Origin of the sequence: Burkholderia sp. ABCPW 111 (genome assembly GCF_000773065.1) — a bacterium.
Taxonomy (GTDB): domain Bacteria; phylum Pseudomonadota; class Gammaproteobacteria; order Burkholderiales; family Burkholderiaceae; genus Burkholderia; species Burkholderia savannae.
This window is the reverse complement of sequence record NZ_JPWT01000066.1, coordinates 56,124-112,205: the sequence shown is the minus strand read 5'-3', so window position 1 is coordinate 112,205 and position 56,082 is coordinate 56,124. Positions and strand designations below refer to the sequence as shown.

Genomic DNA, 56,082 nt, shown 5'->3' with positions numbered 1-56,082 from the left:
ACCGGAATCGGCATTCCGGAAAACATGCTGGCGCGGATTTTCGATGACTTCGCTCAGGCTGACGAATCGATTGCACGCCGCTTCGGCGGCGCGGGCCTCGGGTTGGCCGTGTGCCGGCGCGTCGTCGGCATGTTGGGCGGCGCGATCACGGTGGCGAGCGAGCATGGCGCCGGCAGCCGGTTCCAGGTCGTGGTGCCCGTGGCCGCGGCGGCCGCGGCGACGCCGCCGGATACGCCCGCGTCACCTCCGTCGCGGCGGCTGAAGCTTCTCGTCGTCGACGACGATCCGATCAACCAGATCGTGATTGGCGGCCTCCTGACTCAGGCGGGCCACGACGCCATGCCCGTGGGCAGCGCGGAGGCCGCGCTCGCGCAAACCGCTCGCGAGCATTTCGACGGCGTGTTCGTCGACCTTCACATGCCGTTCGTCGACGGCATCGAAACGGCGCGTCGCATACGCGCGCAAGACGCGCGCGAACAGGCGCGGCGGGAGATGCCGATCGTCGTGCTGACTGCGGATCTCGTTGGCGCGCACAGCGCCGGCGCGGCCGATGTCTTTACGTCGGTGCTGGTGAAGCCGATCCGGCGAGATGCGCTGCACCGGGTGCTCGAGACAGTCGGCGGCACGGCTGTCGCGCGGCCTCGACCTTCGGACAAGATCTGGCCGACGGACGCGGCGGTGGATCTCGCTTGTCTGAGCGAGCATGCCGACGCGCTCGGCGCCGCCGCGCTCGGCTGGCTCGTGCATCAGTTCAGGCATGCGGGGCGACGTTTGCTGAACGAGCTCGGCGAAGCCGTCGCGCAGCGCGACGCATATCGAATCAACGCGCTTTCACACCGGCTGACGAGCTCGGCGGCGGCATTGGGGCTCGCGAGACTGGGGCGGCTCGCCGAGCGGGTGAAACGGGCGGCCGCTCGGGACGACGCCTCCGAGCTTGCCGCACTCGTGGTCGCGCTCGGCATCGAATTCGAACACAGCTTCGACGCATTGCGCAAAATCGCGCGCGAGGCGCGCGGTGCGCGGCGCGGTCGTCAACTGCCGCGATTCACCGCGGCATCGAGCCGGTAGCCGATCCCGACTACCGTGCCGATCGGGCAGCGCATCGTGCCGGCGTCGTCGGACATCTTGCGGCGCAATCGGGCGATCAAGGTGTCGACGCTGCGCGAGTCCGCCGTGTGCTCGCGCTTGCTGACCACTTCGAGCAGATACTCGCGCGTGAGCGTCGCGCCGCGAACCATCACGAGCGCGGCCAGCAGATCGAATTCGCGCGGGGTGAGGGGCAGCACGGCGCCGCCCGACAGCGCGAGTTCCCGGCGCCGAAGGTCGATCAGCCAGCCGCCGAACGTCAGCACCGAGTCGACAGGCGCGATCTCGCGATACAGCCGTTGCCGGCGCAGCAGGGCGCGCACGCGGGCGAGCAGCTCGCGCAGCCGGATCGGCTTGGTGATGTAGTCGTCGCCGGCGGTTTCCAGGCCGAGGACGCGATCGATGTCGCCGTCGCGTTGCGTCACGAAGATGACGCCCGCGGCGCTGTGCTCGCGCAGCTCGCGGGCGAGGGAGATGCCGTCGCCGTCGGGAAGGTTGATGTCGAGCAGCAGCACGTCGGCTGGCGCGGCGCGCAGCGCCTCGCGGGCTTGCGCGACATTGTCGCTGGTGAGGAGGTCGAAGCCCGCGTCACTCAGATAGCGGGCCAGCATCGTGCGGGTGATGGGGTCGTCTTCGACGACGAGGATACGGCCCGGCGAAGCTTCCATGGTTTCTCCTTCGGGATAACCAATTCAGGCAATCGATTCGCGGATTGAAAAAATTCGGTTCCGATTCCGCCGTTGACGTCAGCCGACACATTGTCCGCCGTCATGTTACGCGGAGCGCGCAATCGAATGTTCGACGTTCGCCTGCCGCCGCACGGCAGCTTGCCGCTGTCACGGCTCTGTCGCTGCGTGACGCCGCGCCCCATGTGAACAACGATTGACAACGGCTCGCTCGTCTCATTCGGTGGCGCGCGCGGCTTGCATACTTCATGTACTCGCGATGGCGCGCGGCTACGCCGCGCCGTCATCGCGACACGCCAATGAATCACGCGAGGGAGACGCCAGATGCGGACTGTTTCCGGATTCGACATCACGCAGGCAGGAGCGCCCGCCCGCGTCGGGCAAGCGATGAAGTTCGGCATGCGCATCTCGATGCCGGGATGATCGAAGTCGTCAACGCGCGAACGAGGCCATCGACGTGGAATCGCTTTTGCGAGGCGTCTATCGTCCCTATCGGACGTTCCCCGATCTGCTCGAATCGTTGGTGCGCGCATTCGTTCGGCAACTGGGCGTGGGGAGCGCGTCATTGTGGCTGCGCGGCGTGGGCGTCCTGCAGTCGAATCGCAACGGCGAACTGTTCGATCTCGCATGGCTCGACGAGACGAACGTCGACGAACATGCTGCGCCGGACGAGCATTCGGCGCGATTCCCGGTCACATATGCGGGCGAGCAACTCGGCACGCTGCGGCTGAATGCGCGGGGCGACGCCGGCCGTTCGGACGCGTTCGCCGAGTGGGGGGCCGCCTTTGCGCATCGCTGCGCGCTACTGTGCAAGCGTTACGACGTGCAAAGGTGGGCCCAGCAGCGTTTGAGCCGCAGCTTGCTGCTGGTGGGCATGTCCGAGCCGTTGCACCGCGTCGAGGTTTTCGTCGAAAAGGCGTCGTTCAGCACGTTGCCCGTGTTGCTCACCGGCGAGTTCGGCACCGAGAAAGCTCCGTTGGCGGCGGCGCTGCATTGTTGCGGCCCTCGGCGGGACGGGCCGTTCATCGAAGTCAATTGCGCCGATCCTGCCGGCGAGCCGGCGCAATGGTTCAAACAGGCGGCGGGCGGCACCCTGTTCTTCAACGGCATCGACGAGCTCGCGCCCCGGCTTCAGAACCAGTTGCGCCAGCATCTGCATTCGCGCCTCGGGCAATGGCTGGTGGTGCCGGACGAGTGCGAGGTGCGCGTGGTCGCGTCGACGACCTCCGATCTGCGACGATGCGTGGAAGAGGGGCGATTCTCGCAAGCCGTGCTGGCCGAGCTCGATTTCCTGTCGGTGACGGTGCCGCCGCTTCGCCTGCGCCAGGACGACATCGCGCCGCTGATCGTCGCGGCGCTCGAACATCATGGCTACGTCGCGCAGCGCAAGTGCGGCGACGCGCTGCTCGAGATTTGCCGGCTCTATGCGTGGCCGGAAAATCTGTATGAACTGGAGCGCGTGATCGCGCGTCTTGCGGTCATGACGGGCGATGCGGCCATCGGCCGCGCGGATGTCGCGCTTCACGTGCCGTGGCTGATTTCTCAGCCGCGCAGCGAGCGCGCCGGCGCGACGCGCGTTTCGGATCGCGACGACGACATGTCGCCGCGCGCGACGGAGCCGGACGCCGCCGCATTGCGCGCTTCGGCGACGCCTGCCCACTGGGCCCGGTGCGCGATGATGCGCAATGGCGCGGAGCTGGCGCGATTGCATAAGGCGCTGCGCAAGGCGCTGCTGTATCTCGGCGAACATTACGCCAATCCGGTTTCGATGGAGCAGCTGGCGCAGCATGCGCACGTGAGCCCGTCGCATTTGAGCTACCTGTTCCGTCACACGCTGAATGTCGCGTTCAAGCCGCTGCTTCAGCACATTCGCATCGAGAAGGCGAAGGAATTGCTGATGCGCGACGACTGTCCGCGCGTGACCGAAGTCGCGCTGAGCGTCGGCTTCGGCGACCTGAGCCACTTCGAAAAGAGCTTCAGGCGCATCGTGGGGTTGAGTCCGCGCGAGTTCAGGGGCTCGATTGCGTGACGTGCCGCTGCCATCGCGATATGGACGGGGCGGACGGGTCTTTCAGCTTCGACGCGCTCAGCTCCACCTGCATCGTTGCGGGCATCAACACGCGGTTTTGCAGGTGCTGCCACGCCATCGCGCCTGGGTAGCCGCAACCGGCAGGCGAGCTGCAGTGGGCCGGGGAAGATGTCGGTGTCGAAGCCTGCGTAAAAGGGCATGGTCTTGGTCCTTTTCCGACGAGCATGTCGATCGATGTGTCGCGCGAGGCGACACCGCGCGGCCTCTGCGGCCACCACCGATCAAATCACGGGGAGTAGCGTTTTCAGCGCCTCGTATTGTCGCGAGATTGCCTGGCGAACCAGGTAGTCCTCGATCAGAGCCGCAGCGACTTTGCGTTGCGCGGCGATTTCCGGCAGCGATGCGTAGTCCAGATCGGGATCGACCGGGTCGCGCCGGAACGGCGCCTCGCCTCGCGTTGCAGTGGTAACGGACAGATAAGCGATTGCCTTGCCCCCATTGAACACCACCATCGTCGACTCATGGGTGACACCGGTGGCGCGCGGCACGCTATAGACTCGAAAACGCACCGAGTTTTTCCGCCGAGCGTTTTGGGCGCCGGCGGAGCCTGAATCGAGCAATGTCTGGAACAACGCGAGTAGCACATCCACTTGCACCTTGGTGGCCACGCGAATCATCATGGCCTGAAACACCCCCGAAAAGCCAATCTTGCTCGGTGACAGGTATTCGTTCTGTTCCAGGAAGCCGATTAACACCAGGTCGTCGCTGAACGCGGCTTCGAGTATGCCCGCGGCGACGGCGGGGGGAAGCCTCTTTATCGCGTCGTCGAACCATCGCCTTAATTGGGCCCGCTCCTTGTCGAAGCGAATCGGCAACGTCAAGCTGACATGGCCTTTTCGATCGAAACAGCCTTCCTGGCTCGCTGCGCTGTCGGCAATCCGGTCCATCAAGTTGCGGGCCAGGCGGTAGGCCGGATCTTTATTCCCCAAGATGTCTTCCTTCTGCTTTTCATCCTTGACGTGATCTTTGATCTTTTCGGTGACTGTGCTGTTGGGTTTAGGAAACGGCGTGTGGCGATCGATTACTTTGGCCATCTCGCCGTCGCTTGCGCCAGCCATTGCGCTAAGTGCGTGGATGATGTCTTGCCACTGACTCGCGTCACCGTTGTCCCAGATTAGTTTGAAGCGCGTAAAACGTTTCGCGAGCTTGTCCTGATGATGCGAGCTACCGTCTGCGATCTCGCACAGCATCGTGGCGATTTCTCGCAGGTGATACATGATGTTCGGCAACGGCAGCTTCACGGGCCCGTGGGAAGGATTGGTGCCGTCAGGCATTTTCACTCCGACATCGTATTTTTCGATTTCGATTAGCCCCTGCGCCAGTTCCTCCCAGACCGTCACCGCCTCGATCGTGTCGCGCCGCGGCAGCGTGACGTCGATCAGCTCCATCAGCACCGGCTTGCGAATATCCCTCACGTTCTCTTGACGGACCGGCGGTTCGTGTTGATCCAGCTTCGCGTGCCAGGTGTAGCCAAGCCGGTGCAGGATGAATGGTCGGATTGCGTCATTGAGCAGGATGCCGGGAATGCGCTTTTGCTCTTGGTTCGACATGTTCGGATCAGATATCCGGCGCTGGTCGTTGGTCCAGAGCCCGAGACGCTGCTGGTCGAACACCCGCCGCAGCGATTGTGGGTCGTCGTATTGAAGCGTATAGGCTGAGCATTTCCCTCCATCGAGCGTGGCTCGCTCGTCTGTCCAGCGGTCGCCCGTTTCTTTGACGAATTCTCCGGCTACCGACGCGATTTCTGCGCCGGCTTCGATCATGGTGTTCATCACCAGTTCTTCCAGAAGGCCATAGATGATGGCCTGCAGCGGCACCGGCGCCCAAGGGTCGACAATGATCTGCGTATCCCAGTCTGATGTACCGCCGCCGTATTGCTTAGCTTCCGCCCCAGTCGGATTCCGTACGCATTCGAAAGCATTGCCGCCCTTCATATAGAACTTCACCAGGTCACGGTTCGGGGCTAGGCAGTACTTGTCTTGTAGCGATCGGTTCAGTTGGGCAATGTCGGTGTCGATTTTCTGCAGCGCCGACAAGACGCATTCACGGATAGCCGGCGTTGCGATGGGGTGAGGCGTTGCCGTATTGCCGTCAGGCTTTGCCACATTGTTGATTTGCGTGGTCAGCCAGGCGCTCATCGCGCGCCGTGCCGATCGCTGGTCGTGCTCTTCTTTCATACGTGCTCCTAAGCTAAACCGCCGATGGCGGCACTCGACGAATGCCGCCGCAGCGTGGCGAGTTCTTCGTCGACGGCCGGCAAGCCCCCGGCCTCGTTCCGTAGCGATTTGATTGCGGCCTGGCTCGTTACAAGGTTGCAAGCTGAACGCGCACCTCTCTCGAAGTCGGGGGTATCCATGCGCTACTCCACCCGCCCCGCCGCAGCCGCCATCGCCTGCTCGGCCAGTCGCTGCGCTTCTTCGACCGCGCGAGTCTCGGCCTCGCCGGCTTGCCGCGACGCGTTCGCCACGGCGGCTTCGCTCGCGGCCGCACCGCTTAGCGCGGCCGCGAGCGCCTGTTCCGCGAGCTTTGCCGCCTCGTCGAGCGCGGCGTGACCGCCGTCGGCCGCGCCGGCGTGCGCCGTGCTGCTCAACGCGGCCCGCATCGCCTCGTCGCTGGCCGCGACCGCGTTGTCGACCGCCTCTTGCGCCTGCGTTTCGGCGATCTGCGAAATGGACTCGGGCGGGTTCGTCGCCGATACGTTGCGTTGAGGTTTCATCGCTTGCCTCGCTTTTTCGACGCCGCAGCCGCAACGCCGGAAACAGCATCGGCCTTTCCGGTCGCGTGCAACGCATGCAGCGATTCCAGCAGCGCCTGTCTGGCTTCCATCACCATCTGCTCAGCCTTCGCGCGCGCTTCCCTGCGCATGTCGGCGACGACGGCGCTCGCGCTCGAGAAGTCCGGCGGCGCGTCGGCCGGCGTGATGCGCGGCGTGATGGGTGGCGTGATGGACGGCGCGACGCCGGACGGTGCCGACACGCGCAGCCGGTCGGCCACCGTTTGCGGATCTTCCATTCGTTCGGATACCTCTTGAATCGATATCTTTGGAATGCTCACGATGCGTTCTCCTGTTCTGTGGACGCTCGGTCCGACTCGATGGTCGCAAGCGCCGCCGGCGCGGCAGGTCTCGCGCCGAAGTCGCTCAGTGAAATCACGCCGTTGCCGCTCAACTGCAATTCGGCGCGCAGCTGCGCCGACTCGACGAGGAACAGACATGTCGCGCCATCCTGGCCCATCGTGCCGCGCTCGGGCTGGTGGGCCGCCAGAAACGACTGCGCCGCATGCATGAAGAGATCGACGATGCGCTTGGCCGCCTCGCCGGTCTCGCCCTTGTAGGCGGTGTGCTGGACGATCTGCTGCGCGCCCTGCGACAACCTCGCAAAACCCACCAGCCGGCCTTGAGCGAGCCAGTTGCGCACCGTCTGCGCCACTTCGGACGGCCCGGCCAGGCCCTGTACTTGCGGGCAGTCGAGCGCGCCGAACAGAACCCGCAGCAACGCTTGCGAAGCGTCGGTGGCCGCGGCATCGCGTCGCTCGGGCGTGGCGGCGCTGCTGTTCAGTTGTTCCGCATAGTCGAGATAAAACCGATAGAAGTCGCAGAACTCGTGCACGGTGCGCGCCTGCTTCAACGCGAACGACGCCGCTTCCTGCTGCAACGGCTGTTGCCTCGCGCTCTGCGGCAGGTGCATGAGGTTCGTGACCGCGAGGCTTTCGTCGAAGCCGAGCGCCTGAAACAGCGGCGCCGATTTGACGCCGAGTTGTGCGAGAAAACTGACGCCCGCGGCCAGTTCGTCGCGTGTGACGAGACCGTGTTCCGAGAGAATCTTCGCGACTTGCGCGGCCACGACGGAGGAGCCGTCGCCGCTTTCGGCGCGCGCGAGGACATTCAGGTCGGCCAGGCTCAGCGTCATGAGCTTCACCGGACTGACCATCAGCCCGAGTTGCGGCAGCAGCGTATGCCGCGACACGTGCAGCCCCTGCTGCACCGTGGCGATCAGCTCGGTTTCGTCCGCGAAGGCGTAACGCGCCGTCGGCGCGGTGGCGGCCCAGTCGAGCCACTCGGTGCCGCCGTCGACGAACTCGAGCGCCCGCTTTCCGATATCGGACAGCGCGTCGGGCTGCGGTATCAACTTGCCGGCAACGGATACGGTCATGGCAATGCTCCTTGGTCGGACTGCGGGTGCATACCGTCCGCTTCAGCCCGCCGGGAAGCCCTTGAGCACGGTCGCGGCGACCGTGCCGATCTTCGCGTAGTCGTCGGTCGCGGACTTCATCATGTCCTGCGCCTGGGTGAGCGCCGCCGCGTATTGCGGCTTGCCGGTGGCGAGGAACTGCGCCATCGCCACGCCGGCGGCCGTCGTCGCGATCGTGGTGATGTTGCGCAGCGCGTCGGTCGCGTCCTGTACCGCGAGCGCGGTCGATTGGGCGACCGACTGGTAGGCCTTGCCCGCGCCGCTCGTCAGCACCACCTGCGGGCTCATCGTCGCGAGCTGGCTCTGGTTGATCACGTCGATGACTTGAGAGTTCACCTTCGAGGGGTCCATGACATTTCCTTCGGTGTATTGAATTGTTCAGCGATCCGCATGAACCCCGTCAGCTCTTGCCGCCCGATCCGCCGTGGATCGGCGTGTCGCCGCCGGGCTTCGATAGGGCCGCCGTGACCGATTGTGCGAACTGATCCAGCGCATACTCGGCGTCGCCCGCGTCCTGCGCGGCCGTGTCGGCCGAAACCTTCAGCTCGTCGAGGGCGGCCTTGGCTTCACCGAACGCGGTCTCGCCTTCCTTGACGGCCGCCTCCACGACGTAAACGGGCGACAATGATTCGTCGGGGCCCGGCAGCGGATGCACGTCGGGCGGCGGCGTCGGCGCGGGCGGCGGAGGCGGCGGCGGGACCGGGAACGGCACGGCGAGGATCTTCGCGCACGCGGCCGTCAGCGCGGCCGAATTGATCATGCCTGCGCTTTGCTGGCGGCTCACCGCGTTGTGCATTGCCATGCCGAGCGTCTCCAGCAAGACGGCGTCGAGCATGCCGAACGCTTGTGACGGCGCTTGGCCGGTCGTCAGCGTGACGACGTTGCTGACGGCGTCGACGATTTGACTGTTGACGGAGCTGTCATCGGTGCTCATGACGGTTAGCTTCCCTGTTGGCTTCCCTTTGCGATGATCAAGGCGAGAACCTGAGTCGTGGCCGCGCCGGCGATGACCTGGCCTCGCTGCTGATTGGCGACGGCATTGCTCATCGCGATGCCGAGGCTGTCGGCCATCGCGAGATAGGTCATTGCCATCGCGACTGCGGCCGTTTGACCTACGGCGAGCTCGGGCATCGCGCAGACCGGTTCAGCGGAATACTCGATGGCTGGCGCGCGCGGCGCCCGCGTACCCCGGTGCGTCGGCCGCGGGCGTCACGCGTGGTTATTTCAGGCCGAGGATTTCCGCGGTGGCGGCGCCCGTGGTGCCCGTTTCCACCGTCAGCAGCGTGGACACGGCCTGCGTGGTGGACGCCTGCATCGTCACGTACGATTGCTGCTGATTGTTCGTGGCGTTGTGGGCGGCGTTCGACAGCGCCTGGCTCGTCGCCACGTACAGGTTGCCCATCGCGACGGATGGCGCGTCGCCCAGTACCTTCGTGTTGACTTGCGAGACCGAATCGGTGATCTGGCTGTTGACTGAAGTGGGAAATGCCATGATTCATACTCCTTAATATATGGATGACGAGGCGTGGTGATCGACGCAGGACCCTCAGCCGAGGATCTTCTTGGTCGCCATTGCCGTACTGCCGGTATCCAACGAGTACAGCAGCGCGACGCCCATCGTGGTCGCAGCCTGCGCCGTGACGTACATCTGCTGTTGCGCCAGGGTCGCGTTGTGTGCCGCGTTGGCCAAGGCCTGCGCCGTGGCCTGGTACAGGTTGCCCATCGCAATGGACGCAGACACCCCCAGCACCTGGGTGTTCGCTTGGGTCACCGAATCGGTAACCTGGTTGTTGACGGCGGTGGGAAAGGCCATGTGCTCAACTCCTTGGTGTCAACGGTCGCCGGCAGTCCTCAAGTGCCGAGGATCTTGGTGGTGGCGATCCCGGTCGTGGCCGTGTCGAGCGAATACAGCGTCGCGACGCCCATCGTGGTGGCGGCTTGCGCCGTGACGTAGCTCTGTTGCTGCGCGTAGGTCGCGTTGTGCGCCGCGTTGGCCAAGGCTTGCGCCGTAGCCTGGTACAGGTTGCCCATCGCGATGGCCGGCGCGTCGCCCAGCACTTTGGTGTTGGCCTGGGTGACGGAATCGGTGATCTGGTCATTGACGCTGGTCGGAAAAGCCATGTCGGGCTCCTCAATGAATTAGGCTTGGGCGATCAGCTGCCGAGGCCGCGAACGCCGGTGCTCAGGATGTCCTTGGTCGATACGCCGGTGGCGGCGGTGTCGAGCGAGTACAGCGTCGCCACGCCCATCGTGGTGGCGGCTTGAGTGGTGACGTAGCTTTGCTGCTGAGCGTTGGTGGCGTTGTGGGCGGTATTGGCGAGCGCTTGCGCCGTGGCCTGATAGAGGTTGCCCATCGCGATCGCCGGCGCATCGCCCAATACCTTGGTATTGGCCTGGGTGACGGAATCGGTGATCTGGTCGTTGACGCTGGTCGGAAATGCCATGGTTGCTCCTTGATGAACATGAAGCTGCCTTTCGGCGGGATGTGTTTTCGGTACGAACCCTGCGTCGCTTGGTAGGTCCGTGAAAACATCTTAGGAAAGCACCCGTGGGCGCAATTGGTGCGATCTACGGAAAACGCGGCGCCGAATCGGAAAAACGGTCGTAATCGGCCGAATGAACGGGCCGCGCGGATCAGCGAATTCGCCGTGTCGGCCTCGATTTACGTCGTGGAGCGAATTGCGGCGTGCGGAAAAAGCGCCGATTTGCGGGGGAAGTTCCGATTGGATTCGGGCGGACGTGAAAGGGCGCCGCCGGCCGGATAGGAAGTCTCGGGTGCTGCTTCGATGGCCGGCGGCGCGGACGATGCGTGAACCGGCGGCCGGGACGTCTTGCTTCGACGCAGCGTCATGCGATGTGATGGTTTGCGGCGGCAGCGGCAGCGGCAGCGGCGGTGGCAGCGGTAGCGGTGGCGGCGGCGGTGGTCGCGGTGCGGTGGCGGCAACCGCAACCGCAACCGCAACGGCAGAGGCAGAGGCAGAGGCAGAGGCAGAGGCAGAGGCAGAGGCAGAGGCAGAGGCAGGCGGCCTCGGGTTCCCCGCTCGATTCCGGCGCGGGAAGCGGAGCCCGGTCGAATCCCGGTTTGCGACGCGTGCAAACGGGCGACGCCGGAGCCGCCAAGTCGTCCACGCGTAATGAGTCAGGGCAGGAAAAGTCGGGGCGATGCGCGTCGCCGGATTCGGGGCAATCGGGCGACGGGAACATGGGGCGCCGGGCAGGGCAACGATTCACGCGCATTCCGCCGCGCTCGGGACAGCCATCGTCCGGCGCTCGCGCGCGAGTCAGCTTGTGGCGTCCGAGGGATGAGCGGGGCCGACGAAGGCGCCGGCAGGCGGCGCGAATGAAGCCGATTCGCGATATCGATCGTCGCGAATGAGCACGATCGACGCCGGCTCGGCTTGCTTCGAGAGCCCGTGCCGACGCGCGAGCCGCGCCCGGCGATCGAGGGGCGTATTTAGGGCGCGGCCGTCGCGACGCGGCCGTCCGGCCCGTAAAAGCCGTTGCGCTGCGGCGCGGCGCGCAGCACGGAGAGCGTGCGTTCGTTGTAGTCCATCCGAATGCGGATCAGCATTCCGTTGATCGCGTTCGCGTGGCGCGCGCGCTCGGCCGATTGCTGCAGCAACTGCCAGCCGTTCGCGAGGCGCGCGTCGGTTTCGGCCGCGCGATCCATTCCTTTCTTGCCGGCCGGCAGGCCGCGCGACGCGAGCAGCGTGTCGCGCTGGCGTTCGAGCTGCGCGAGCTTTTCGATCAGCTCGGTTTTCCTGTCGACGATGCCCGGCAGCGCGTCGATCGGCGATGCCGTCGTCAGCGCCTTTTCCTCGTAGGCGAGCAGGGACGCGAACGCTTCGATCGTCGCGTGCTCGTCGTTGACCGTGGCCAGCAGTTCGTCTCTCATCTCGTTTGGCTCGACTTGGCGGCGCGCGGACCGTCCGTGCGCCGTGTTACGCATTCCGTCGTCCGGCCGCGAAGCCGGCTCAGCTGTTGCCCGTTTGCGGCGGCTGCTTCAGCAAATCGCGGGCGGTCTGCAGGATTCCGTCGGCGATCTTGCCCGTGTCGATCGACAGCGTGCCGTTCTTGATCGCGTCCCGGATCGCCTCGACCTGCGCGGTATCGATGTCGGCGCTGCCCGAGGCGGCCAGGCCGCGCAGCGTCGACGACAGGCCGGACAGGCTCACGTTCGCATCCCCGCCCGTCGGCGCGCTCGCGGCGCCGGCAGGCGCCTGAGCCGCGGCCGGCTGGCCGGCTTGCGTGCGAGCCGTGCCCGCACTGGCGTTCGACAGCGTGCGGGCGTTCGAAGTAGTGGTGGAATCGACTTTCACGATGGTGTTTCCTGTACGGGTTTGACCACGATAACGGCAAGGCCGGCCCGAACTTTAGCACCCGTTTTTCGGTAAATCCCTGAATCAACGAAAGTTTGCAATCTTAGAGGGGGATCTCGACCGTCGCGGCGTCCTTGACGATCGCCGTGACGATCTGGCCCGCCGCCATCCGCACCCGCACCTGCTGGCCGGGCGCCGCGTTGTTGAGCACGCTGCCGTCGGCCGAAATCGTGAATCCCTGCCCCGACGCGACGACCCGCACCGTCTGCCCGATCGACACCGATGCCGCGCTCTTCAGCAGATCCTGGCGCAGCGGCAGCCCGGCCGCGACGCGCGTGAGCGCGGTCGCGCCGACCGCCTGCTGAGGATCGGTGATCACGGCGAGCGGCAGCGTCGTCAGGTCGCCGTCGCGCGCGACGAGATCGGCGGCGGACAGCGTTTGGCCGGGCGCGATCTGGCGCGCCGCGATGTAATAGGTCGCCTGGACGGCGAGTTTCGCCTGCAGGTAGATCGTCCACGGACGCTCGCCCGCGCAGCGCACGCCGACCGTCGTGCGGCCCCACAGGCGCGCGCCCGACGGCAGGAACGGCTCGAGCGTCGTGCATGCGGCGAGGCCGCGCGGGAACGCTGGCGCGACCGTGATGGTGGTCTTGCCGGGCAGGCCCGCCGCCTGCTGTTGCAGGAACGCGAACGCCGCGCGGCGGATCGTTTCTCCGTCCTGCTGGCCGGCCGGAACCGGAATCGGGGCCGGAATCGCAACCGGGGCCGCGGCGGCCGCCGCCGTGCGAAGCGGCGCGGGACGGGCCGGCAGCGCGCGCGGCGCGGGCTCCGCGCGCAACGACACGGGAAGCACGCCGCTTCGCGTGGCGGCTGCGGCTTGCGCGCGCCGCGCCTGCCACGGCTGGGCGGTTGCCTGCGCGTTGGCGGGCTGGCCGGCGGACGCGCCCGCGTCCCGTGCGACGACCGTCGCGACCTGCTGCGCATCGGCCGGCGCGCGCGGCGCGGCGCCCGCGCGGAATGCGGGATTGGCGCCGGCGGCGACGCTTGCCGCCGGGTTGTTCCGATTCGCGGGGATGGGCGCGTTCGCGCCGCCCGGAGGGGGCCATCCGGCTCTCGCTGACACCGTGCCTGCCGAAGGATTCGATCCGGCCGTCGGCGATGCGGAGTTCGCGCCCCCGGAATTCGCGCTCCCATTGCGCGCGCCTGCCGGCGCGGCCGCATTCGCTTGCCTGCTCCACCCGACGGCGGGCGGTGCCGCGATCCGGTCGCTCGATGCGGCCGGGCCCGGTTCGATCACGATCGGGCCGTCGTTTCGTTCGGCTGCCGTCGCGGGGCGGGCAGGATCGTCCGATCCCGCGCCGGTCCGGCCGGCCCACACGGCGGCCGCCTGGGCGGCGGCCTGCGCGTTCCACGCGCCTGTGCCCGCCGCATGGCCCGTTCCGTTCCGGCCGGCCGCGCCCGGCGTGCCGGCCCCCGCGGCGTTCGCCGCGTTCGCGAGCGCCGTCTCCGCCGATTCGCCGCGCCCGGGAATCACGATCATCCCGCCGTCGCCCGCCTGTTGCGCGAGCGCGCCGCACATCCAGCCCGCCAGCGCGAGCGCCGCCGCGAAGCGCGTGCGCGTCGCGCGGCCTGCGTCAGTCGTCATCGCGCCCTCCTCGAAACCGTTTGGTACGGGTTGCATTCTAGGGATGGGCGAGCGCCGGCAAACCGCGAATAGAGGGGCCCTTTGCCGGTTATTCGCCCGATTGCCCGTTGCGTCGCCCGCCTACCATGCGTCTCATGGAAAAAAGCCTCTTTGGCCGCCCGTGGTCGAGCGACTGAGCGTCGCGGTCGATCGCGGGCGGCGAAGGAGCGGCGCATCTTCAGACGGAGGCTTGCAGATGCTGGACAAACTCGATGCCGAATTCGCATTCGGCCGCCAGGCGCTCGACGTGCGCGCATATCGGCAGGAACTGTTGTCGTCGAACATCGCGAACGCCGACACCCCCGGCTACCGCGCGCGCGACGTCAACTTCTCGTCGACGCTCGCCCGCGCGCTCAAGCAGGACGGCGCGGCGAGCGCCGGCAACGCGGCGCAACTGCCGCTCGCTCAGCCGGCGGGCGTGACGGGCGGGATGTCGATGGCGACGACGTCGGGCGCGCACCTCGCGGGCAACGTGAAGCTGATTCCGACGGGCGGCCCGAGCGACGACTACGGCCGCGCGCAGTACCGGATTCCGCAGCAGCCGGCGCTCGACGGCAACACCGTCGATCTCGACACCGAGCGCGTGCAGTTCGCCGACAACGCGGTGCATTACCAGGCCGGGATGACGGTGATGACCCAGCAGATCAAGACGATGATCGCCGCGATCACGTCGAATTCGAGTTCGTGACGCGCCGCTTCGGCGCTTTGCTTTTTCCCGCGTGTCGCGCGCGTCACGGGAAACGGTTGAATGAGCGCGCAACGCGATAAGGAGTACGCATGCCTTCATTGATGAACATTTTCGATGTTGCGGGTTCCGCGATGTCGGCCCAGTCGCAGCGTCTGAACGTGACGGCGTCGAATCTCGCAAACGCCGACAGCGCGACGGGCCCCGACGGCAAGCCCTACAAGGCGAAGCAGGTGGTGTTCGCGACCGCGCCGATGGGGCGCGCGCGCACCGCGTCGGGCCAGGGCGTCGGCGGCGTGCAGGTGACCAAGGTGATCGACGATCCGTCGCCGATGAAGACGACCTACGACCCGTCGAACCCCGCCGCCGACCAGAACGGCTACGTGACGATGCCGAACGTCGATCCGGTGCAGGAGATGGTCAACATGATTTCCGCGTCGCGCTCGTACCAGGCGAACGTCGAGACGCTCAACACCGCGAAGCAGCTGATGCTGAAGACGCTGACGATCGGCAGCTGACGCGCGGCTTTCCATCGACCGAAACACGCATAGCAGAGAAAGGCGAACCGGGATGACATCCTCCTTTACGACCATCGGCAGCAGCGGCACCACCGTGAACCCGCTGCCGTTCGACACGATGAGCTCGAACAGCCAATCGTCGAGCACGACGGGCACGAACGCGGCGAGCGGCACGAGCGGCGCCGGCAACGCCAGCGGCACGAACGGTACGAACGGTACGAACGGTACGAACGGCGCCGGCGGCACCAGCGGCACGAACGCGAACATCAACGTCGCGAGCTCGCTGTCGACGACGTCGGCGGCCGACCTGCAGACGACGTTCCTCACGCTGCTCGTCACGCAACTCAAGAATCAGGACCCGACGAGCCCCGTCGACAGCTCGCAGATGACGTCGCAGCTCGCGCAGATCAACACCGTGAGCGGCATCGCGCAACTGAACACGGCGCTCACGTCGCTGTCGTCGCAGCTCACCGCGGGCCAGCAGACCCAGGCGGCGATGCTGATCGGCTCGAACGTGCTCGCCCCGGGCAACACCGTGCCCGTCAAGAGCGGCGCGGCCTCGCCGTTCGGCGTGCAGCTCACGAGCGCCGTGTCGAACCTGACGATCACCGTGAAGAACGCGTCGGGCGTCGTCGTCAACACGATCAACGCGGGCGCGCAGTCGGCGGGCACGGTGCCGTTCAACTGGACGCCGACCGACACGGCCGGCAACGCGCTGCCCGACGGCACCTACACGATCAGCGCGAGCTACACCGACACGTCCGGCAAGCAGTACGCGCCCACGACGCTGTCGTCCGCGCAGGTGCTGAGCGTCGTCAAGCAGGCGGACGGCACGCCGGGGCTCGTGCTGTCGAACGGCTCGACGGTCGGCTTCAGCCAGGTCGCGTCGATTTTCCCGAACACGAAGAGCGCGTCGAACGGCAGCTCCTCGTCTTCCACCAACTAATCCAGCTTCTTCGCTACGGAGACCGAGATGGGCTATCAACAGGGTTTGAGCGGTTTGGCGGGCGCGTCGAGCGATCTCGACGTGATCGGCAACAACATCGCGAACGCCAACACGGTGGGCTTCAAGGGCAGCACCGCGCAGTTTTCCGACATGTACGCGAATTCGGTCGCATCTGCCGTGAACAACCCGATCGGCATCGGCACGATGCTCGCGTCGGTGCAGCAGCAGTTCAGCCAGGGCACGATCTCGTCCAGCACGTCGTCGCTGAACGTCGCGATCAACGGCAACGGCTTCTTCCAGATGTCGAACAACGGCGTGACCACGTACTCACGCGACGGCACGTTCCAGCGCGACAAGAACGGCTACATCGTCAACTCGCAGGGCCTGAACCTGATGGGCTACGCGGCGAACGCGAACGGCGTGATCAACACCGCGGCGACCGTGCCGCTGCAGGCGCCGACGACCAACATCGCGCCGACCGCGACGACGAAGATCACCGGCCAGTTCAACCTGAACTCGCAAGATCCGGTGCCGACGACGACGCCGTTCAACTATTCCGATCCGACGAGCTACAACTACACGACGTCGGTGCAGGTGTTCGACACGCTCGGCGGCTCGCAGAACGTCAACCTGTATTTCGTGAAGAGCGCGACGTCGGGCCAGTGGGAGACGTACGCGGGCCCGTCCGGCCAGACGCCGACCGATCTCGGCGCGGTCAGCTTCAACACGGGCGGCACGATCACGGGCACGACGGTGCCGGGCGGCGCGCCGACGACGAACGTCGGCCAGTTCTCGTTCACGATCCCGACGACGACGGGCGCGGCGAACCCGCAGACCCTGACGCTCGACCTCACCGGCACGACGCAGTACGGCGGCAAGAGCGGCATCAACAACCTCGCGCAGAACGGCTTCGCGAGCGGCATGCTGACGACCTTCTCGATCGGCACGGACGGCAAGGTCACGGGCAACTACTCGAACGGCCAGACGTCGACGCTCGGCCAGATCGTGCTCGCGAACTTCAACAACCCGAACGGCCTCGCGAACGTCGGCAACAACCAGTACGTCGAGACGGCCGCGTCGGGCGTGCCGCAGATCTCGGCGCCCGGCAGCACGAACCACGGGACGCTGCAAGGCAGCGCGCTCGAAAACTCGAACGTCGACCTGACGAGCCAGCTCGTCGACTTGATCACCGCGCAGCGCAACTACCAGGCGAACGCGCAGACGATCAAGACGCAGCAGACCGTCGACCAGACGCTCATCAACCTGTAATCGCCTTCGCGGACAACAGCCAGCCATGGACCGACTGATCTATACGGCGATGACGGGCGCGACGCAGTCGCTCGAGCAGCAGTCCGTCGTCGCGAACAACCTCGCCAACGCGTCGACGACGGGGTTCCGCGCGCAGCTCGCGACGTTTCGCGCGGTGCCGATGAACTTCGACGACGGCAGCGGCAACGTCGATCCGGCGACGACGCGCACCTACACGCTGTCGTCGACGCCCGGCGCGGACTTCACGTCGGGCCCGATCGAGCGCACGGGCAATCCGCTCGACGTCGCGGTTCAGGGGCCGGGCTGGCTGTCCGTGATGCTGCCGGACGGCAGCGAGGCGTACACGCGCGCGGGCAACCTGCACGTGGACGAGAACGGGCAGCTCGTGACCGCGAGCAACTTGCCCGTCGTCGGCAACGGCGGCCCGCTCGCGGTGCCGCCGAACGCGCAGCTGACGATCGGCGCGGACGGCACGGTGTCGGCGCTGATGCCGGGCGATCCGCCGACCGCCGTCGCGATGATCGATCAACTGAAGCTCGTGAACCCCGACGCCGCGACGATGACGCGCGGCAACGACGGCCTGTTCCGCACCGCGGACGGCAATCCCGCCGACGCCGATCCGGCCGTGAAGGTCGTGCCGAATTCGCTCGAAGGCAGCAACGTCAATCCGGTGGCGGCGATGGTGTCGATGATCGACAACGCGCGCGCGTTCGAATTGCAGACGAAGCTGATCCAGTCCGCCGACCAGAACGAGCAGGCGGCGAACCAGCTGCTCAATTTCAGCTGAGCGCCGCGAAGCGCCAGACAAGGAGTCAACACGTGAACCGTTCCCTTTACATCGCCGCGACCGGCATGAATGCGCAACAGGCGCAGATGGACGTGATCTCGAACAACCTCGCGAACGTGAGCACCAACGGCTTCAAGGGCTCGCGCGCGGTGTTCGAGGACCTGATGTACCAGACCATCCGCCAGCCGGGCGCGAACGCGACGCAGCAGACCGAGCTGCCGTCGGGCCTGCAGCTCGGCACGGGCGTCCAGCAGGTCGCGACCGAGCGGCTGTATACGCAGGGCAGCCTGCAGCAGACGGGCGGCTCGAAAGACATCGCGATCAACGGCCAGGGCTTCTTCCAGGTGCTGATGCCGGACGGCACGAATGCGTACACGCGCGACGGCTCGTTCCAGACCAACGCGCAGGGCCAGCTCGTCACGTCGAGCGGCTATCAGGTGATTCCGGCGATCACGATTCCGCAGAACGCGACGTCGCTCACGATCGGCAGCGACGGCGTCGTGTCGATCACGCAGCCGGGCTCGAACAACGCGGTGCAGATCGGCGCGCTCCAGATCGCGACGTTCATCAACCCGGCCGGCCTCGACGCGAAGGGCGAGAACCTGTTCGCGGAGACGACGTCGTCGGGGCAGCCGAACGTGTCGCAGCCGGGCCTGAACGGCGCGGGCACGCTCAAGCAGGGCTATGTCGAATCGTCGAACGTGAACGTCGTTCAGGAGCTCGTCAACATGATCCAGACGCAGCGCGCGTACGAAATCAACAGCAAGGCCGTGACGACGTCCGACCAGATGCTGCAGACCGTCACGCAGATGTCGCGCTAACGGGCCCCAGGTCAGAAGCCATGAAGCAGGTTCGTTTCCTTCCGCCATCGGCGCGCCGCGCGCGCGTCGCGGCCGCGCGCCGTCCGGCCGCCGCCGCGCTCGCCGCCGCCGCGCTCGCGCTCGCGGGCTGCGCGCAGCTGCCGCGCGAGCCGATCACGCAGCAGCCGATGTCGGCGCCGCCGCCGATGCCGCCCGCGATGCAGGCGCCCGGCTCGATCTACAACCCGGGCTACGCGGGCCGGCCGCTCTTCGAGGATCAGCGGCCGCGCAACGTCGGCGACATCCTGACGATCGTGATCGCGGAGAACATCAACGCGACGAAGTCGTCGGGCGCGAACACGAACCGGCAGGGCAACACGAGCTTCGACGTGCCGACGGCGGGCTTCTTGGGCGGCCTCTTCAACAAGGCGAACCTGTCGGCGGAGGGCGCGAACAAGTTCACCGCGACGGGCGGCGCGAGCGCGGCGAACACGTTCAACGGCACGATCACCGTGACGGTGACGAACGTGCTGCCGAACGGCAACCTCATCGTCAGCGGCGAGAAGCAGATGCTCATCAACCAGGGCAACGAATTCGTGCGCTTCTCGGGCGTCGTCAATCCGAACACGATCTCGGGCCAGAACTCGGTCTACTCGACGCAGGTCGCGGACGCGAAGATCGAATACTCGGCGAAGGGCTACATCAACGAAGCCGAGACGATGGGCTGGCTGCAACGCTTCTTCCTCAACATCGCGCCGTGGTGAAGACGATGCGTACCTTGCTCGCGCGCGTCGTGCGCCCTCTCGTCCGATCGAATCGCCGCGCGGCGGCGCGCTGTGCGCTCGCCGCCTGCGCGCTCGCGCTCGCATTCGCGCCCGTCGCCGCGCGCGCGGAGCGCCTGAAGGATCTCGCGCAGATCCAGGGCGTGCGCGACAACCCGCTGATCGGCTACGGCCTCGTCGTCGGCCTCGACGGCACCGGCGACCAGACGATGCAGACGCCGTTCACCACGCAGACGCTCGCGAACATGCTCGCGAACCTCGGCATCTCGATCAACAACGGCGCGGCGAACGGCGGCGGCTCGTCGGCGATGACGAACATGCAGCTGAAGAACGTCGCCGCGGTGATGGTGACGGCGACGCTGCCGCCGTTCGCGCGGCCGGGCGAGGCGATCGACGTGACGGTGTCGTCGCTCGGCAACGCGAAGAGCCTGCGCGGCGGCACGCTGCTGCTCACGCCCCTGAAGGGCGCGGACGGCCAGGTGTACGCGCTCGCGCAGGGCAACATGGCGGTGGGCGGCGCGGGCGCGGCGGCGAACGGCAGCCGCGTGCAGGTGAACCAGCTCGCGGCGGGGCGGGTCGCGGGCGGCGCGATCGTCGAGCGCTCGGTGCCGAACGCGCTCGCGCAGATGAACGGCACGCTGCAGCTGCAATTGAACGACATGGATTACGGCACCGCGCAGCGGATCGTGTCGGCGGTGAACTCGAGCTTCGGCGCGGGCACCGCGACGGCGCTCGACGGCCGCACGATCCAGCTGACGGCGCCCGCCGATTCGGCGCAGCAGGTCGCGTTCATGGCGCGGCTGCAGAACCTCGAAGTGAGCCCCGAGAAGGCGGCGGCGAAGGTGATCCTGAACGCGCGCACGGGCTCGATCGTGATGAATCAGATGGTGACGCTGCAGAACTGCGCGGTCGCGCACGGCAATCTGTCGGTCATCGTCAATACGCAGCCCGTCGTGTCGCAGCCGGGGCCGTTCTCGAATGGCCAGACGGTCGTCGCGCAGCAGTCGCAGATCCAGCTCAAGCAGGACAACGGCTCGCTGCGGATGGTGACGGCGGGCGCGAACCTCGCCGAAGTGGTGAAGGCGCTCAACTCGCTCGGCGCGACGCCCGCGGATCTGATGTCGATCCTTCAGGCGATGAAGGCGGCGGGCGCGCTGCGCGCGGATCTGGAGATCATCTAAGTGACGACTTTCACGAAAGCGAACGATCTGTCGCAGCGCTTCGCGCTCGACGTTCAAGGGTTCGACGCGCTGCGCTCGAAGGCCGCGGCGGCGACGCCGCGCGAAGGCGTGAAGATGGTCGCGGGCCAGTTCGACGCGATGTTCACGCAGATGATGCTCAAGAGCATGCGCGACGCGACGCCGTCGGACAGCCCGTTCGATTCGAACTCGACGAAGACGTACACGTCGATGCTCGACCAGCAGCTCGCGCAGCAGCTGTCGTCGAAGGGAATCGGCGTCGCCGACGCGCTGACGAAGCAGCTGATGCGCAACGCGAACGTCGCGCCCGACACGCAGAGCGAAGGCGGCATGGCCGCGATGAGCGCACTCGCGAAGGCGTATGCGAACGCGAACGAGGCGCCTGGCAACGGCGCGCTCGCGGGCAAGCGCGGCTATTCGGCGGCGAGCGCGCTCACGCCGCCGCTCAAGGGCAACGGCGGCTCCGAGCGGGCGGACGCGTTCGTCGAGAAGATGGCGGGCGCCGCGCAGGCGGCGAGCGCGGCCACCGGCATTCCGGCGCGCTTCATCGTCGGCCAGGCGGCGCTCGAATCGGGCTGGGGCAAGCGCGAGATCCGCGGCGCGAACGGCGAATCGAGCTACAACGTATTCGGCATCAAGGCGACGAAGGGCTGGACGGGGCGCACGGTGTCGGCCGTCACGACCGAGTATTCGAACGGCAAGCCGCACCGCGTCGTCGCGCAGTTCCGCGCGTACGACTCGTACGAGCACGCGATGACCGACTACGCGAGCCTGTTGAAGAACAACCCGCGCTACGCGGGCGTGCTGAACTCGGGGCAGAGCGCGGAAGGCTTCGCGCACGGGATGCAGAAGGCCGGCTATGCGACCGATCCGCACTACGCGAAAAAGCTGATTTCGATCATGCAGCAGATCGGCTGACGCAAGCCGAGCAACCGTTCGGTACATTTCGGACCGCGCCAGGCTTGGCCTCGCGCGGTTTTAACGTTTGCTAAAAAAATAAACTCGGGTTTCGATCTAAACTTTGCGCTGCTGTTGCCGCTAAACGTGAGAGACCAACGATCGGGCGGATCGCGCCTGGTCATAACGCGCCCCCGAAGTCCGCCAGGCGCATCGAGATAAAATACCGGCAAGCCATGAATACCGAACAGTCGACGAGTCAGGCCGCGAGCGCCGCCGCGCATTCCGGCCATGATTACGGCCGCCGCAATCCGCTCGAGATCGGCGTGCAGCTGCGCAATCTCGTCAATCGAGGAGATTTCCTGACCGTCCAGTACCAGGGCGGTCAGCTTGTCACGCGCATTCTCGACGTCGACGTCGGCGCGCGAACCTTCGTGTTCGACTGGGGCGCGCTCGCCGACCAGAACGCGGGCATCCTCGCCGCGCCGGACTGCGTGTTTCATGCGGCGCCGGAGGGCGTGCGCGTCGAATTCTCGACCGCGACCCCGCGCGAGACCCGCTACGAGAACCTTCCCGCGTTCGAAGCCGATTTCCCCGACGTGCTGTACTGCGTGCAGCGCCGCGAATATTTCCGCGTCGACGCGCCGATCCTCGATCCTTACGTGTGCCGCGGCAAGCTGCCGGACGGCGAGACTTTCCTGTTCGAAGTGCACAACCTGTCGCTCGGCGGCCTCGGGTTGCGCACGGTCGACGAGCGCGTGTCGACGCTCGAGCTTGGCACGACGCTGCCCGACGTCGAATTGAACCTGAACGGCCATGGGATGCTGTCGCTCGATCTGCAGCTCGTGTCGCACCGCTCGACCGACGCGCCGAACGGCACGCGCCGCTACCAACTGGGCTTTCGCTTCCTGTCGCTGCCGGGCAGCGCGGAGAACACGCTGCAGCGCCTCATCACGCAGCTCGAGATGAAGCGCCGGCAGCTCGCGCGGGCCTGAGCCGCGCGGCCATCGCGCCCGTGCGGGCCAGGCCGCACGCGACGCCCGCAGCCATCGCGACGGCGCCCGCGCGCCGGCCGCGGCGCGCCGCATGCATTTTTGCGCGCGCATTCCCTCAATTTTTCTCACGCGCGGCCGTTATACCGGGAGTCCACGCAACCCGGCGGCCGCGGCGCGGCCGGCTCATAGGATCGCGCATGTCCAATACCCTCATGAACCTCGGGATCAGCGGCCTGAACGCCGCGCTCTGGGGGATCACCACGACCGGTCAGAACATCAGCAATTCGGCGACGCCCGGTTATTCGGTCGAGCGCCCCGTGTATTCGGAGGCGAGCGGCCAGTACACGAGCAGCGGCTATTTGCCGCAAGGCGTGACGACCGTGACGGTCCAGCGGCAGTACAGCCAGTATCTGTCGAACCAGCTCAACGCGGCGCAGACGCAAGGCAGCTCGCTGTCGACCTACTATTCGCTCGTCGCGCAACTGAACAACTACGTCGGCAGCCCGACGGCCGGCATCTCGACCGCGATCACGAACTACTTCACCGGCCTGCAGACGGTCGCGAACAACGCGGCCGATCCGTCCGCGCGGCAGACCGCGATCAGCAACGCGCAGACGCTCGCGAGCCAGCTCGTCGCCGCGGGCCAGCAGTATTCGCAACTGCGGCAGAGCGTGAATTCTCAGCTCACCGACACCGTCACGCAGATCAACAGCTACACCGCGCAGATCGCGCAGCTCAACGAGCAGATCGCGTCGGCGAGCGCGCAGGGGCAGCCGCCGAACCAACTGCTCGACCAGCGCGATCTCGCGGTGTCGAACCTGTCGCAGCTCGCCGGCGTGCAGGTCGTGCAGAGCAGCGGCAGCTACAGCGTGTTCCTTTCGGGCGGCCAGCCGCTCGTCGTCGGCAATGCGAGCTATCAGTTGGCCGCGGTCGCGTCGAAGTCCGATCCGAGCGAGCTCACGATCGTGTCGCAGGGCGTCGCGGGCGCGAATCCGCAGGGCAGCCCGCAGTACCTGCCCGACGTGTCGCTGACGGGCGGCACGCTGGGCGGCCTGCTCGCGTTCCGCAGCCAGACGCTCGATCCGGCGCAGGCGCAGCTCGGCGCGCTCGCGGTCAGCTTCGCGTCGCAGGTCAATGCGCAGAACGCGCTCGGCATCGACCTGTCGGGCAATCCGGGCGGCAACCTGTTCACGGCCGGCGGCCCGACCGTCTACGCGAATCAGGGCAATACCGGCGGCGCGACGCTGTCCGTGTCGTTCGCGAACGGCTCGCAGCCGACGTCGAGCGACTATTCGCTGTCGTACGACGGCTCGAAGTACACGCTGACCGATCGCGCGACGGGCAGCGTCGTCGGCACCGCGACGCCGACCACCAACCCGCCGACGATGACGATCGGCGGCTTGAATCTGTCGCTTTCGGCCACGCCCGCCGCGGGCGACGCGTTCACCGTGCTGCCGACGCGCGGCGCGCTCGACGGCTTCGCGCTCGCCACTTCGAGCGGCTCGGCGATCGCGGCCGCGTCGCCGGTGCTCGCGGCGGCCACGTCGACGAACAGCGGCACGGGCGCGATCACGCAGGGCTCGGTGAGCGCGGGCTATCAACTGCCGTCCGGCACGACGACGCTCACCTACAACGCGTCGTCGAAGATGCTCTCCGGCTTCCCGGTCGGCACGACGGTGACGATCGCGGGCACGCCGCCGACGTCGGTCAACATCACGAGCGCGACGACGCCCGTGCCTTACGATGCGTCGGTCGGCGCGTCGCTGACGATCTCGAGCACGACGCAGCCCGCGCCGTCCGGCGTGATGAACGGCGTGAGCGTGTCGCTGTCGGGCGCACCCGCGGACGGCGATCAGTTCACGATCGGCGCGAACAAGGGCACGAACGACGGCCGCAACGCGCTCGCGCTGTCGCAGCTCGTGAGCTCGAAGACGATGAACAACGGCACGACCACGCTGACGGGCGCCTACGCGGGCTACGTGAACGCGATCGGCAACGCGGCGAGCCAGCTGAAGGCGTCGAGCACCGCGCAGACGGCGCTCGTCGGCCAGATCACGGCGCAGCAGCAGGCGGTGTCGGGCGTGAACCAGAACGAGGAAGCGGCGAACCTGATGCAGTACCAGCAGTTGTATCAGGCGAACGCGAAGGTGATCCAGACGGCGGACTCGCTGTTCCAGACCGTGCTCGGTCTGTTCAACTGAACGAGGTAGACGGCGATGCGCATTTCCAGCTCTCAGCTCTACAGCCTGAACGTCAGCATGATGAACGACCAACAGGCGCAGATCGCTCAGCTCTACCAGCAGGTGGCGAGCGGCGTCAGCCTGACGACGCCCGCCGACAACCCGCTCGCGGCCGCGCAGGCGGTGCAACTGACGGCCACGTCGGCGACGCTCGCGCAGTACACGTCGAACCAGTCGACGGTGCTGACGTCGCTGCAGACCGAATCCTCGACGCTCACGAGCGTGAGCGACGCGCTCAACGCCGCGTATCAGACGATCATGCACGCGGGCGACGGCGGATTGTCGGACAGCGATCGCGCGGCGCTCGCCGCTCAGCTCCAGGGTTCGCGCGATCACCTGCTCACGCTCGCGAACACGACGGACGGCGCGGGCAACTACGTGTTCGCGGGCTTCCAGCCGACGACCGCGCCGTTCGCGAACAAGGCGGGCGGGGGCGTCAACTACAGCGGCGACTACGGCTCGCGCGTCGTGCAGATCGCCGACACGAACACGGTCTCGCAGGGCGACAACGGCGCGAGCGTGTTCCTGTCGGTGCCGTTCCTCGGCAGCCTTCCGGTGCCGGCCGCGGCCGCGAGCAACACGGGCACGGGCACGGTCGGCGCGGTCAGCATCACGAATCCGTCCGATCCGACCAACGCGCACCAGTTCACGATCGCCTTCGGCGGCACGGCGGCGGCGCCTACCTATACGGTGACCGACAACACGGTCCAGCCGCCGACGACGAGCGCCGCGCAGCCATACTCGTCGGGCCAGGGGATCAACCTCGGCGGGCAGACGGTCGCGGTGTCGGGCACGCCGGCGGCGGGCGACCAGTTCACGGTGACGCCCGCCCCGCAATCGGGCGCCGACGTATTCGCGACGCTCGACACGGCGATCGCCGCTTTGAAGGCGCCCGTCGGCAACAGCCCGACCGCGTCGACCGCGCTCTCGAACGCGATGGCCACCGCATCGACGAAGCTGATGAACACGCTGACGAACGTGCTGACCGTGCAGGCCTCGGTCGGCGGCCGCATGCAGGAGGTGAAGGCGATACAGTCGGTGACGTCGACGAATTCGCTGCAGGCGGCGAACAGCCTGTCGAACCTGACCGACACGAATCTGCCCGCCGCGATCAGCCAGTTCCTGCAACTGCAGAATTCGCTGAGCGCCGCGCAGAAGGCGTTCGTGCAGATGCAGAACCTGTCGCTGTTCCAGTATCTGAATCCGTAAGCGTCGCGGCTCGCGCTCGGCGGCGGGGCGGCCGGCGAGGCGGGGGCGGGGCGACGGGTGATCGGTTCGTCGACGGCGCGGTTTGCGGCCGCGCCGCGCGTGCACGACGCATGGCGGTGATCAAGCGGGCGGCTTTTGCCGCCCGTTTTGCTTTTCGGGGCGGGCGTTTTACCGTCGGCATCGGTGGCTTCAGTGGCTTCAGTGGCTTCGGTGGCTTCGCCGGCGCCGCCGCCTTCGCAGGCGCGACCGCGCCGACGGGACGCAGCGGGACCGCTTTCGTGCGCTGTGACTTGCCGTGCGCAGCGGCAGCGGTTGCGATTGCGTCGCGCGCGTGGGGCACCGGCCGTATCGACTGCATCGGCTGCATCGGCCTTATCGGTCTCCTCAGTCCCATCGGCCGCGGCCAGGCGCGCTTTGTCGGCCTGGCCGCCTTTCGGAATCGGCGGCGCGCGCCCGGCGAGATCGCGCGCGGGGCTTCCAAGCCGCGTTCCTTCGTCACCCTCGCCGTCCGCGGTCGCGGCCCGTTTTCATCACCTCCGCGCGGATGCGCTTCCTTTCCCCTTCCTTGCGTTTCCTGTCCGCGCGCATCCCGCGCCGCGGCCGTTTTTGCGCGCCGCTTGTCAGCGCGATTCCCGCTTCGTACACTCGCGCGTGATTTTGCCTCGACGCGCCGTCGCGCGCGCCTCAATCCAGACAACAAGGAGAATTCCGCGATGGCCGATTCCTATTTCCCGCGTTGGCGCGCGCCGTCGCGCGACGACGCGGCCCGCGTCGTCGCGCCCGACGAGCGCCTGCCGTGGCCGCAGACGTTCGCGATGGGCGTGCAGCACGTCGTCGCGATGTTCGGCTCGACGGTGCTCGCCCCGCTTCTGATGGGCTTCGATCCGAATCTCTGCATTCTGATGTCCGGAATCGGCACGTTGCTGTTCTTCGCGCTCGTCGGCGGCCGCGTGCCGAGCTATCTCGGCTCGAGCTTCGCGTTCATCGGCCTCGTGATCGCGGTGACGGGCTACGGCGGCAGCGGCGCGAATCCGAACATCCCCGTCGCGCTCGGCGGGATCGTCGCGTGCGGCGTCGCCTATGCGCTGATCGGCGTCGTCGTGTCGGCGGTCGGCACGCGCTGGATCGAGGCGCTGATGCCGCCCGTCGTCACGGGCTCGATCGTCGCGGTGATCGGCCTCAATCTCGCGCCGATCGCGGTGAAGGGCGTGTCCGCGTCGACGTTCGATTCCACGCTTGCGCTCGTGACCGTGCTTTGCGTCGGCGGCGTCGCGGTGTTCGCGCGCGGGATGCTGCAGCGGCTCCTGATTCTCGTCGGCGTGCTGATCGCGTACGCGATCTATGCGGCGCTCACCAACGGCATGGGGCTCGGCAAGCCGATCGATTTCGCGAGCGTCGCGAACGCCGCTTGGTTCGGCATGCCGACGTTTCACCGCCCCGTGTTCGATCCGCACGCGATCCTGCTGATCGCGCCCGTCGCGGTGATCCTCGTCGCCGAGAATCTCGGCCACATCAAGGCGGTGAGCGCGATGACGGGCCGCAACCTCGACCGCTACGTCGGCCGCGCGTTCGTCGGCGACGGGCTCGCGACGATCGTCTCCGGCAGCATGGGCGGCACGGGCGTGACGACGTATGCGGAGAACATCGGCGTGATGGCGGTGACGCGGATCTACTCGACGCTCGTGTTCGTCGCGGCCGCGCTGATCGCGATCGCGCTCGGCTTCTCGCCGAAGTTCGGCGCGGTGATTCAGACGATTCCGGGGCCGGTGCTGGGCGGGGTGTCGATCGTCGTGTTCGGGCTCATCGCGGTGACGGGCGCACGGATCTGGGTCGTGAACCGCGTCGACTTTTCCGACAACCGGAATCTGATCGTCGCCGCCGTCACGCTCGTGCTCGGCGCGGGCGACTTCTCGCTGAAGTTCGGCGGCTTCGCGCTCGGCGGGATCGGCACCGCGACGTTCGGCGCGATCATCCTATACGCGCTGCTGCGCAAGGAGAAGGAGCCGGGGCCGATGGTGTGAGCGGCGGCGGGGCGGCCTCGATTGGCGTGCGGCTCGAATTGCATTGCCTGGTGCGGGGTGGTCGAAGTGCGGCGCACGAAATGCGACGAACGAAATGCGGCGATCGAAATGCGGCGGTCGAAATGCGGCGGTCGAAATGCGGCGGTCGAAATGCGGCGGTCGAAATGCGGCGGTCGAAATGCGGCGGGGCTGCGATCGCATGACTTTCGTCGCGCGACTGGTCCGTCACCTGATTGGCGTGCCGCGCGCCCCTCGGCCACGCCGCGCTTCCCCGCTCGACGCCCGGCGGCTCATCAGCCCCCATGCGCCTGCGCTTCGAGCCACGCGCAGAACCGCCCGACGAGCGCCTCGCCCGCCGTTTCGCGCGGCGCGATCCACCAGTAGCTGCGCGTCGCGATGCGCGGGCCCGGCAGCGGCGTCACGAGCCGGCCGCTCGCGAGTTCGTCGGCGATGAGGGGCAGCGGCCCGAGCGCGACGCCGAGGCCGTCCACGGCCGCCTGCAGCGCCAGATAGAAGTGATCGAACGATTGCTTCTTGCGGCCCTTCATCGGCACGCCCGCCGCTGCGAACCACTCGCGCCACGCGTCCGGGCGCGTGTCCGAATGCAGCAGCACGTGACGCGCGAGATCGTCCGCGCTCGCGATCGGCGCGCGCTTCAGGAGCGCGGGGCTGCACACGGGAATCACGCTTTCGTCGAGAAAGCGGCCGCTCGCGCAGTTCGGCCAGCGGCCGGGGCCGCGCCGGATCGCGACGTCGAAGGCGTCGAGCGAGCCGAGCGGCGCGTTCGAGGTCGACAGCTTCAGCTCGACGTTCGGCACCTCGCGCTGGAACCGCGACAGGCGCGGCAGCAGCCACTTCATCGCGAACGTCGGCAGCGCGTTGATGCGCAGCACGCGTGCCGCGCCCGTCTCGCGCAACTGCCCGGTTGCGCGTGCGATGCTGTCGAACGCCGCCTCGACGGTCGCGAGATAGCGGCGGCCTTCGTCGGTGAGCTTCACCCGCTTGCCGTGCCGATGGAACACCGGCTTGCCGAGCCACGCCTCGAACGCGGCAATCTGCCGGCTGATGGCACCGTGGGTCACATGCAGCTCTTCGCCCGCGGCGCTGAAGCTTTCATGTCTTGCGGCGGCTTCGAAGGCCTTCAGTGCCGGAAACGGTGGGAGATCGCGTGCCATGCTTGTGATTCTAGATCACAAAGGCGCGCCGATAAAATCGTTTGGACTCCGCGGCGATCGGGCGTAACCTCGGCTCGTGACAATCGCGAGGACTCCCATGCAATCCTGTTCCGAACCCGATGACGGCGGCCATGCGGTCGACGTGAGCGTCGCCGATCTGTTCATCGGTTTCCTCGGCCTCGGGCTGATCTCGTTCGGCGGCGCGCTGCCGTTCGCGCGGCGCGCGCTCGTCGAGGAGCGCCGCTGGCTGACGGCCGACGAGTTCGCCGATCTTCTCGGCCTCTGCCAGTTCCTGCCGGGCGGCAACGTGATCAATCTGTCGGTCGCGGTCGGCATGCGGTTTCGCGGCGTGCCGGGCGCGATCGCCGGCCTGCTCGGCCTCGTCGCCGGGCCGACGCTCGTCGTCATCGCGCTCGGCGTGCTGTATGCGAAGACGCAGCAGAACCCGGGCGTTCATCATCTGTTCGGCGGCCTCGCGGCGGCCGCGGCGGGCCTCTTGATCGCGATGGCGATAAAGGTGGCGAAGCCGCTGCGCCACGCGCGCACGGCCGCTTGCGTCGCGGCGCTCGCGTTCGTCGCGATCGCGGTGTTGCGCACGCCGTTGCTGCCGACGATGCTCGTGCTGACGCCCGTCAGCATCTGGCTCGCGTCGCGCGCCCCGCGCGGCGCGAACGAACGCGCGCAGGGAGTGCGGCGATGAGCGACACGCTCGTTTCCCTCGCGGTGATTTTCGGCCAGCTGTCGCTGCTCGCGTTCGGCGGCGGCAACACGATCCTGCCCGAGATGCAGCGGCAGGTCGTCGATGTCCATCACTGGATGAGCGCGCAGGCGTTCACCGCGCTCTTCGCGCTCGCGCAGGCGGCGCCCGGGCCGAACATGATGATCGTGCCGCTCGTCGGCTGGCACGTCGCGAGCTGGCCGGGCCTGCTCGTGTCGTCGCTCGCGAAGTTCGGGCCGTCGTCGATCGTGACGATGGCCGCGCTGCACGCGTGGGAGCGCTTCAAGGACAAGCCGTGGCGGCGCTACGTGCAGCAGGGGATGATGCCCGTCACCGCGGGCCTCGTCATCGCGAGCGCGGTGCTGATCTCCGAGGCGTCGAACCGGTCGGCGCTGCAATGGGGCGTCACGGCGGCGGTCGCGGCGCTCGCGTACCGTACCCGCGTGCATCCGCTGTGGCTGCTCGTGGGCGGCGCGCTCGTCGGGCTTATCGGCGGATTCGTCGGATAGCGATGGCGGGCGCGGCGCCGTGCAACGGCTGAGCATCGCGGCGTGACTTCGAGCGAGCCGGGAAGTTCGACACTGGGCCGTTGAATCTCGATTCTCGGGCTTCGGCCCCCTGGGCTTCGCGCGCCGGATTTGCGACGCAGACGTTTCGAGCGCATCGTCGCGGCATGCGATGCGCGGGTCGGATCAGCTCCGCACGGCGCGCTTGCGCCGTGCGACCGGGCGTCGCCGACGAATCCCGTCAACGTTCGCGCGAGCCGGCCGCGTTGCCGGGCGCTTCGCCGGCCGTCATTCGGACGAGTGCGTGTTGCTCTTCACGAGGCCGAGCAGCTTGCCGCGCTCGGCGTTCAGATCGCCGCCCGGCGACGACCAATCGAGCACGTAGCCGTGATTGAGCGAATCGCGGACGATCGACGAGTAATCGGATTTCGCGAGCTTGCCGTCGCGCATCGCGCGGCTCACTTCGCTCTGCAGATCCGGCGTGAAGCCGGGATAGGCGGCGACGAGCGCCGCATACTGGCGCGCGTCGATTTCGTCCGACTCGCGGTTGAACGCCCACACGACGACGAGCACGATCGCGACGAACGGCACGAGGGTGTAGCGCAGGAAGAACTTGGCGGCTGTCATGGCAAGGTCGATGCGGTGAATCGAGAGGCGGTTCGCCGGTCGCGGGCGGAGGGCGCGGACGGGCGAGTATACTTCCGTCCACCGAATCAATTGCAAACAAGGCTGCAACACCATGTCGACTCTTCCCGCCTGCCCGCAATGCGCGATGGAAAACACGTACCCGGACGGCGAACATTATATTTGCGCGGACTGCGCGCACGAATGGCCGATCGCGGGCGAAGCGAGTGCCGCCGATGACGACGCGGCAGCTGTCGTGAAGGACGCGAACGGCAACGCGCTCGCCGACGGCGACGCCGTCGTGCTGATCAAGGACCTGAAGGTGAAGGGCTCGTCGATCACGCTGAAGATGGGCACGAAGGTGAAGAGCATCCGTCTCGTCGGCGGCGATCACGAAGTCGATTGCAAGATGGACGCCGGCAATTTCATGTTGAAGGCGTGCTATCTGAAGAAGGTCTGAGCGGCGCGCGACAGACGATGAATCTCGACGCCGCAAGCCGCAACCTGACGGTCGCGTCGCTGCTCACGCTGTCGGGCGGCTATCTCGACGCGTACACGTACGTCGGCCACGGCCACGTGTTCGCGAACACGATGACGGGCAACGTCGCGCTGCTCGGGATCAACGTGTCGGCGGGCGACTGGGCGCAGGCGCTGCATCACGTGCCGCCGCTCGTCGGTTTCGTGATCGCGGTGTTCGTTGCGCACACGCTCGGCCTCGCCGCGCAGAAGGGCTTGATTCGGCATACCGCGTTCATCAGCCTGATCGTCGAGATCGTCTTTCTCGCGTTCGCGTCGCTCGGCTGGCCGGCGATGTCGAGCGCGTGGCTGATTCCGGGCATTTCGTTCGTCGCGACGCTGCAGACGATGTCGTTTACGCATCTCGAGAACCTGTCGTACACGTCGGTGATGACGACGGGCAACCTGCGGCGCTCCGCGCAACTGCTGTTCGCCGGCCTGATCCCACGCTACGATGCGCTCGCGCTGCACGACTCGGGCCTGCTTGCCGTGATCAGCTCGTGCTTTCTGGCGGGCGCGGTGGCGGGCGGCTTCGTCACGCGCATGATCGGCGACGGCGCGTTGTGGGGCGCCGTTCTGCTGCTCGTCGCGGCGTTCGCTGAAATCGTTCGGCGCGCGCGCTACGATGCGGATGTCGTCGCGCGACGCGACTGACGACGCTGCGCGCGATGCGCGGCGCGGCGAATCCATCGAACGCATTGACCAAGAAACAAGAACGATAGCGAGGGCGTATTCATGCAGTTTTCTTCCGCGATTCCGGTGCTGAGGATCTTCTCCGAGCAAAAGGCAAAGGAGTTCTACGTCGATTTCCTGGGCTTCACGCTCGGATGGGAGCATCGCTTCGAGCCCGGCTTGCCGCTTTACGCCGAAGTGCGGCGCGGCGATCTGATCCTGCATCTGAGCGAGCATCACGGTGACGCGACGCCGGGCTCGACCGTCTTCGTGCCGCTCGAAGGCATCGACGCGCTACATGCCGAGCTGAATGCCAAGCGCTATCCGTATGCGCGCCCGGGTATCGAGCGATACGACTGGGGGCGGGTGATGCAGATCGCCGATCCGTTCGGCAACCGCTTGCGCTTTTGCGAGCGCGGCGCGCAGGGCGCCTGAGCCCCCGAGCGCCGTCCGCCGGCGCACATCGTTGCGCCACCACGACAACGCCGCGATTCTCGCGGCGTTTATTTTTTTACAGAGCTTACATCGTCATATGATTCGTGGGCCCGCCGCGCGCGGCGGAGCCGGCCGCGGCCGTGGCCGAAGAAGAGACGGAGACAATTCACAAAGGAAAGCGCATGAAGCAAACCACCAAAATCGCGGGGCTGGTAGGAGGGGTGATGCTGGCGACCGCAGGCCAGCAGGCGATGGCGCAGAGTTCGGTGACGCTCTGGGGCGTCGCGGACGTGAGCCTGCGCTATCTGAGCAACTCGAACGCGCAGAACGACGGCCGATTTTTCATGACGAACGGCGCGATCACCAACAGCCGCATCGGCCTGCACGGCAGCGAAGATCTGGGCGGCGGCCTGAAGGCGATCTTCAATCTCGAGAGCGGCGTCAATCTGCAGGACGGCTCGTTCTCGGACAGCAAGCGCATCTTCAATCGCGCCGCCTACGTCGGCCTGACGAGCCAGTACGGCACCGTGACGCTCGGCCGCCAGAAGACAGTGCTGTTCGATCTGCTGAGCGATACGTACGATCCGCTGACGGTCGGCAACTATCTGGAGAACGCGTGGCTGCCCGTCGCGCTCGGCGCGGGCCTGTACGCGGACAACTCGGTCAAGTATCGCGGCACGTTCGGCGGCCTGACGATCGGCGCGATGTACTCGTTCGGCACCGATTCAACGTCGTCGACGGGCTCGGGCGGCTTCTCCGGCCAGATTCCCGGCCACATGGGCGCGGGCAACATGTACGGCTTCTCGCTGTCGTACGTCGCCGGGCCGGTGAGCGTCGCGGCGGGCGTCCAGCAGAACAGCGACAACTCGAACCGCAAGCAGACGATCTATCACGCGAACGTCGTCTACGCATTCAGCAAGGCGAAGATCTACGCGGGCTACCTGCACTCGAAGGACGACACGGGCTTCGTCGACACGCTGCTCGCGCAGCAACCGGGCCTCTTCACGACCGGCGCGCCGAAGCGCACGGGCCGGATCGACGACGGTCCGTTCGCCGGCGTGAGCTGGCAAGCGACGCCCGCGCTCACGCTGACGGGCGCGTTCTACTACGACCGGATGCGCAACGCGACGGTCGCGAACGGCCAGCTCGACAGCGGCAACCGTTACACGTTCGTCGGCCTCGTCGAGTACGCGCTGTCGAAGCGCACCGAGATCTACGGCACCGTCGATTTCAACAAGGTGAACGGCGCGGCGACGGTCGAACTGCCGGGCCGCAGCAACCAGACGGGCGTCGCGATCGGTCTGCGCAACATCTTCTGAGCGGCCGGACGCCGCGCGGAACGGCGGAAAGGGCCCGCGCGCGCGGGCCTTTTTTCGTTGCGGCATGCGGCGCGCCGCGCAATTCGCCGTCGATGCGCGCCAACCGCGTCGCACGAGGCGAGAACGCAGCGCGTGCATCGCACGCGACGCACGCCGTGCGGGTTAGCGCGCCGCCATCACCGTGTTGCTTGCCTGCTGCGATACTTGCGTGAGGATCTGCTTCGCCGCCGTGAACGACTGGTTCATGTAGATCTTCGTGAACGAATGGCCGAGCGGATCGGTGAGCAGATGCAAGCCGAGCGAGAAGTTCGACGGCAGCACCGTCTGCACGAGCCCGAGGCTGCCGATCACCGTATCCGACGACGACGTCAGATAGCTCGAGCCCGGCAGCAGATAGCGCGCCGCGTTGCCGACGTTCACCGCGCTGATCCTGCCTTGGGCGCGATCCGGCCCGGTGATCAGCAGATTCATCTCGAAGTTCGCGTACAGCGTGCCTTGCGAGTGGCCGACGAGCACGACCTTGCGGCTCTGCTGCAGGTACGTGCGGTACTGGTTCAGGTGATCGGGCAGCTCTGGAATGTTGTTCTTGGTCAGGATGTCGATGTATTTCTGTTGCAGCGCCGCGTCCATGCCGCCCGCCGGAATCGCGCCGCCGTCGATCGCACGCCAGAAGTCCGCCGGGTTCGTGCCTTCGACCGATTTTTGCTTGAACACCTGCCACAGATCGTTGAACGCGCCCTGCGTCGCGTTGTAAGCGTTGCCGTACACGTAGGCGTTGCTCGTGTCGCGCGCGTTCAGCTCGTTCTTCAGCACTTGCAGGCTCGCGATCGCATCGTCGAACGTGTTGTTGATGCCGTTGACGAACACGATCGCGGAGCCGGGCGCGGCGGTTGCGGCGGTTGCGGCCGTCACCGTCTGCGCGGCGTTCAGGCGCGTGGAGTAGGGCAGCGCGACGAGCGCGCCGGCAATCATCAGCGTCACTAACTTTTTCATCGAAAGTCCCCTCGGTTGATGGTTGAAGCGCTACAGCACGGGTAAGCTCAATTCGGCATGGACGTTGGATTGAAGCCGCACGAGGCGGAGCCGGGATCGTCGAAGAACTGGCCGCCTGCGAGCGACTGGAAGCGGATGTAGGCGAGCGTGTCCGCTTCGGTGTCGAGCATGACCGCGCGCGTGCCCTTGATCCGGTCGAGCATCGTCTGCTGGTCGACGCCCGCCTTCACGAGCACGCGTGCGCTCAGTGCGCACGCGATGCCTTTCGCGATCGCGTCGCCGGCCGTTTTCGCGTCGGCCGGATCGCGGACGTCGTTGACGGCCTGGCTCCAGCCATATGCGATCTGCGTGAGCGCTTCGCGCGTGACGGCCGAATTCGCGTATTCGTGCGCGATGTACTCGGCGACGCGCGGGGGAAGCGGCGGCGGCGCGGAGCGCGGCGCCGCCGATGACGCGGCGGTGAATGCGTTCGCCTGCGCGGCGGGAACGGTCGATTCCGCTCGCTCAGCCGGTGCGGCGGCGGGCGCGGCATCGGTCGACACGATCCGCGCGCAGGCCCACACGAATGCGGCGATCGCGAGCGCGGCCGCAGTTGGGTATTGCCATCGCATGTCCCCTCCTTTGTTGTTGTGAGTCTTGTATTGGTTGTGGACCGCGACCTGCAGCGCGTCGCGATCCGGCGGTCCTCGATCCCGCCAACGGCTCGCAAACGTTACAAGAAATCGATGCAACGGGGAAGCGTCACCGTATCGACAGCAAGGACTTCGCCTCGCTGCGATTCGTGTGCGGCGTCAATGTCTTCGATTGTTTCGTCGTGCGACGTGATGCACCGGTGCGAGAACGCGCGTCGAGCGATGCGCGCGCCGGCGCGAATCGAGATGTGGTCCAGCCCGATCATGCATGCGGAAATTGAAAGTGGCGTGACGGCGCGCGTGCGCTCGCCGAACCGCGTCGAGCGCCTACGAACGGCGCGCCGCGACGGCCGCCTCCGCGAACTGCCAGGCGAGCAGGCCCGGCACGAAGATCAGCAGATCGCGGATTCGCCGCGCGCCCGCGAGCCCGAGCGACGTTGCCGGATCGAGCCCGAGCGCGCCGCCGATCAGCACGAAGCCGCCTTCCTGCACGCCGAGCCCGCCCGGCACGAAGAACGCGGCGCTGCTGAGCGCCTGGATCAGCGCCTCGATCGCGAGCGCATCGACGAGCGACACGGGCGCGCCGAGAAAATGCAGCGCGAGCCAGATCTCGATCGACGTCGCGAGATGCTGCAGCGGCTGCCAGAAGAACAGATAGCGCATGACGGTGCCGCGCCGCCGCCAGACGGCTTTCAGCGCATCGTCGATCTGCGCGGAGCGATCGACGAGCGACGCGAGTTGACCGCCCGCGACGCGATTGAGCGCGTGCATCGCGCGCTCGAACGGCTTCGCATGTTGAACAAGTGCGAACAGGATCAGAAGCGGCGCGAGCGCGGCGAGTCCCCATGCGAACATGCCGGCGACGCGCAGCGTGTCCGACGTCGCGCGGGTGAGCAGATAGCCGACGCCCGCGAGCGCGAAGAGCGCCTGGCTGATCAGCGTGAGCTGCATGTCGGACACGAGGCTGGCGCTCGCCGCGGGCGCCGTCAAGCCGTGCGCGCGCAGCAGGCGAAACGACACGAACTCGCCGCCGATGCGCGCGACGGGCAGCAGCCCGTTCACCGATTCGCGAATCCACACGAGGCGCAGCATCGCGCGCAGGCGCGGCTGGTCGGGCGGCGCGATCAGCGTCTGCCAGTCCTTCGCATTCGCGAGCATCGGCAGCAGATGCGACGCGGCCGCGACGACGAGCCCGACGCCGGCGGCGCGCATCAGGCCGAGCACTTCGCGGGGATTGTCGCGCGCGACGAGCCAGAGCGATACCGCGAGTCCCGCGAGCGCAGCGATGCGCCCCGCGTGCTTCATTAGTTGCCGGTTGAGCACGGCGGGCGTGCCGGTTCGAGATCGAGTCGATTCGTTTTGCATGACGAAGAAAGGCCTATTCGACGCGCGGCGCCGATCAGGCATTCGGGCGTTTTTCAGGCGCGGGGCACAGGCGGCCGTCACGGTCGACATCGAAGCTGAAGCCGCGCCAGATCACGCGCGACGACGAGAAGCTCGCGACGAAGATGCCGAACGCGATCAGATCCGCGAGCGGCAGCAGCAACAGGTCGCGCACCGGCCGCTTCGTCGCGCGATCGACGATGTGCTTCGCGGCGATGCGCGCGACGAGCGTGACGGGCACGAGCGACCATGCCCACGCCGCGCCGTTCGACAGCAGGGCGCCGAGCAGCGCGAGCGCGAGCGGATGCGTGAGCAGCGAGCCGAGATGGCCGCGCGGGTCGACCGCGCGGATCGTGCGGCTCCAGCGCAATTCGTGCTCGGCGAGCCGCGCGACGCGCGTCTCGACGCAGCCGTGCTCGACGGCGAACGGCGGCACCGCCACTCGCGCGCCGCGCGCGCGCACCGCTTCGCCGATCGCGTGATCCTCGGCGAGATGGTGTGCGAATTGCGTGAGGCCGCCGATCGCGTCGAGCGTGGCGCGGCGCATCGCGATCGTCTGGCCGAAGCACGGCCGCGCAAGCTTGAGCGCGAGGCCCGTCACGACGCCCGGCAGGAACTGGTGATTGGTGACGAGCGCCTCGACGCGCGGCCAGAAGCCCGGATCGGGACGGCCGCGATACACGCAGGTCACGAGCTCGACGCCCGGTTCGTCGAGCTCGCCGACGATATGCCGCACGTAATCGGGGCCGACGCTCACGTCGCTGTCCGCGAAGATCAGCACGTCGTGCGCGGCGGCGGGCAGCATGTTGACGAGGTTCGCGATCTTGCGGTTCGGTCCGTACAGGCGTGCGTCGGCGACGATCGTCACGTGTGCGCGCGGAAATGCGTCGCGCAATGCGTCGACGGCACGCAGCGCGGGATCGTCGCGATCGTGCACGCCGAACAAATACTGGATCGGGCCGTCGTAGCGCTGCTCGCAAAAGCTCGCGAGGTTCGCGAACAACGCCTGCTCGGTGCCGTGCAGCGGCTTGACGATCGTCACGGGCGGGCAGTGTCGCGGCTCGTGCGGCGCGCGTGCGAAGAAACGCTGCGTGAGGATCGCCGCGAACAGCGTATATGCGCAGCCGAACGCGGCGGCGAGTGCGCAAAGCGCGGCGAGCGACGCGGCGAGCAGCGCGACGAGATGCCCGATGTCGCCGAATGAAATCAGCTCCGCCGCGAGCAGCGCGGCGACGGCGCCGGCGAGCCATGCGAGCGCCTTCATCGCGCGGCCTTGCGAACGTGGCGGCGCATGCGAGCGGCGGGGGCGCGATCGTTCGGGCGATCGTGGCGGCAAGCGGCGAGATCGGAACAGAACAAGCTGATGGCTCCGCGTGAAGGCGACTTTCGTCGGGAGGCGCCGAGCCGGGCGTTCGCGTGGGATGGGCGTCCGGTTCAGCATGCCGCATCCGGCCGCGTGGCGCAATTGCTCGGTTATGCGGAGCGCCGCTCGCGCGCGGCCGAACGAGCCACAGTAAAGTGCGGAGCCGACTTTCTGATGGCATTCCGGTGACAAATCGGTTTAAGCAATTTGACGGCGCGAGAGCGACGGGTGCGCGCGCGATGCCGCTGGCGGCGGCACCGCGCGCGAAACGTGAAAGGCATGCGAAAGCTGAGGAACGCGAAACGCTTCAGAACGTGATCGTCGTGCGCACGCCGACGATCGCTTCATTGCCGATGCGCGTAGCCGGGTCGTTCGGATTGGGAATGCCGCCGCCCGGACGGAATGCGTACTGGAAGTCCGCTTGCAACTGCCACCACGGCGTCACCTGATATTGATACGTCGCTTCGATGAGCGTTTCCGCGCGGCGCACCGGATAGCCCGGCGTCGTGAACACGCCGACGTCGCCGTCGTTGCCGCGCGCGTGCGAGCCGATTTTCGCGTAACTGACGGCGAGGCCCGCCGTGTCGTTGTCGCGTCCCGCGAACGGCGCCTTCAGCGTGACGCCCGCGTTCAGCGCGAAATCGACCACGTTGCGATTGCCCGGCGCGCCCATCACGCGCGCGAATACGTTCAGCGAGCGCGGGCTGTCGGCGCTCGGGCGCCACACCATCTGGTCGGCGACGGCGTAGAGGCCGTAGTCGCCGCGATGCGTCGCGGCGACGCCGTTGCTCGCCGGATCGGCGAGCGGCATGCCGTTCGTGTCGTAGCGCGGATCGTTGAAGCGCTCCGAGTTGTACCAGACCCCCAGCTTGTACATGCCCGGCAGGCCTGCCGGCTGCGGCGCCTTCGGATCGGCGGGCGGCGCGTTGAGCGCGTACTGCAACTCGCCGATGAATAGCGCGCCGTTGTGCAGGTTGAAGTTCGTGCCGTGACGGTTGAGCTGCTGCGCGTCGCCGGCGCCGCCCGCCGGGTTGCCGTCGAACACGCCAGCCATCACCGTCCACGCATCGGACGGCTTGTAGCGCAGCCGCACGCCGAGCGACGACAGCGGGTACGCGGGGCCGCCCGCCGGCATGTCGACGGCGGGCAGCACGGGCCAGCCGAACGTCGCGTTGATGAACGTGCCCGCGTACTGGCTCACCATGAATTCCTGATCGAGACTTTGCTGGCCGATCTTCACGTCGGCGCGGCCGCCCGCGAACGACTGCTGGTACCACAGCTCCCAGAGGCGCGTCGTGCCTTCGGCTTCGATGCCGCTCGCGGTCTGCAGCAGTTGCAGATTGCGCGACGTGAGGCTCGTGCCGTGAATCTGCAGGCCCGACACGTTGAACGTGCCGCCGGGCAGGCCGATCGCTTTTTCGGTGTCGACGCTGAAGCCGAATTGCGTGAGGCCGTCGTACGCGCCGCCGCGGCGCGTGCCGCCGGACAGATTGCGCAGGTACTCGCTCGTTTCCTGCAGGTTCAGCGTGATCCCGTGATCGCCGAGCTTGGTGCGCAGGCCGCCCATGTCGCCGAACAGGTTCGAACGCTCCCAGAAGCCGGTGGGAGCGGGCGTGGCGGCGGCATTCGCGGCTTGCGCGGCGGTCGGCGTCTGTGCGCCGTCCGCCGCGGGCGATGCAGGCGATGCGGCGGCCGCGGGCGACGGCTGCGCGACGCTTTCGGGCGACGCGGCGGCGGCATTCGCGGCTTGCGCGAGCGCGGGCGGCGAGACGCCGAGCGACAGCAGCAACGGCAGGCCGGAAACGACGCCGGATTTGACGAGCATGCGATGGATGGTTTTCTTCATGACGAATCGTTGCTTGGATGAATGCGGGCGAGGATACCGCCCGCTCGCCGCTTGAGGTCGCCCGCCGGACACGGCGAACCGTCGGGCTTGCCGGGTGCTTACGAGAACCACCAGCTAACGCGCATCGCCTGATTCAGACCGGTGCGACAACCCGAGGCGGACAGCAGCGCGACGATCCCGACGGCGCCCGCGACGGCGCCGACGATCGCGCAACTGACCGGCCAGACGAGAAACCCCGCGCCCGGCGCCGTGCCGTTGCTCGAAGCGTTCGCCGCATGCGCGAGCGGCGAGATCGACGACACGACGATCCGGTGGCTCGCGAGATGGGCGTAGCGTCCGAGCTTAGCCTTGAAAAATTGAACAAACATGACTTCGCTCCCGTCCGCTCCGGCCTGCGCCGGACGACGTAACGCATCGCTTGCGCGCCGGAAGGCGGCCTGCGACGAGAACTGAACAGAGGAAGCGTGCTGCGGACGGGGCGGACGAAGGCCACCCGCGATGAAGCGCGCTAACTCGACCAATGCGAGCTAGCGGCGAAGGAGAACCAGGCGGCTAGCGCGCGATTGCGTTGCCGGCTTCGACCGGCATCGAACTGCAACTACTGGGGGACGTGTCCACGAGGGACTCTCCTTCTGTGACGAATTGCGGCGGATTGTATGCGTGCCGCGCGTGGGCGCGCAAGTAAAAAACGAATAAAGATGCCGGATCGATCAGCATCCGTCGAAATCGGCGCGTGCGTGCGCGCCGCCGCCGCCGCACGACGTGCGTTCCGGCTTTCGATGACTTTCCTTTCGCGAGCGATTGAAAGCAACGGGCCCGGTTTCATCGCGTAAAAACTTACAGCGCCGCAAACGCGGAATTTTTTTTTCGCGAAGTCGATGAACGTCATTGACATTGAGTTTGTCGCCTACCTAGAATCCGGCCATCTTCACAAATGGGGCATCCGCCTTGGACACCTGCAGTAGTCGATCTTCGAGCAGTTATTTCGCCTGACCGGCAAGACGTCCGCGCCCTTTTCATCGCCGCCGTCGAGCCAACCAGGCAGACGGTGCGCGTCGCAGTTCCGAGTACCACTCCCCGTGCACCCTTGATTCGCGCCGCGTGAGCGCTGCGTTTTCGCGCGCCCGTTCGGCATTCGCCGCGAACCCCGGTTCGCGGCGCGCGTTCGCTCGGCGCTGCCGCATGCTTCGCATGACGGCGCGTCGAGCGCGCGTGTTCGCGTGCGCGCTCGTCGTGCATGCGTGCACGCGGTAAGCCAACCGTCAGACAAGGAGCCGACATGCCGGACTGTGACAGTTATCCCATATGCCGCACCCTCGATCTTTTCGATTTCGATCATCAAGGGAAGCGCGTGGGGCTCGATCGATAAGCGCATCGCGCGCATGAGATTCGGGCACGCGGCTTCCCGCCATGCGCGAGAACCCGCGCCCGGAGAATCATCATGCAATTCGGTCTGCTTCTGTCGCAACTGCCGCACGTCCAGGAATCGCGCGTCCACTACGACGCGATGCTGTCGCTCGAATCCGCCGGCAAGCCGGCGGCCGTCTCGTTCTGGCAGCGTCTGAAAGCGCTGATTTCCTGAAACTCGATGCGCTTCGGCATGCGCCGAGCGCGGCGCCGCGTCGCGGTGCTTGCGCTTCGCGCATGCCGGGGATGCGCGCCGACGAAAACCATACCTACCGGGGAGAACCCATATGTCCACGCCAACCGACGTCTCGCCCCCCATCGCCGTTGAGCGCAGCGCGGTCCTCGATCACGCGCACATCGGCGACATCAAGGGCGCGCTCGGCACGATCGCGCATCACGACACCGCGCCTCGCAGCAACTGGTGGGCGCGTTTGCGCACGCTGCTCGCGATTCTCGGGCCGGGCCTCATCGTGATGGTCGGCGACAACGACGCCGGCGCGTTCGGCACTTATACGCAAGCGGGCCAGAACTATGGCACGACGCTCTTGTGGACGCTGCTGTTGCTCGTGCCCGTGCTGTTCGTGAATCAGGAGATGGTGCTGCGTCTCGGCGCCGTCACGGGCGTCGGTCACGCACGCCTCATCTTCGAGCGCTTCGGCAAGTTCTGGGGCGCGTTCAGCGTGATCGACCTCTTCATCCTGAACGCGCTCACGATCGTCACCGAGTTCATCGGCATCACGTTCGTGCTCGACTTCTTCGGCGTGTCGAAGGTTGCGGGGGTGTGCATTGCCGCGGCGCTCACGATGGCGGCCGTCAGCACGGGCGATTTTCGCCGGTTCGAGCGCTTCGCGGTCGTGCTCTGCCTGCTGAGCCTGCTGCTCGTGCCCGTGCTCGTATCGATCCATCCGCCCGTGCATCAGATGACGCGCGACCTGTTCGTGCCGGGTTGGCCCACGCACGCGAAGCTCTCCGACGTGATGCTGCTCGTGATCGGCATCGTCGGCACGACGATCGCGCCATGGCAGCTGTTCTTTCAGCAAAGCTACGTGATCGACAAGCGGATCACGCCGCGCTTCATGAAATACGAGAAGGTGGACCTGTGGATCGGCATCGTGTTCGTGATGATCGGCGCGATCGCGATGATCGCGTTCTGTGCGGCGCTCTTCGAGGGACGCCCCGAGGCGGGCAACTTCACCGACGCGGGCGGCGTGATCGCGGGCCTCGCGAAGTACGCGGGCCACACGAGCGCGACGCTCTTCGCGATCGCGCTGCTTGACGCGTCGATCATCGGCGCGGCGGCGGTGTCGCTCGCGACCGCGTACGCGATCGGCGACGTGTTCAAGATCCGTCACTCGCTTCATCGCAGCGTGTCGGACGCGAAGGGCTTCTACTTGGTCTATTTCGGCATCGTTGCCGCGGCGGCCGCGCTCGTGCTGATTCCGGGCAGCCCGCTCGGGCTGCTCACGGAAGCGGTGCAGACGCTCGCGGGCGTGTTGCTGCCGAGCGCGACCGTGTTCCTGCTGCTGCTGTGCAACGACAAGGCGGTGCTCGGCCCGTGGGTCAACTCGACGAAACTGAATCTGTTCACGGGCGCGGTGATTTGGGTGCTCGTGATGTTGTCGATTATCCTGACGGCGTCCGTGATGTATCCGGACATGAGCGGCGAGACGATGCTCGAGGTGCTCGCGGGCGGCACGCTGCTCGCGGCGGCGGGCTACGTCGCGACACTCGCGCTGCGCAAGCGCGGCATCGAGCCGGCCGAGCCGGCCGTCGACCGCAGCCTGCGCGACACGTGGCGGATGCCGCCGCTCGACACGCTGCCCGCGCCGCGGATCACGATGTCGACGCGCATCTGGATGGGCGTGCTGCGCGGCTATCTGGTGCTCGCGGTCGGGCTCGTGATCGTGAAGGTCGTGCAGATGGCGTTTTTCAGGTAGCCGGCGCGTGCGGCCGTTCGCAGCGCGCAGCCGGCCGTTTTCCGACGATTCCAATTCTTGCGGGAGCGACAGGATGAAGCGTTACGCGTGGGCTGCATCGATGATCGCGGTGTTGCTGATCGCCGCGTGCACGAGAACGGACGACGACGAAGTGAGCAGCAAGACCAACGATGCGGCCGTCGCGGCGGCCGCCGCATCCGACGTGCCGGCGAGCACCGGCGCCGTGGCGGCCGCGCCCGCATCCGGCGCAAGCGAATGAGCCCAAGCGTGCGCGCGGCGCGCGCCGCGCGTAGTGCCGCTCGCGGGAAAGTAGAGGATTCCTGCGAATGAAAGCCGGACGAAAACCATCCGACATAGTTTGACAGTTGCGCGGGCGGGAGTGAGCTAAGCTGCTTGCGCGCGGCTTCGCGATCGTCGCCGATCGCGCCGCGCGTGCGTGCCTGGTTCGCTGTCGTCCGCCGGAGCGCGCCTTCGCCGATGTTTCGCGCATCGGCTCTCGCGAGCGGTGGCGCCCGGAGTAACGGGCGCTACCGAATGTTACAAAACGCGGCGCTGCATGAATGTCCATGCAATCATGCTCGCTCACGTTCAACCTAAACGGTGATTGCGATGGGAATCTTGAATACGGTAGGTGAGATTGCAGGCGCGGTGGCGGCCGTCGAGGCAGCCGAGAAGGTCGATCCGGATGCCGGCCTGCTGACGAAGGCCGCGGCCGCGGTTGGCGGCTTCAAGGGCGCCGAGGCGCTCGAGAATCTCGTCGAGAAAAAGAAGGACGACGAAGCGGCGGACGGCGAGAACGCCGCCGCGCCGGACAGCGACGCATCGCAGGCGTGACGCGTCGGCGCGAAGATCCGGCATCTCGCGCGACACGAAGCGGAAGGCATCGCCTTCCGCTTTTTTTTCGCCGCGCGCAATCCACAGATGATTGCGGTGCATGACAGTACGCGCGCTCGCCGCCGCACGAAAGGCGAAATCTTGCTATCGTCGGGTCATCGAGGCTTTGATCAGGCGACGCCATGGAATTCGATTACGATCTCTTTGTCATCGGCGCGGGCTCGGGCGGCGTGCGCCTCGGCCGGGTCGCGGCATCCTACGGTGCGCGCGTCGGCATCGCCGAGGAAGAGCAGATCGGCGGCACCTGCGTGCTGCGCGGATGCATTCCGAAAAAACTGCTTGTCTATGCATCGCATTACGGCCATGACGTCGAGGATGCGGCCGGCTTCGGCTGGACCTTCGACATCGGTTTGTTCTCGTGGCCGACGCTCATCGAAGCGAAGGATCGCGAGATCGCGCGCCTGAGCGGCGTCTACGTCGATCTGCTGAACAAATCGGGCGTCGAGATCCATGCGGGGCGCGCGACGCTCGTCGACGCGCACACGGTCGACGTCGCGGGGCGCCGCGTCACCGCGCGGCACATCGGCGTCGCGACGGGCTCGCGGCCCGTCATGCCGCCGATTCCCGGCATCGAGCACGCGATCACGTCGCGCGAGGCGCTCAGCCTGCCCGAGCTGCCCGGGCGGATCGCGATCGTCGGCGGCGGTTACATCGCGGTCGAGTTCGCGGGCATCTTCGACGGGCTCGGCGCCGACGTCGACCTGTTCTATCGCGGCGAGCAGATCCTGCGCGGCTTCGACGACGACGTGCGGCGCGTGCTGCACGACGAGATGACGAAGCACGGCGTCGCGATCCACACGCGCTCGAGCGTCGAGGCGATCGAGCGCGGCGCCGACGGCGCGCTGACGCTCAAGCTCGCGACGGGCGCGTACGGGCCGTACGACGCGGTGCTGTACGCGACGGGGCGCGTCGCGAATTGCGACGCGCTCGGGCTCGAGGCGGCTGGCGTCGCGCGCGATGCGCGCGGCGCGATCGAAGTCGATGCGTATTCGACGACGACGGCGCCGTCGATCCACGCGATCGGCGACGTCACCGCCCGTCCGCAACTCACGCCCGTCGCGACGCGCGACGCCATGCTGCTCGCGGCGAACCTGTTCGGCGGCAAGCGGATCGCGGCCGACCATCGGTACATTCCTTCCGCCGTGTTCAGCCAGCCGGAGGTCGCGACGGTCGGGCTCACCGAGGCGGACGCGCGCGCCGAGTTCGGCGCGCTCGACATCTACAAGACGTCGTTTCGCGCGCTGCGGCACACGCTGTCTGGCCGCGACGAGAAGACGTTCATGAAGCTCGTCGTCGAGCGCGACAGCCAGCGCGTGGTCGGCGCGCACATGGTCGGGCGCGATGCGGCGGAAATCATCCAGGGCGTCGCGATCGCGATTCGCGCAGGCGCGACGAAGGCGCAATTCGACGAGACGGTCGGCATTCATCCGACCGCCGCCGAGGAATTCGTCACGCTGCGGCAGAAGGAACCGGACGACGCGTGACGCGCGCTAACGCGATGTGCGATGTGCGATGTGCGACATGCGACATGCGACATGCGACATGCGACGGGCGGCGGATCGCACACGCGGCCGCTCGGGCCGCCGCACCGTGCCGCGGGTAACGGCATGCGCGGGCGTACGCACCGCCGTCAGTTGCCGTTCGACGAGATCGAGCCGCCCGCGCCGACGCAATCCGTCTGATATTTCTGCATCAGCTTTTGCTGCGCATCGTCGATGTCGTCGGGGTAGCCGTTCTCGTCGCCGGCGGAAGGGTTGTAGCCGACCGATTCCAGTTCGGACAATTCGTTCATCAATTGCGCTCGCGTGACGGGCCCGTTCGTGTGCGCGAACGGGTAGTCCGAACATTGCGCGGGCGTGAGCTTCGGCGCGGCGTGCGCGGCGGCGCCGAGCGTCAGCGCGAACGTGCAGGCGAGCGTGCAGACCGGGAATTTCATCTGCGACTCCTTCATGTATTCGATGCTCCGATTCGGGCAGCCGTTGGATTGCCCGGCGATGCCGGCCGAGGCGCCGATCGCGGAATGAAGGCTTAAGCGTCGCGATGTGTCGAAACGGCAACGCACGAGTGACGCGAGTTTCATCCACGCGCATCCGCGAAACAGTGCCTTGAGATTTAGAGCGGATATCTAAATAATTGTTCATGCCGCTGTTCGCGAAACGTCTTGTGCGCGTTGCTATCGTCGGGTTCACGGATGGCGCACGCAACGTATGCCCCGTGTGTGCGGTGCGACGGGCAACGAACCGACGAGACGAGAGTGGGGTTGGCGATGAAGCGGACGGTGAGCGCAATGGTGCTGGCGGCCAGTTTGTTCGCGCCGGCGATGTCGTACGCAAAGGTGCAGGGCGAAGGCGGCCCGATCGCCGACGTGACGCTGATACGGAAGGCCATCGAAAGCGAACGGCGCGCGGCCGATGCTGCCGGTGGCGCTTGCAAAGCGCCTGCGAATGCGTCCGCGCGCACGTGCGGCGATCGGGGCGCGACTGGAAAGGGACGGCGCGCGGCGGGCTGATGCGGTTCACTGCGCGCGCGGCGCATCGTGACGGCGATCACGTACGACATGAAGCGCGAGGCCGATGTCGCGCGTGATCGACTGGTAGATGATCTATCGCGATGCGATGCCTGACGGCGAAACCGCCGACGCGATTCATCACCGGCTCGATCACGAGCGGATGCACGCGAACTATTACGGCTTCTTTCCGGCGAACGGCGCGCATATCGCGGGCGGCGTGCTCGCGTTTGCGCCTGTGCCGGCGGCGTATCGCGAAGGAACGACGCTCGATCATGCGCTGAAGACCGGGGGCGATCAGGTCGCGCCTGTCGTGCGCGCGACGGCCGAAGTGCGCGAACGGCGACACGCTCCTGCTCGCGCGCGACTTCGCCGATCTACGGCACGGGCACCGTCGACGCGTTGCCGTTCAGGATCGGCGGCGGCGTCGTGCCGGGCGGCATCTGCTTGAGCACGGTCTGCGATGCCGACGCCACGTGCGCGGCGGCCGTGCGGATGTCACGCCCGGCTGGAAGCAGATCTTCACGATGCCGTAGCCGCGAATCGTGCGGATCATCGACTGCTCCGACTCGAGATGGCGCGCGAGCGATTCGTGCAGCTTCGCGAGGCTATGCGTCGGCAACGCTAAGCTCGCCCGGCCGAGCTCGGTGCGCTGCACGAAAAAAACGGCGCCGTCGTACGGCGGTGCTTTTCGATGTGCCAGCATGACTTCATCTTCGTCGCGTACTGCGGCGAGCGCGGCGGGACTTCCGGAATCGCGGCCGCATCGACGTGCGCAACTGGCTCAGGTACCGGATCGCGGCATCCACGTCCTCGGTATCGAGCAGCGCCGCCGCCTGTTCGATCGAGACCATCGCCGTTTTCTTGCCGCGATCGTTGAACATTTCGATGCGCATCGGGCGTCACATGACGCGCTTCCTCGCCATTCCTCGCCATTGCAGCGTGCGGGGATTATCGACGGGCGGCGCGCGGTGAAATCTGAAACAAGGCGGCCGGATGAATTTCGTTCGAGGAGTGCTCGTCGCGGCTTGACCGACCGCCGGCGTCGGCATGGCCGGTTCGGACGCGCGTCGGTCGGAGCTCGGCGATCGGCTGCTCCGTGCGCCCACGTGCCTGACGCCCGAACGCGCGTCGGCGGCGCTCGACGGCGGCCGATTTCCGCGTCGACCGGCGCGGCGGGCCGACGGATGTCTGGCCGCCGGCCCGCTGCCGTGCCGCTGAGCGGCTCTCGGGCCTTGTGCGATCACCGTCAGGAAGACACGTCGAATCCGCCCGGTTCCGCCCAGAACGCGGAGCCAACGCGGATCGCTCCCGACTCGGACTCGACTCGAGCCCGATTCGAACTCGGGTTGAGTCCGAGTCGAACCGCCGATCGATCCCGGCCGAATCCAATCCTTTGGCCGCCGCAAAGCGCTCGCAGGATGGTTCGAGCCGCAGGCGCATCGCCGAGCCAGGCGCGACGCATCGCCCGCTCTCGGCCGATCCCGAGCAGATCCCGAGCAGATCCCTAGCCGATCCCCCGCAAAGCCCTTCCAGCCGGGCCGCGGCGGCCTTCCGGCCGCGCCCGCGCGGCCCGCCGAATCGCGGCACGGCCGCCGATTCTCCGCGCCGAACGCCCCGAATCTCCGGCCGGCCGCGCCGCGCGCGAGACTTGCCTCATAATCAGGCACAGCCGATACTCTTGGATTCCGCCAAATTCCCCCTTCCAACTGATTGAACGGTTTTCGTCATGACCACGATTCTTGAAAATCTCCCGGCCGGCCAGAAGGTCGGCATCGCGTTCTCCGGCGGCCTCGACACGAGCGCCGCGCTGCACTGGATGCGCATCAAGGGAGCCGTTCCTTACGCGTACACGGCCAACCTCGGCCAGCCCGACGAAGACGACTACGACTCGATCCCGAAGCGCGCGATCCAGTACGGCGCCGAAGGCGCGCGCCTGATCGACTGCCGCGCGCAGCTCGTGGCCGAGGGGATCGCGGCGCTCCAGTGCGGCGCGTTCCACATCTCGACGGCCGGCGTCACGTATTTCAATACGACCCCGATTGGCCGCGCCGTGACGGGCACGATGCTCGTCGCCGCGATGAAGGAAGACGGCGTCAACATCTGGGGCGACGGCAGCACGTACAAGGGCAACGACATCGAGCGCTTCTACCGCTACGGCCTGCTCGTCAATCCGGACCTGAAGATCTACAAGCCGTGGCTCGACCAGCAGTTCATCGACGAGCTCGGCGGCCGCGCGGAAATGTCCGAATTCATGCGCCAGGCGGGCTTCGGGTACAAGATGTCGGCGGAGAAGGCGTACTCGACCGATTCGAACCTGCTCGGCGCGACGCACGAGGCGAAGGATCTCGAGAGCCTCGAGAGCGGCATCAAGATCGTCAATCCGATCATGGGCGTCGCGTTCTGGCACGACGACGTGAAGATCGACAAGGAAGAAGTGACGATCCGCTTCGAAGAGGGCCGTCCGGTCGCGCTGAACGGCGTCGAATACAAGGATGCGGTCGAGCTGCTGCTCGAGGCGAACCGGATCGGCGGCCGCCACGGCCTCGGCATGAGCGACCAGATCGAGAACCGGATCATCGAGGCGAAGAGCCGCGGCATCTACGAAGCCCCGGGGCTCGCGCTGCTGTACATCGCGTACGAGCGCCTCGTCACCGGCATCCACAACGAGGATACGATCGAGCAGTACCGCGAGAACGGCCGCCGCCTCGGCCGCCTGCTGTACCAGGGCCGCTGGTTCGATCCGCAGGCGATCATGCTGCGCGAGACGGCGCAGCATTGGGTCGCGCGCGCGGTCACGGGCGAGGTGACGGTCGAGCTGCGCCGCGGCAACGATTACTCGATCCTCGCCACGCGCTCGCCGAACCTGACGTACCAGCCGGAGCGCCTGTCGATGGAGAAGGTGCAGTCGATGTTCTCGCCGCGCGACCGGATCGGCCAGTTGACGATGCGCAACCTCGACATCACCGATACGCGCGAGAAGCTGCGCATCTACTCGCAGGTCGGCCTGCTGGCGCCGGGCGAGGCGTCGGGGTTGCCGCAGTTGAAGGAAGATCAGGGCGGCAACTGACGCCCTGGCGTGCGCTTGCCGCCGCGCGCGGCCGGGAGCGAACCGACGTTCGCCCCCGGCCGCGAACAAGCGGGGCGGCCGACGTGAATGAAACGCCCGCGCCGCAATCGCGCGGGCGGCGCGCGGCGAAGGCGAAACGGCGTAAAGCCGCGCCGAGCCGCACCAAGCCGCGGACAGCTTCGTTGTCCGCGCCGCCGAGCCGGAGCGAAGGCCGGCCCGCCGTACGCATCAACCGTCTAACGCCGCCGCGATCGCGCGTTCGCAGAACCGATAACAAGAATGGGGGTTGATATGTTCCAGATGCTTCCGTCGATGACGCTCGGCCGACGCCTGTCGGTGTGGTGGTCCTGCATATGGCGCCAGACGCTCGCGAGCGTGCCGGTGTGGATTCTCGGCGTGGCGATCGTCGGATTGACGATATGGCAAACCCTTCCCGTCGCCGGCCAGCCGCCGAGCGGCAAGGCGATGGCGCTCGCGCTCGTGATCTTCGTCGTCTGCTTCGCGATTTGCCTGCCGATCACCGGATACACGGTGCGCATGGGGTTCGCCGCGCACGCATTGCCGGCGCCCGGCCGATTGTCGTTCGGGCAGGCGCTGATGATCGGATTGACGACGGCCGGCTGGGCCACGCTCGCCGCGTTGCCGATCAGCGCGGTGACGATGCCGCTGCGCCACGGCGGCCATCCGCTCGCCGGCCAGGCGATCGGCCTCGTGCTGAACATCGCGGCCGGCATGTACGTCGTGTTGCCGCGGCAGGCGCGGCGGCTGCGGCTGCAGGCGGGCGAATCGGCGTGACGCCGCGCGCGTCGCGACCGGCGCGCGCGATTCGCCGCCGCGCATGCGCGTTGCACGGCAATTCGATGAAAGGGGAACGTATGAACTGGGGAATCCGCATGCGGGCAACGGTCGCGGCGGCCGCGATGTCGGCGAGCGTCGCGGCGCTCGCCGCCGGCTCCGCGGTGGACGCGGGCCGCTATCTGTACGTCGAAGGCGGAAGCGCGCACGGCGTGCTGACCATCAAGGGCAATACCTTCAACATCGAAACGATAGGCGGCAACTGCCATACCTGCGCGTTGAGCGGCACGTTCAAGGGGCGCGTCGGCGTCGCGAACGACGGCGGCAATGTCTGCCGGATCGCGGTGTCCGGCGGGCAGGGCGTCGTCAAGCTGGATACGTCGGGCTCCGAAGCGTGCCGGGATTTTTGCGGGATGCGCGCGTCGTTCGACGGCGAATACCGGCGTCCGCCCGCCGCGTGCGCGGATCAGTCGCGGGCCGTGCGCACCGAGCGATCGCACCGGCAATACGCGGCGCACGATTACGGCGCGGCGCGCGCGACGCTCACGTCGCTGCTCGCCGAGTGCAGCGGCTTCATGGACTGGATCGAGCTGGACCGGGCGAAGAGCGATCTGGCGCTCACGGAATATCACCGCGGCGATCGCGCGCAATGCGTGGCCGTGCTGTCCGATACGATCGCCTACCGCGCGCAGCAGGAGCACAGCGAGGCGTTCGGCCTTCCGCCCTGCGATGCCGACAACTACAAGTCGACGGGCGACGCGATCCTGCACAATCTCGCGCTCTGCCAGGCGCCGGCGCAGCGTTGACGTACGGGGGCGGCGCGGCGGTCTCGGCGAATGTCGGGAATGCGACATGCGTCGATCCCGTCGATCCCGTCGATCGTGGCGATCGTGGCGGATCGTGGCGGATCGTGGCGGATCGTGGCGATCGTGCGCCGCCGGAACGTGACGCGGCGCGCGGATCGTGCACCGGGATCGCCGCGACCGCGTCGAGCGCGTAGTGCGGTTGGTGGTCGCGTTTGAGTCGGCGTTGGGGCTCGCGTTCGATTGGCCGTGCGACCGTGCTTCGACTGCCCGACTGCCCGACTGCCCGACTGCCCGACTGCCCGACTGCCCGACTGCCCGAACACCCGATCACCTCACACCCGATCACCTCACACCCCAGCGCTTGACCTTCCCACAGTGGGAAGATGCATCCTCCGATCGCCTCACATCCTTTTGGAGAAGCAGCATGAAACTCGAAGTGAAAGACATGTCGTGCGGCGGCTGCGCGAACGCGATCACGCAAGCGATCACGGCCGTCGATCCTGCCGCGACCGTTTCCGTCGACATCGCGTCGAAAGCGGTCGAAGTCGGCTCGACGCTCGGTGTCGAGCGCGTGGTCGCCATCGTCGAAACTGCCGGGTTCCATCCGGTTGTCGTCGCGCCGTGAGCGACGCACGGGGTTGACGTACCGCGTTGACTCGCGGGATCGGTGCACGGCGGCGCGCGCCGCCGTGCACCGCCGCCCGCTCAGGTTTTCGCGCGACGCAGCCGCAGCGCGTTGCCGATGACCGACACCGAGCTCGCCGCCATCGCGGCGCTCGCGAGGATCGGGCTCAGCGTGACGCCGAACCACGGATACAGCACGCCCGCCGCGACCGGAACGCCGAGCGCGTTGTAGACGAACGCGAAGAACAGGTTTTGCCGGATGTTCGTCATCGTCGCGACGCTGAGCGCGCGCGCCCGCGCGATGCCGCGCAGATCGCCCTTCACGAGCACGATCCGGGCGCTGTTCATCGCGACGTCGGTGCCCGTGCCCATCGCAATGCCGACGTTCGCCTGCGCGAGCGCCGGCGCATCGTTGACGCCGTCGCCCGCCATCGCGACGACGTGCCCCTGCCGCTGCAGCGCCTGCACGTACGCGTATTTGTCGGCGGGCAGCACGCCCGCCTTCACGCCGTCGAGCGACAGCGCTTTCGCGACCGCGTTCGCGGTGACGAGATTGTCGCCCGTCAACATCACGATGCACGCGCCCGATGCCTTGAGCAGCCGCACGGCCTCCGGCGTCGTCTCCTTGATCGGATCGGCGAGCCCGACATAGCCCGCGAGCCGCCCGTCGATCGCGACGTACATCACGGTCTGGCCGGCTTCGCGCAGGCGGTTCGAATCCGTTTCGACCCACGCGCAGTCCACGGCGAGATCCGCCATCAGACGCGCATTGCCGAGCGCGACCGCCTGCCCGTCGATCACGCCTTTCACGCCCTTGCCGGGCACCGAATCGAACGATTCGACCGGCGCGCGCGCGGCGCCCGCCTGCTTCGCATGCTCGACGATCGCCTGCGCGAGCGGATGCTCGCTCGCGCCTTCGAGGCTGGCCGCGTAGCCGATCAGGGCGTGCTCGCGATGCGGATCGAGCGCGACGACCGTCTGCACGCGCGGCCGGCCTTCCGTCAGCGTGCCGGTTTTGTCGACGACGACCGTATCGACTTTCTCCATCAGCTCCAATGCTTCGGCATCCTTGATGAGCACGCCTTCGCGCGCGCCTCGGCCGACGCCGACGATGATCGACACGGGCGTCGCGAGGCCGAGCGCGCACGGGCACGCGATGATGAGCACGCTGATCGCGACGACGAGCGCGTTCGCGAGCGCGGGAGCCGGACCGAGTGCCGCCCACGCGGCGAACGCGATTGCGGCGAGCGCGATGACGGCGAGCACGAACCATCCGGACACCTGATCGGCGAGCTTCTGGATCGGCGCGCGCGAGCGTGCCGCCTCGGCGACCATCTGCACGATGCGCGCGAGCAGCGTGTCGGCGCCCACTTTCTCCGCGCGCATCACGAACGTGCCCGTCTGGTTGACGGTCGCGCCGGTCACCGCGCTGCCCTCCGTCTTCTCGGCCGGCATCGGTTCGCCGGTGATCATCGATTCGTCGACGCTCGAGTGCCCTTCGACGACGACGCCGTCGACCGGCACCTTCGAGCCGGGCTTCACGCGCAGCGTGTCGCCGACGACGACCGCGTCCAGCGGCACGGTTTCCTCGATGCCGTCGGGCTTCACGCGCACCGCCGTGTGGGGCGCGAGCTGCAGCAGATCGCGGATCGCGCTCGAGGTGCGCGAGCGCGCGCGCAGCTCGAGCACCTGGCCGAGCAGCACGAGCGTCACGATCGCGGCCGCCGCCTCGAAATAGAGCGGGATGTCATGGCCGCTGCGGAACGCCTGCGGAAGCGCGCGGGGGAAGAGCAGCGCGAACGCGCTGAACAGGTAGGCCGCCGAGACGCCGAGCCCGATCAGGCTGAACATGTTCAATCGCCACGCCGCGAAGGACTTCCAGCCGCGCACGAGAAACGGCCAGCCGCCCCACAGTACGACCGGCGTCGCGAGCGCCGCCTGCGCGTATTGCGACCACGACGCCGCCAGCCAGTGCGGCAGCGGCCAGCGCGCGAACAGCGCGTCGATCACGGCGCCGATGTCGAACGGCAGCGCCATCCTGCCCATCGTCATCAGCACGAGCGGCACCGACAGCACGAGCCCGACCCAGAAGCGCTTCGTCATCGATTCGAGCTCTGGGTTTCTCTCGTCGCCGGCGCCCGGCGCGAGCGGCTCGAGCGCCATGCCGCAGATCGGGCAGTCGCCCGGCGCGCTCGCGCGTATCTGCGGGTGCATCGGGCACGTGTAGATCGTGCCCGGCTTCGCCGCGGCTTCGCCGGCCGGCTGCTTCGGCATCCCGACGAACCGTTGCGGCGATGCGCGAAACGCCGTCAGGCACTTGTCGCTGCAGAAGCGATACGTGAGGCCCTGATAGTCGTGTCGACGTTGCGTGTCGATCGGCACCTTCATTCCGCAGACCGGATCGACGGCCGTTGCGCCGGGCGTCGCCGCGTCGCGCGAGCGATGAGGGGCGCGCCGTTCGTTCGTGCCGTGGTCGTGATCGTGATGGACATGTGCGTCGTGCATGACAAGCGCTCCTGTCGCGTCGATGAATGTCGGTTGCTCCCGCGGCGGCGAGTTTCGTCGAGGCGCGCCGCGTCATCGCATCGCCGTGCCGTGCGGCGGCGAATCGTCGTTCGATGTTGCGCCTTTCCGGCCGGCTTCGCGAGCGCGGGAGACGGAAGCCGCGAGCGGACGTTGCTAGCGGCGGTGCTCATCGCCATCTTCGGAATCGAGGCGCGCACCGCTTTCCGAAGCGGTGCGGCGCCGATGGCCGCGATGCATGAAAACATGCGCGAGCGGGCACGCGAACAACAACAGATACGGCAGCCAGCCTAGAACGTGGTATCGATGGCGAGGCAGCCACACGAAGGCCGCGATCGCGCCGAGCAAGAGCGCGCCGATCACGACGCGCGATCGCCAATGCGAACGAAGGCCGTGCGCGGCGCTCATCGTCTTGTTCCGCGCGGCGCATCGCCGCCGGCCGGCGGCGGGCGCATGCGCGGCCAGCCGCGCCGTCGCCGCACGAGCCGTGCGGCTTCTGTCCGCGCCGATGCCTGCGCGCGGCGAGTCGCCCCGAATTCCGTCACGAACGGGGCGGTGGCCGTTGCAATCGCGAAGCGCTCGCATGTTTTCATGTCGGGAACCTGAGCGTGACTCGGAGGCGAATAATTGCCCCACTGTAGCGCCGGCGGGGCGGCGCGAATTGACCTATCTCAATCGCGCCCCGTTACTTGCCGGCTGGCGTATGGCCCGGCGCGCCATTGCTTGCGAATCCGAAACGACGGAGGCGAGCCGCGCGCACGATTTTTGCTGTCCGTTCGCGCTGGGCGACCGTTGACGTAAATCAAGCTGATCGGGAACCGCATACGTAGCATCCATTCGAAGCGTGCGCAGCCGATTTACGACTGGCCGTCCGCGATCGGCTGTCCCAAAAACAGGCCGTCCCAAACGGGCCGTCCCAAAGGGTTCGTCTCAAAG

At 67.2% G+C, this 56,082-nt stretch carries 57 protein-coding genes and 1 pseudogene (1 of these 58 cut by a window edge); 30 read left to right on the top strand and 28 right to left on the bottom strand.

Going from position 1 to position 56,082, the window contains the following annotated elements:
- A protein-coding gene (locus X946_RS13850) for an ATP-binding protein (protein WP_038748447.1) crosses the window boundary here: on the top strand, nt 1–1,068 show its 3' portion. 1,137 nt of this gene lie to the left of the window's left edge; the window shows 1,068 of its 2,205 coding nt (coding positions 1,138–2,205); its start codon lies beyond the left edge, outside the window; the stop codon is at nt 1,066–1,068.
- Here the strand turns inward: X946_RS13850 and X946_RS13845 are convergent.
- Complete coding sequence (locus X946_RS13845) at nt 1,032–1,754, bottom strand: response regulator transcription factor (RefSeq protein ID WP_038748445.1); 723 nt, start codon at nt 1,752–1,754, stop codon at nt 1,032–1,034. The two genes, X946_RS13850 and X946_RS13845, sit on opposite strands and share 37 nt — an antisense overlap.
- A gap of 475 nt (nt 1,755–2,229) precedes the next feature.
- Here X946_RS13845 and X946_RS13840 point away from each other — a divergent pair, with 475 nt between their 5' ends.
- Nucleotides 2,230–3,801: a helix-turn-helix domain-containing protein gene (locus tag X946_RS13840; RefSeq protein ID WP_038748443.1), complete on the top strand. Its 1,572-nt coding sequence runs from the start codon at nt 2,230–2,232 to the stop codon at nt 3,799–3,801.
- A 281-nt stretch (nt 3,802–4,082) separates the two neighbouring features.
- On the opposite strand, the gene X946_RS13835 is transcribed toward X946_RS13840, so the two are convergent.
- From X946_RS13835 to flgA, 14 genes are all read right to left on the bottom strand, one after another.
- Nucleotides 4,083–6,038: a hypothetical protein gene (locus X946_RS13835; RefSeq protein WP_235364027.1), complete on the bottom strand. Its 1,956-nt coding sequence runs from the start codon at nt 6,036–6,038 to the stop codon at nt 4,083–4,085.
- Between the two features lie 182 nt (nt 6,039–6,220).
- Entirely contained in the window at nt 6,221–6,577 is a 357-nt protein-coding gene (locus X946_RS13830) for a hypothetical protein (RefSeq protein WP_038748441.1), read from the bottom strand.
- Nucleotides 6,574–6,855 (bottom strand): hypothetical protein, encoded by a 282-nt coding sequence (locus tag X946_RS13825; RefSeq protein ID WP_226383081.1) that lies wholly within the window; start codon nt 6,853–6,855, stop codon nt 6,574–6,576. Before X946_RS13825 ends, X946_RS13830 begins: the two co-directional genes overlap by 4 nt.
- Nucleotides 6,856–6,911: 56 nt before the next feature.
- Nucleotides 6,912–8,012 (bottom strand): hypothetical protein, encoded by a 1,101-nt coding sequence (locus tag X946_RS13820; RefSeq protein ID WP_038748438.1) that lies wholly within the window; start codon nt 8,010–8,012, stop codon nt 6,912–6,914.
- Between the two features lie 42 nt (nt 8,013–8,054).
- Entirely contained in the window at nt 8,055–8,402 is a 348-nt protein-coding gene (locus tag X946_RS13815) for a hypothetical protein (RefSeq protein WP_038748436.1), read from the bottom strand.
- Between the two features lie 49 nt (nt 8,403–8,451).
- The gene (locus tag X946_RS13810) at nt 8,452–8,985 is read right to left on the bottom strand and encodes a RebB family R body protein (protein ID WP_038748434.1); all 534 of its coding nucleotides are present in this window, start codon (nt 8,983–8,985) and stop codon (nt 8,452–8,454) included.
- A 5-nt stretch (nt 8,986–8,990) separates the two neighbouring features.
- Nucleotides 8,991–9,182, bottom strand: coding sequence for a RebB family R body protein (locus X946_RS13805; RefSeq protein WP_038748432.1), 192 nt, complete (start codon nt 9,180–9,182; stop codon nt 8,991–8,993).
- Between the two features lie 88 nt (nt 9,183–9,270).
- Complete coding sequence (locus X946_RS13800) at nt 9,271–9,543, bottom strand: RebB family R body protein (protein WP_006024227.1); 273 nt, start codon at nt 9,541–9,543, stop codon at nt 9,271–9,273.
- Nucleotides 9,544–9,597: 54 nt separating this feature from the next.
- Nucleotides 9,598–9,864: a RebB family R body protein gene (locus tag X946_RS13795; protein ID WP_038748430.1), complete on the bottom strand. Its 267-nt coding sequence runs from the start codon at nt 9,862–9,864 to the stop codon at nt 9,598–9,600.
- 38 nt (nt 9,865–9,902) lie between these two features.
- Complete coding sequence (locus tag X946_RS13790; RefSeq protein WP_006024229.1) at nt 9,903–10,172, bottom strand: RebB family R body protein; 270 nt, start codon at nt 10,170–10,172, stop codon at nt 9,903–9,905.
- A gap of 32 nt (nt 10,173–10,204) precedes the next feature.
- Entirely contained in the window at nt 10,205–10,495 is a 291-nt protein-coding gene (locus X946_RS13785; protein ID WP_006024230.1) for a RebB family R body protein, read from the bottom strand.
- Nucleotides 10,496–11,505: 1,010 nt separating this feature from the next.
- Entirely contained in the window at nt 11,506–12,000 is a 495-nt protein-coding gene (locus X946_RS13780; protein WP_161788665.1) for a flagella synthesis protein FlgN, read from the bottom strand.
- A gap of 25 nt (nt 12,001–12,025) precedes the next feature.
- The gene (gene flgM / locus X946_RS13775) at nt 12,026–12,370 is read right to left on the bottom strand and encodes a flagellar biosynthesis anti-sigma factor FlgM (protein WP_038748426.1); all 345 of its coding nucleotides are present in this window, start codon (nt 12,368–12,370) and stop codon (nt 12,026–12,028) included.
- A gap of 103 nt (nt 12,371–12,473) precedes the next feature.
- Nucleotides 12,474–14,015: a flagellar basal body P-ring formation chaperone FlgA gene (flgA, locus tag X946_RS35680; protein ID WP_038748425.1), complete on the bottom strand. Its 1,542-nt coding sequence runs from the start codon at nt 14,013–14,015 to the stop codon at nt 12,474–12,476.
- Nucleotides 14,016–14,250: 235 nt separating this feature from the next.
- Between flgA and flgB the strand changes: the two genes are divergently transcribed.
- The 13 genes from flgB (at nt 14,251) to X946_RS13700 (ending at nt 28,402) form a co-directional block, all read left to right on the top strand.
- Nucleotides 14,251–14,742, top strand: a complete 492-nt coding sequence (gene flgB / locus X946_RS13765) for a flagellar basal body rod protein FlgB (protein WP_038748422.1) — start codon at nt 14,251–14,253, stop codon at nt 14,740–14,742.
- An 89-nt stretch (nt 14,743–14,831) separates the two neighbouring features.
- Entirely contained in the window at nt 14,832–15,257 is a 426-nt protein-coding gene (flgC, locus tag X946_RS13760; protein WP_038748420.1) for a flagellar basal body rod protein FlgC, read from the top strand.
- Nucleotides 15,258–15,309: 52 nt separating this feature from the next.
- Nucleotides 15,310–16,203 (top strand): flagellar hook assembly protein FlgD, encoded by an 894-nt coding sequence (flgD, locus tag X946_RS13755; protein ID WP_038748418.1) that lies wholly within the window; start codon nt 15,310–15,312, stop codon nt 16,201–16,203.
- A gap of 27 nt (nt 16,204–16,230) precedes the next feature.
- Nucleotides 16,231–17,472 carry a flagellar hook protein FlgE gene (gene flgE / locus X946_RS13750; RefSeq protein WP_038748416.1) on the top strand — a complete coding sequence of 414 codons (1,242 nt, stop codon included), beginning with the start codon at nt 16,231–16,233 and terminating at the stop codon, nt 17,470–17,472.
- Nucleotides 17,473–17,497: 25 nt separating this feature from the next.
- On the top strand, nt 17,498–18,259 hold the full coding sequence (flgF, locus tag X946_RS13745; protein WP_038748414.1) for a flagellar basal-body rod protein FlgF: 762 nt from the start codon (nt 17,498–17,500) through the stop codon (nt 18,257–18,259).
- A 32-nt stretch (nt 18,260–18,291) separates the two neighbouring features.
- Nucleotides 18,292–19,080, top strand: a complete 789-nt coding sequence (flgG, locus tag X946_RS13740; RefSeq protein ID WP_038748411.1) for a flagellar basal-body rod protein FlgG — start codon at nt 18,292–18,294, stop codon at nt 19,078–19,080.
- Nucleotides 19,081–19,100: 20 nt separating this feature from the next.
- Nucleotides 19,101–19,823 carry a flagellar basal body L-ring protein FlgH gene (flgH, locus tag X946_RS13735; RefSeq protein WP_038748409.1) on the top strand — a complete coding sequence of 241 codons (723 nt, stop codon included), beginning with the start codon at nt 19,101–19,103 and terminating at the stop codon, nt 19,821–19,823.
- Nucleotides 19,824–19,828: 5 nt separating this feature from the next.
- Complete coding sequence (locus X946_RS13730; RefSeq protein ID WP_052145091.1) at nt 19,829–21,022, top strand: flagellar basal body P-ring protein FlgI; 1,194 nt, start codon at nt 19,829–19,831, stop codon at nt 21,020–21,022.
- Nucleotides 21,023–21,958 carry a flagellar assembly peptidoglycan hydrolase FlgJ gene (gene flgJ / locus X946_RS13725; RefSeq protein WP_038748405.1) on the top strand — a complete coding sequence of 312 codons (936 nt, stop codon included), beginning with the start codon at nt 21,023–21,025 and terminating at the stop codon, nt 21,956–21,958. It abuts the gene before it with no gap.
- 215 nt (nt 21,959–22,173) lie between these two features.
- A complete protein-coding gene (locus X946_RS13720) occupies nt 22,174–22,932 on the top strand; it encodes a flagellar brake protein (RefSeq protein WP_038748403.1) in 759 nt (252 codons plus the stop codon).
- Between the two features lie 197 nt (nt 22,933–23,129).
- Entirely contained in the window at nt 23,130–25,133 is a 2,004-nt protein-coding gene (gene flgK, locus X946_RS13715) for a flagellar hook-associated protein FlgK (RefSeq protein WP_038748400.1), read from the top strand.
- Between the two features lie 15 nt (nt 25,134–25,148).
- Nucleotides 25,149–26,381 carry a flagellar hook-associated protein FlgL gene (flgL, locus tag X946_RS13710; RefSeq protein WP_038748397.1) on the top strand — a complete coding sequence of 411 codons (1,233 nt, stop codon included), beginning with the start codon at nt 25,149–25,151 and terminating at the stop codon, nt 26,379–26,381.
- A gap of 713 nt (nt 26,382–27,094) precedes the next feature.
- Entirely contained in the window at nt 27,095–28,402 is a 1,308-nt protein-coding gene (locus tag X946_RS13700; RefSeq protein ID WP_038748393.1) for a solute carrier family 23 protein, read from the top strand.
- A gap of 293 nt (nt 28,403–28,695) precedes the next feature.
- Here the strand turns inward: X946_RS13700 and X946_RS13695 are convergent, their stop codons facing one another.
- Nucleotides 28,696–29,577: a transcriptional regulator GcvA gene (locus X946_RS13695; protein WP_038748391.1), complete on the bottom strand. Its 882-nt coding sequence runs from the start codon at nt 29,575–29,577 to the stop codon at nt 28,696–28,698.
- A gap of 97 nt (nt 29,578–29,674) precedes the next feature.
- On the opposite strand from X946_RS13695, the gene X946_RS13690 reads away from it, so the two are divergent.
- Nucleotides 29,675–30,277, top strand: coding sequence for a chromate transporter (locus X946_RS13690; protein WP_038748389.1), 603 nt, complete (start codon nt 29,675–29,677; stop codon nt 30,275–30,277).
- Nucleotides 30,274–30,804, top strand: coding sequence for a chromate transporter (locus X946_RS13685; RefSeq protein ID WP_038748388.1), 531 nt, complete (start codon nt 30,274–30,276; stop codon nt 30,802–30,804). Before X946_RS13690 ends, X946_RS13685 begins: the two co-directional genes overlap by 4 nt.
- A 285-nt stretch (nt 30,805–31,089) precedes the next feature.
- Here the strand turns inward: X946_RS13685 and X946_RS13680 are convergent, their stop codons facing one another.
- Entirely contained in the window at nt 31,090–31,428 is a 339-nt protein-coding gene (locus X946_RS13680; RefSeq protein ID WP_038748386.1) for a hypothetical protein, read from the bottom strand.
- 112 nt (nt 31,429–31,540) lie between these two features.
- On the opposite strand from X946_RS13680, the gene X946_RS13675 reads away from it, so the two are divergent.
- From X946_RS13675 to X946_RS13660, 4 genes and pseudogenes are all read left to right on the top strand, one after another.
- The gene (locus tag X946_RS13675; RefSeq protein ID WP_038748385.1) at nt 31,541–31,885 is read left to right on the top strand and encodes a zinc ribbon domain-containing protein YjdM; all 345 of its coding nucleotides are present in this window, start codon (nt 31,541–31,543) and stop codon (nt 31,883–31,885) included.
- A gap of 17 nt (nt 31,886–31,902) precedes the next feature.
- Nucleotides 31,903–32,707, top strand: a pseudogene (locus X946_RS13670) (YoaK family protein).
- Nucleotides 32,677–33,048, top strand: a complete 372-nt coding sequence (locus X946_RS13665; RefSeq protein ID WP_038748381.1) for a glyoxalase superfamily protein — start codon at nt 32,677–32,679, stop codon at nt 33,046–33,048. Before X946_RS13670 ends, X946_RS13665 begins: the two are co-directional and overlap by 31 nt.
- Before the next feature lie 182 nt (nt 33,049–33,230).
- On the top strand, nt 33,231–34,367 hold the full coding sequence (locus X946_RS13660; protein ID WP_038748634.1) for a porin: 1,137 nt from the start codon (nt 33,231–33,233) through the stop codon (nt 34,365–34,367).
- A 162-nt stretch (nt 34,368–34,529) separates the two neighbouring features.
- On the opposite strand, the gene X946_RS13655 is transcribed toward X946_RS13660, so the two are convergent.
- The 6 genes from X946_RS13655 to X946_RS13625 all read right to left on the bottom strand — a co-directional run bounded on the left by X946_RS13655 (nt 34,530) and on the right by X946_RS13625 (nt 40,952).
- A complete protein-coding gene (locus X946_RS13655; protein WP_038748379.1) occupies nt 34,530–35,348 on the bottom strand; it encodes a hypothetical protein in 819 nt (272 codons plus the stop codon).
- A 59-nt stretch (nt 35,349–35,407) separates the two neighbouring features.
- Nucleotides 35,408–35,971 (bottom strand): hypothetical protein, encoded by a 564-nt coding sequence (locus X946_RS13650; RefSeq protein WP_038748377.1) that lies wholly within the window; start codon nt 35,969–35,971, stop codon nt 35,408–35,410.
- Nucleotides 35,972–36,319: 348 nt separating this feature from the next.
- A complete protein-coding gene (locus X946_RS13640; protein ID WP_162836173.1) occupies nt 36,320–37,297 on the bottom strand; it encodes a lysylphosphatidylglycerol synthase domain-containing protein in 978 nt (325 codons plus the stop codon).
- Nucleotides 37,298–37,391: 94 nt separating this feature from the next.
- Complete coding sequence (gene hpnI, locus X946_RS13635) at nt 37,392–38,639, bottom strand: bacteriohopanetetrol glucosamine biosynthesis glycosyltransferase HpnI (protein WP_038748373.1); 1,248 nt, start codon at nt 38,637–38,639, stop codon at nt 37,392–37,394.
- Nucleotides 38,640–39,045: 406 nt separating this feature from the next.
- Complete coding sequence (locus X946_RS13630; protein ID WP_038748371.1) at nt 39,046–40,584, bottom strand: carbohydrate porin; 1,539 nt, start codon at nt 40,582–40,584, stop codon at nt 39,046–39,048.
- Between the two features lie 98 nt (nt 40,585–40,682).
- Entirely contained in the window at nt 40,683–40,952 is a 270-nt protein-coding gene (locus tag X946_RS13625; RefSeq protein ID WP_038748370.1) for a hypothetical protein, read from the bottom strand.
- Nucleotides 40,953–42,025: 1,073 nt separating this feature from the next.
- Here X946_RS13625 and X946_RS35675 point away from each other — a divergent pair.
- The 5 genes from X946_RS35675 to gor all read left to right on the top strand — a co-directional run bounded on the left by X946_RS35675 (nt 42,026) and on the right by gor (nt 46,306).
- The gene (locus X946_RS35675) at nt 42,026–42,166 is read left to right on the top strand and encodes a hypothetical protein (RefSeq protein ID WP_038748367.1); all 141 of its coding nucleotides are present in this window, start codon (nt 42,026–42,028) and stop codon (nt 42,164–42,166) included.
- Nucleotides 42,167–42,278: 112 nt separating this feature from the next.
- Complete coding sequence (locus X946_RS13610) at nt 42,279–43,928, top strand: NRAMP family divalent metal transporter (protein WP_038748366.1); 1,650 nt, start codon at nt 42,279–42,281, stop codon at nt 43,926–43,928.
- A gap of 73 nt (nt 43,929–44,001) precedes the next feature.
- Nucleotides 44,002–44,187 (top strand): hypothetical protein, encoded by a 186-nt coding sequence (locus tag X946_RS13605; protein ID WP_038748365.1) that lies wholly within the window; start codon nt 44,002–44,004, stop codon nt 44,185–44,187.
- Nucleotides 44,188–44,537: 350 nt separating this feature from the next.
- Nucleotides 44,538–44,762, top strand: a complete 225-nt coding sequence (locus X946_RS13600; protein ID WP_038748363.1) for a hypothetical protein — start codon at nt 44,538–44,540, stop codon at nt 44,760–44,762.
- 182 nt (nt 44,763–44,944) lie between these two features.
- Nucleotides 44,945–46,306 carry a glutathione-disulfide reductase gene (gor, locus tag X946_RS13595; RefSeq protein ID WP_038748361.1) on the top strand — a complete coding sequence of 454 codons (1,362 nt, stop codon included), beginning with the start codon at nt 44,945–44,947 and terminating at the stop codon, nt 46,304–46,306.
- 146 nt (nt 46,307–46,452) lie between these two features.
- Here gor and X946_RS13590 read toward each other — a convergent pair whose 3' ends face one another.
- The 3 genes from X946_RS13590 to X946_RS35465 form a co-directional block, all read right to left on the bottom strand.
- The gene (locus X946_RS13590) at nt 46,453–46,758 is read right to left on the bottom strand and encodes a DUF4148 domain-containing protein (RefSeq protein WP_038748633.1); all 306 of its coding nucleotides are present in this window, start codon (nt 46,756–46,758) and stop codon (nt 46,453–46,455) included.
- A gap of 176 nt (nt 46,759–46,934) precedes the next feature.
- Complete coding sequence (locus X946_RS35105; protein ID WP_156432329.1) at nt 46,935–47,381, bottom strand: hypothetical protein; 447 nt, start codon at nt 47,379–47,381, stop codon at nt 46,935–46,937.
- Nucleotides 47,382–48,038: 657 nt separating this feature from the next.
- Complete coding sequence (locus tag X946_RS35465; protein WP_162483265.1) at nt 48,039–48,224, bottom strand: hypothetical protein; 186 nt, start codon at nt 48,222–48,224, stop codon at nt 48,039–48,041.
- An 833-nt stretch (nt 48,225–49,057) separates the two neighbouring features.
- Between X946_RS35465 and argG the strand changes: the two genes are divergently transcribed.
- The 4 genes from argG to X946_RS13550 all read left to right on the top strand — a co-directional run bounded on the left by argG (nt 49,058) and on the right by X946_RS13550 (nt 52,624).
- Nucleotides 49,058–50,398, top strand: coding sequence for an argininosuccinate synthase (argG, locus tag X946_RS13570; protein WP_038748355.1), 1,341 nt, complete (start codon nt 49,058–49,060; stop codon nt 50,396–50,398).
- A 291-nt stretch (nt 50,399–50,689) separates the two neighbouring features.
- On the top strand, nt 50,690–51,193 hold the full coding sequence (locus tag X946_RS13565; RefSeq protein WP_038748353.1) for a hypothetical protein: 504 nt from the start codon (nt 50,690–50,692) through the stop codon (nt 51,191–51,193).
- A gap of 98 nt (nt 51,194–51,291) precedes the next feature.
- Nucleotides 51,292–51,999, top strand: a complete 708-nt coding sequence (locus X946_RS13560; protein ID WP_038748632.1) for a hypothetical protein — start codon at nt 51,292–51,294, stop codon at nt 51,997–51,999.
- Between the two features lie 424 nt (nt 52,000–52,423).
- Nucleotides 52,424–52,624, top strand: coding sequence for a heavy-metal-associated domain-containing protein (locus X946_RS13550; RefSeq protein WP_038748349.1), 201 nt, complete (start codon nt 52,424–52,426; stop codon nt 52,622–52,624).
- 80 nt (nt 52,625–52,704) lie between these two features.
- On the opposite strand, the gene X946_RS13545 is transcribed toward X946_RS13550, so the two are convergent.
- Together X946_RS13545 and X946_RS29535 are read right to left on the bottom strand one after the other, a co-directional pair.
- Nucleotides 52,705–55,128 (bottom strand): heavy metal translocating P-type ATPase, encoded by a 2,424-nt coding sequence (locus tag X946_RS13545; protein WP_038748347.1) that lies wholly within the window; start codon nt 55,126–55,128, stop codon nt 52,705–52,707.
- A gap of 174 nt (nt 55,129–55,302) precedes the next feature.
- Nucleotides 55,303–55,509: a DUF2933 domain-containing protein gene (locus tag X946_RS29535; protein WP_226383080.1), complete on the bottom strand. Its 207-nt coding sequence runs from the start codon at nt 55,507–55,509 to the stop codon at nt 55,303–55,305.
- Nucleotides 55,510–56,082: the final 573 nt, after the last annotated feature.

Excerpts from the sequence above, each read along its gene's own strand:
- X946_RS13845 (WP_038748445.1), bottom strand. The coding sequence starts at position 1,754 with ATGGAAGCTTCGCCGGGCCGTATCCTCGTCGTCGAAGACGACCCCATC.
- X946_RS13835 (WP_235364027.1), bottom strand. The coding sequence starts at position 6,038 with ATGAAAGAAGAGCACGACCAGCGATCGGCACGGCGCGCGATGAGCGCC.
- X946_RS13830 (WP_038748441.1), bottom strand. The coding sequence starts at position 6,577 with ATGAAACCTCAACGCAACGTATCGGCGACGAACCCGCCCGAGTCCATT.
- X946_RS13820 (WP_038748438.1), bottom strand. The coding sequence starts at position 8,012 with ATGACCGTATCCGTTGCCGGCAAGTTGATACCGCAGCCCGACGCGCTG.
- X946_RS13815 (WP_038748436.1), bottom strand. The coding sequence starts at position 8,402 with ATGGACCCCTCGAAGGTGAACTCTCAAGTCATCGACGTGATCAACCAG.
- X946_RS13810 (WP_038748434.1), bottom strand. The coding sequence starts at position 8,985 with ATGAGCACCGATGACAGCTCCGTCAACAGTCAAATCGTCGACGCCGTC.
- X946_RS13805 (WP_038748432.1), bottom strand. The coding sequence starts at position 9,182 with ATGCCCGAGCTCGCCGTAGGTCAAACGGCCGCAGTCGCGATGGCAATG.
- X946_RS13800 (WP_006024227.1), bottom strand. The coding sequence starts at position 9,543 with ATGGCATTTCCCACTTCAGTCAACAGCCAGATCACCGATTCGGTCTCG.
- X946_RS13795 (WP_038748430.1), bottom strand. The coding sequence starts at position 9,864 with ATGGCCTTTCCCACCGCCGTCAACAACCAGGTTACCGATTCGGTGACC.
- X946_RS13790 (WP_006024229.1), bottom strand. The coding sequence starts at position 10,172 with ATGGCTTTTCCGACCAGCGTCAATGACCAGATCACCGATTCCGTCACC.
- X946_RS13785 (WP_006024230.1), bottom strand. The coding sequence starts at position 10,495 with ATGGCATTTCCGACCAGCGTCAACGACCAGATCACCGATTCCGTCACC.
- X946_RS13780 (WP_161788665.1), bottom strand. The coding sequence starts at position 12,000 with ATGCGTAACACGGCGCACGGACGGTCCGCGCGCCGCCAAGTCGAGCCA.
- flgA (WP_038748425.1), bottom strand. The coding sequence starts at position 14,015 with ATGACGACTGACGCAGGCCGCGCGACGCGCACGCGCTTCGCGGCGGCG.
- flgB (WP_038748422.1), top strand. The coding sequence starts at position 14,251 with ATGCTGGACAAACTCGATGCCGAATTCGCATTCGGCCGCCAGGCGCTC.
- flgC (WP_038748420.1), top strand. The coding sequence starts at position 14,832 with ATGCCTTCATTGATGAACATTTTCGATGTTGCGGGTTCCGCGATGTCG.
- flgD (WP_038748418.1), top strand. The coding sequence starts at position 15,310 with ATGACATCCTCCTTTACGACCATCGGCAGCAGCGGCACCACCGTGAAC.
- flgE (WP_038748416.1), top strand. The coding sequence starts at position 16,231 with ATGGGCTATCAACAGGGTTTGAGCGGTTTGGCGGGCGCGTCGAGCGAT.
- flgF (WP_038748414.1), top strand. The coding sequence starts at position 17,498 with ATGGACCGACTGATCTATACGGCGATGACGGGCGCGACGCAGTCGCTC.
- flgH (WP_038748409.1), top strand. The coding sequence starts at position 19,101 with ATGAAGCAGGTTCGTTTCCTTCCGCCATCGGCGCGCCGCGCGCGCGTC.
- X946_RS13730 (WP_052145091.1), top strand. The coding sequence starts at position 19,829 with ATGCGTACCTTGCTCGCGCGCGTCGTGCGCCCTCTCGTCCGATCGAAT.
- X946_RS13720 (WP_038748403.1), top strand. The coding sequence starts at position 22,174 with ATGAATACCGAACAGTCGACGAGTCAGGCCGCGAGCGCCGCCGCGCAT.
- flgK (WP_038748400.1), top strand. The coding sequence starts at position 23,130 with ATGTCCAATACCCTCATGAACCTCGGGATCAGCGGCCTGAACGCCGCG.
- flgL (WP_038748397.1), top strand. The coding sequence starts at position 25,149 with ATGCGCATTTCCAGCTCTCAGCTCTACAGCCTGAACGTCAGCATGATG.
- X946_RS13700 (WP_038748393.1), top strand. The coding sequence starts at position 27,095 with ATGGCCGATTCCTATTTCCCGCGTTGGCGCGCGCCGTCGCGCGACGAC.
- X946_RS13695 (WP_038748391.1), bottom strand. The coding sequence starts at position 29,577 with ATGGCACGCGATCTCCCACCGTTTCCGGCACTGAAGGCCTTCGAAGCC.
- X946_RS13690 (WP_038748389.1), top strand. The coding sequence starts at position 29,675 with ATGCAATCCTGTTCCGAACCCGATGACGGCGGCCATGCGGTCGACGTG.
- X946_RS13685 (WP_038748388.1), top strand. The coding sequence starts at position 30,274 with ATGAGCGACACGCTCGTTTCCCTCGCGGTGATTTTCGGCCAGCTGTCG.
- X946_RS13680 (WP_038748386.1), bottom strand. The coding sequence starts at position 31,428 with ATGACAGCCGCCAAGTTCTTCCTGCGCTACACCCTCGTGCCGTTCGTC.
- X946_RS13675 (WP_038748385.1), top strand. The coding sequence starts at position 31,541 with ATGTCGACTCTTCCCGCCTGCCCGCAATGCGCGATGGAAAACACGTAC.
- X946_RS13665 (WP_038748381.1), top strand. The coding sequence starts at position 32,677 with ATGCAGTTTTCTTCCGCGATTCCGGTGCTGAGGATCTTCTCCGAGCAA.
- X946_RS13660 (WP_038748634.1), top strand. The coding sequence starts at position 33,231 with ATGAAGCAAACCACCAAAATCGCGGGGCTGGTAGGAGGGGTGATGCTG.
- X946_RS13650 (WP_038748377.1), bottom strand. The coding sequence starts at position 35,971 with ATGCGATGGCAATACCCAACTGCGGCCGCGCTCGCGATCGCCGCATTC.
- X946_RS13640 (WP_162836173.1), bottom strand. The coding sequence starts at position 37,297 with ATGAAGCACGCGGGGCGCATCGCTGCGCTCGCGGGACTCGCGGTATCG.
- hpnI (WP_038748373.1), bottom strand. The coding sequence starts at position 38,639 with ATGAAGGCGCTCGCATGGCTCGCCGGCGCCGTCGCCGCGCTGCTCGCG.
- X946_RS13630 (WP_038748371.1), bottom strand. The coding sequence starts at position 40,584 with ATGAAGAAAACCATCCATCGCATGCTCGTCAAATCCGGCGTCGTTTCC.
- X946_RS13625 (WP_038748370.1), bottom strand. The coding sequence starts at position 40,952 with ATGTTTGTTCAATTTTTCAAGGCTAAGCTCGGACGCTACGCCCATCTC.
- X946_RS35675 (WP_038748367.1), top strand. The coding sequence starts at position 42,026 with ATGCAATTCGGTCTGCTTCTGTCGCAACTGCCGCACGTCCAGGAATCG.
- X946_RS13610 (WP_038748366.1), top strand. The coding sequence starts at position 42,279 with ATGTCCACGCCAACCGACGTCTCGCCCCCCATCGCCGTTGAGCGCAGC.
- X946_RS13605 (WP_038748365.1), top strand. The coding sequence starts at position 44,002 with ATGAAGCGTTACGCGTGGGCTGCATCGATGATCGCGGTGTTGCTGATC.
- X946_RS13600 (WP_038748363.1), top strand. The coding sequence starts at position 44,538 with ATGGGAATCTTGAATACGGTAGGTGAGATTGCAGGCGCGGTGGCGGCC.
- gor (WP_038748361.1), top strand. The coding sequence starts at position 44,945 with ATGGAATTCGATTACGATCTCTTTGTCATCGGCGCGGGCTCGGGCGGC.
- X946_RS13590 (WP_038748633.1), bottom strand. The coding sequence starts at position 46,758 with ATGAAATTCCCGGTCTGCACGCTCGCCTGCACGTTCGCGCTGACGCTC.
- X946_RS35105 (WP_156432329.1), bottom strand. The coding sequence starts at position 47,381 with ATGTCGTACGTGATCGCCGTCACGATGCGCCGCGCGCGCAGTGAACCG.
- X946_RS35465 (WP_162483265.1), bottom strand. The coding sequence starts at position 48,224 with ATGCGCATCGAAATGTTCAACGATCGCGGCAAGAAAACGGCGATGGTC.
- argG (WP_038748355.1), top strand. The coding sequence starts at position 49,058 with ATGACCACGATTCTTGAAAATCTCCCGGCCGGCCAGAAGGTCGGCATC.
- X946_RS13565 (WP_038748353.1), top strand. The coding sequence starts at position 50,690 with ATGTTCCAGATGCTTCCGTCGATGACGCTCGGCCGACGCCTGTCGGTG.
- X946_RS13560 (WP_038748632.1), top strand. The coding sequence starts at position 51,292 with ATGCGGGCAACGGTCGCGGCGGCCGCGATGTCGGCGAGCGTCGCGGCG.
- X946_RS13550 (WP_038748349.1), top strand. The coding sequence starts at position 52,424 with ATGAAACTCGAAGTGAAAGACATGTCGTGCGGCGGCTGCGCGAACGCG.
- X946_RS13545 (WP_038748347.1), bottom strand. The coding sequence starts at position 55,128 with ATGCACGACGCACATGTCCATCACGATCACGACCACGGCACGAACGAA.